This is a genomic window from Pseudomonas sp. HMSC063H08 (genome assembly GCF_001813645.1).
Taxonomy (GTDB): Bacteria; Pseudomonadota; Gammaproteobacteria; order Pseudomonadales; family Pseudomonadaceae; genus Pseudomonas; species Pseudomonas aeruginosa.
In genome coordinates this window covers 65,395-108,115 of the sequence record NZ_KV813511.1, presented here as the reverse complement: position 1 = coordinate 108,115, position 42,721 = coordinate 65,395, and the positions used below count along the sequence as shown (strand labels likewise).

General features: G+C 66.6%; 41 protein-coding genes and 1 pseudogene (1 of these 42 cut by a window edge). 12 read left to right on the top strand and 30 right to left on the bottom strand.

Going from position 1 to position 42,721, the window contains the following annotated elements:
* The 11 genes and pseudogenes from HMPREF2924_RS21795 to HMPREF2924_RS21745 form a co-directional block, all read left to right on the top strand.
* Positions 1-533 (top strand): annotated as a pseudogene (locus tag HMPREF2924_RS21795) (type VI secretion system tip protein VgrG); the annotation flags it as partial.
* A 3-nt stretch (positions 534-536) separates the two neighbouring features.
* Positions 537-3,836 (top strand): phospholipase D, encoded by a 3,300-nt coding sequence (pldA, locus tag HMPREF2924_RS21790; RefSeq protein WP_070700638.1) that lies wholly within the window; start codon positions 537-539, stop codon positions 3,834-3,836.
* 428 nt (positions 3,837-4,264) lie between these two features.
* The gene (locus HMPREF2924_RS21785) at positions 4,265-4,963 is read left to right on the top strand and encodes a T6SS immunity protein Tli4 family protein (RefSeq protein WP_003109999.1); all 699 of its coding nucleotides are present in this window, start codon (positions 4,265-4,267) and stop codon (positions 4,961-4,963) included.
* A 177-nt stretch (positions 4,964-5,140) separates the two neighbouring features.
* Positions 5,141-5,725 (top strand): electron transport complex subunit RsxA, encoded by a 585-nt coding sequence (gene rsxA, locus HMPREF2924_RS21780; protein WP_003092041.1) that lies wholly within the window; start codon positions 5,141-5,143, stop codon positions 5,723-5,725.
* Positions 5,722-6,288 carry an electron transport complex subunit RsxB gene (gene rsxB, locus HMPREF2924_RS21775; protein ID WP_003092043.1) on the top strand — a complete coding sequence of 189 codons (567 nt, stop codon included), beginning with the start codon at positions 5,722-5,724 and terminating at the stop codon, positions 6,286-6,288. The genes rsxA and rsxB overlap by 4 nt, the downstream gene beginning before the upstream one ends.
* Complete coding sequence (gene rsxC / locus HMPREF2924_RS21770; protein WP_003138135.1) at positions 6,285-8,609, top strand: electron transport complex subunit RsxC; 2,325 nt, start codon at positions 6,285-6,287, stop codon at positions 8,607-8,609. The genes rsxB and rsxC overlap by 4 nt, the downstream gene beginning before the upstream one ends.
* Positions 8,610-8,611: 2 nt before the next feature.
* Positions 8,612-9,646 carry an RnfABCDGE type electron transport complex subunit D gene (locus HMPREF2924_RS21765; RefSeq protein WP_003130123.1) on the top strand — a complete coding sequence of 345 codons (1,035 nt, stop codon included), beginning with the start codon at positions 8,612-8,614 and terminating at the stop codon, positions 9,644-9,646.
* On the top strand, positions 9,646-10,290 hold the full coding sequence (gene rsxG, locus HMPREF2924_RS21760; protein WP_003092047.1) for an electron transport complex subunit RsxG: 645 nt from the start codon (positions 9,646-9,648) through the stop codon (positions 10,288-10,290). The genes HMPREF2924_RS21765 and rsxG overlap by 1 nt, the downstream gene beginning before the upstream one ends.
* The gene (locus HMPREF2924_RS21755; RefSeq protein WP_003107418.1) at positions 10,283-10,999 is read left to right on the top strand and encodes an electron transport complex subunit E; all 717 of its coding nucleotides are present in this window, start codon (positions 10,283-10,285) and stop codon (positions 10,997-10,999) included. The genes rsxG and HMPREF2924_RS21755 overlap by 8 nt, the downstream gene beginning before the upstream one ends.
* Positions 10,996-11,634, top strand: a complete 639-nt coding sequence (nth, locus tag HMPREF2924_RS21750) for an endonuclease III (protein WP_003092050.1) — start codon at positions 10,996-10,998, stop codon at positions 11,632-11,634. Before HMPREF2924_RS21755 ends, nth begins: the two co-directional genes overlap by 4 nt.
* 108 nt (positions 11,635-11,742) lie before the next feature.
* Positions 11,743-11,922 carry a PA3496 family putative envelope integrity protein gene (locus tag HMPREF2924_RS21745; protein ID WP_003092052.1) on the top strand — a complete coding sequence of 60 codons (180 nt, stop codon included), beginning with the start codon at positions 11,743-11,745 and terminating at the stop codon, positions 11,920-11,922.
* Positions 11,923-11,983: 61 nt separating this feature from the next.
* Here the strand turns inward: HMPREF2924_RS21745 and HMPREF2924_RS21740 are convergent, their stop codons facing one another.
* From HMPREF2924_RS21740 to mexP, 29 genes are all read right to left on the bottom strand, one after another.
* Positions 11,984-13,204: a hypothetical protein gene (locus tag HMPREF2924_RS21740; protein ID WP_003112913.1), complete on the bottom strand. Its 1,221-nt coding sequence runs from the start codon at positions 13,202-13,204 to the stop codon at positions 11,984-11,986.
* A 466-nt stretch (positions 13,205-13,670) separates the two neighbouring features.
* Positions 13,671-14,627 (bottom strand): PDR/VanB family oxidoreductase, encoded by a 957-nt coding sequence (locus tag HMPREF2924_RS21735; RefSeq protein WP_003112912.1) that lies wholly within the window; start codon positions 14,625-14,627, stop codon positions 13,671-13,673.
* 14 nt (positions 14,628-14,641) lie between these two features.
* Complete coding sequence (locus HMPREF2924_RS21730; RefSeq protein WP_003130122.1) at positions 14,642-15,076, bottom strand: RidA family protein; 435 nt, start codon at positions 15,074-15,076, stop codon at positions 14,642-14,644.
* Complete coding sequence (locus HMPREF2924_RS21725; RefSeq protein ID WP_003130121.1) at positions 15,073-16,092, bottom strand: aromatic ring-hydroxylating oxygenase subunit alpha; 1,020 nt, start codon at positions 16,090-16,092, stop codon at positions 15,073-15,075. Before HMPREF2924_RS21725 ends, HMPREF2924_RS21730 begins: the two co-directional genes overlap by 4 nt.
* A 22-nt stretch (positions 16,093-16,114) precedes the next feature.
* The gene (locus tag HMPREF2924_RS21720; RefSeq protein WP_003112909.1) at positions 16,115-16,333 is read right to left on the bottom strand and encodes a recombinase-like helix-turn-helix domain-containing protein; all 219 of its coding nucleotides are present in this window, start codon (positions 16,331-16,333) and stop codon (positions 16,115-16,117) included.
* Between the two features lies 1 nt (position 16,334).
* Positions 16,335-16,652, bottom strand: coding sequence for a hypothetical protein (locus HMPREF2924_RS21715; protein ID WP_003124217.1), 318 nt, complete (start codon positions 16,650-16,652; stop codon positions 16,335-16,337).
* Between the two features lie 7 nt (positions 16,653-16,659).
* Positions 16,660-17,625, bottom strand: coding sequence for a VOC family protein (locus tag HMPREF2924_RS21710; protein WP_003453560.1), 966 nt, complete (start codon positions 17,623-17,625; stop codon positions 16,660-16,662).
* 13 nt (positions 17,626-17,638) lie between these two features.
* Complete coding sequence (locus HMPREF2924_RS21705; protein WP_003130118.1) at positions 17,639-19,123, bottom strand: aldehyde dehydrogenase; 1,485 nt, start codon at positions 19,121-19,123, stop codon at positions 17,639-17,641.
* Positions 19,124-19,134: 11 nt separating this feature from the next.
* On the bottom strand, positions 19,135-19,938 hold the full coding sequence (locus HMPREF2924_RS21700; RefSeq protein ID WP_003130116.1) for an aspartate dehydrogenase: 804 nt from the start codon (positions 19,936-19,938) through the stop codon (positions 19,135-19,137).
* 10 nt (positions 19,939-19,948) lie between these two features.
* A complete protein-coding gene (locus HMPREF2924_RS21695) occupies positions 19,949-21,631 on the bottom strand; it encodes a thiamine pyrophosphate-binding protein (protein WP_003130114.1) in 1,683 nt (560 codons plus the stop codon).
* On the bottom strand, positions 21,624-22,421 hold the full coding sequence (locus HMPREF2924_RS21690) for an SDR family oxidoreductase (protein ID WP_003130112.1): 798 nt from the start codon (positions 22,419-22,421) through the stop codon (positions 21,624-21,626). Before HMPREF2924_RS21690 ends, HMPREF2924_RS21695 begins: the two co-directional genes overlap by 8 nt.
* Positions 22,408-23,241 carry an IclR family transcriptional regulator gene (locus HMPREF2924_RS21685; protein WP_003112902.1) on the bottom strand — a complete coding sequence of 278 codons (834 nt, stop codon included), beginning with the start codon at positions 23,239-23,241 and terminating at the stop codon, positions 22,408-22,410. The genes HMPREF2924_RS21690 and HMPREF2924_RS21685 overlap by 14 nt, the downstream gene beginning before the upstream one ends.
* Positions 23,234-24,103, bottom strand: a complete 870-nt coding sequence (locus HMPREF2924_RS21680) for an alpha/beta fold hydrolase (protein WP_003130109.1) — start codon at positions 24,101-24,103, stop codon at positions 23,234-23,236. The genes HMPREF2924_RS21685 and HMPREF2924_RS21680 overlap by 8 nt, the downstream gene beginning before the upstream one ends.
* Positions 24,104-24,111: 8 nt before the next feature.
* Positions 24,112-24,642, bottom strand: a complete 531-nt coding sequence (locus tag HMPREF2924_RS21675) for a cupin domain-containing protein (RefSeq protein WP_003112900.1) — start codon at positions 24,640-24,642, stop codon at positions 24,112-24,114.
* A 13-nt stretch (positions 24,643-24,655) separates the two neighbouring features.
* Positions 24,656-25,417, bottom strand: a complete 762-nt coding sequence (locus HMPREF2924_RS21670; RefSeq protein ID WP_003112899.1) for an SDR family oxidoreductase — start codon at positions 25,415-25,417, stop codon at positions 24,656-24,658.
* 5 nt (positions 25,418-25,422) lie between these two features.
* Positions 25,423-26,199 (bottom strand): ABC transporter permease, encoded by a 777-nt coding sequence (locus tag HMPREF2924_RS21665; protein ID WP_003112898.1) that lies wholly within the window; start codon positions 26,197-26,199, stop codon positions 25,423-25,425.
* Positions 26,196-27,203, bottom strand: a complete 1,008-nt coding sequence (locus HMPREF2924_RS21660; RefSeq protein ID WP_003130107.1) for an ABC transporter substrate-binding protein — start codon at positions 27,201-27,203, stop codon at positions 26,196-26,198. Before HMPREF2924_RS21660 ends, HMPREF2924_RS21665 begins: the two co-directional genes overlap by 4 nt.
* Positions 27,204-27,243: 40 nt before the next feature.
* Complete coding sequence (locus tag HMPREF2924_RS21655; RefSeq protein WP_023124672.1) at positions 27,244-28,095, bottom strand: ABC transporter ATP-binding protein; 852 nt, start codon at positions 28,093-28,095, stop codon at positions 27,244-27,246.
* Between the two features lie 512 nt (positions 28,096-28,607).
* Positions 28,608-29,681 (bottom strand): class I SAM-dependent methyltransferase, encoded by a 1,074-nt coding sequence (locus HMPREF2924_RS21650; protein ID WP_003092054.1) that lies wholly within the window; start codon positions 29,679-29,681, stop codon positions 28,608-28,610.
* A 49-nt stretch (positions 29,682-29,730) separates the two neighbouring features.
* Entirely contained in the window at positions 29,731-31,182 is a 1,452-nt protein-coding gene (locus HMPREF2924_RS21645; RefSeq protein ID WP_003092055.1) for a class-II fumarase/aspartase family protein, read from the bottom strand.
* On the bottom strand, positions 31,182-32,615 hold the full coding sequence (gene purB / locus HMPREF2924_RS21640; protein ID WP_003130102.1) for an adenylosuccinate lyase: 1,434 nt from the start codon (positions 32,613-32,615) through the stop codon (positions 31,182-31,184). Before purB ends, HMPREF2924_RS21645 begins: the two co-directional genes overlap by 1 nt.
* 30 nt (positions 32,616-32,645) lie before the next feature.
* Complete coding sequence (locus HMPREF2924_RS21635; RefSeq protein WP_003110004.1) at positions 32,646-33,632, bottom strand: HOASN domain-containing protein; 987 nt, start codon at positions 33,630-33,632, stop codon at positions 32,646-32,648.
* Between the two features lie 32 nt (positions 33,633-33,664).
* Positions 33,665-34,657: an HOASN domain-containing protein gene (locus tag HMPREF2924_RS21630; protein ID WP_225525365.1), complete on the bottom strand. Its 993-nt coding sequence runs from the start codon at positions 34,655-34,657 to the stop codon at positions 33,665-33,667.
* The gene (locus HMPREF2924_RS36545; protein WP_172036657.1) at positions 34,593-34,796 is read right to left on the bottom strand and encodes a hypothetical protein; all 204 of its coding nucleotides are present in this window, start codon (positions 34,794-34,796) and stop codon (positions 34,593-34,595) included. The genes HMPREF2924_RS21630 and HMPREF2924_RS36545 overlap by 65 nt, the downstream gene beginning before the upstream one ends.
* 306 nt (positions 34,797-35,102) lie before the next feature.
* Entirely contained in the window at positions 35,103-35,297 is a 195-nt protein-coding gene (locus HMPREF2924_RS21625) for a heavy-metal-associated domain-containing protein (protein WP_003092060.1), read from the bottom strand.
* 119 nt (positions 35,298-35,416) lie between these two features.
* Complete coding sequence (locus HMPREF2924_RS35590; protein WP_031634101.1) at positions 35,417-35,683, bottom strand: hypothetical protein; 267 nt, start codon at positions 35,681-35,683, stop codon at positions 35,417-35,419.
* A 201-nt stretch (positions 35,684-35,884) separates the two neighbouring features.
* Positions 35,885-37,360: a multidrug efflux transporter outer membrane subunit OpmE gene (gene opmE, locus HMPREF2924_RS21620; RefSeq protein WP_003130098.1), complete on the bottom strand. Its 1,476-nt coding sequence runs from the start codon at positions 37,358-37,360 to the stop codon at positions 35,885-35,887.
* Positions 37,357-40,518, bottom strand: coding sequence for a multidrug efflux RND transporter permease subunit MexQ (gene mexQ / locus HMPREF2924_RS21615; protein ID WP_003130096.1), 3,162 nt, complete (start codon positions 40,516-40,518; stop codon positions 37,357-37,359). Before mexQ ends, opmE begins: the two co-directional genes overlap by 4 nt.
* The gene (mexP, locus tag HMPREF2924_RS21610) at positions 40,515-41,672 is read right to left on the bottom strand and encodes a multidrug efflux RND transporter periplasmic adaptor subunit MexP (RefSeq protein WP_003117521.1); all 1,158 of its coding nucleotides are present in this window, start codon (positions 41,670-41,672) and stop codon (positions 40,515-40,517) included. Before mexP ends, mexQ begins: the two co-directional genes overlap by 4 nt.
* 375 nt (positions 41,673-42,047) lie before the next feature.
* On the opposite strand from mexP, the gene gloA reads away from it, so the two are divergent.
* Positions 42,048-42,434: a lactoylglutathione lyase gene (gene gloA / locus HMPREF2924_RS21605; protein WP_003104271.1), complete on the top strand. Its 387-nt coding sequence runs from the start codon at positions 42,048-42,050 to the stop codon at positions 42,432-42,434.
* A 91-nt stretch (positions 42,435-42,525) separates the two neighbouring features.
* Here gloA and HMPREF2924_RS21600 read toward each other — a convergent pair whose 3' ends face one another.
* Positions 42,526-42,721: the 3' end of an argininosuccinate synthase gene (locus HMPREF2924_RS21600; RefSeq protein WP_003092065.1), read on the bottom strand. Its footprint extends 1,022 nt past the window's final position; the window shows 196 of its 1,218 coding nt (coding positions 1,023-1,218); the start codon falls outside the window, past its right edge; the stop codon is at positions 42,526-42,528.

Genomic DNA, 42,721 nt, shown 5'->3' with positions numbered 1-42,721 from the left:
GAAGCGGCTCGGGGATCGCGATCAAGATGCCGTTGACGCCGGGGGCGGCGGACGCCGATGTCGCAGGACGCCCGCTACAACCCGCCAACGCCGGTCTCCACGCCAGCGATCCGAAGCAGAACGGCGAATACCGCTTCGATATCCGTTTGCAGGATATTCCCGGAGACGAAGGATTCCCCTTGATTCATACGCCCTGGCGCATCGTCCAGGGTAAGGAGCACAACCTGGTATTGGAAGGCGAGAGCGACGAGAAGGGACGGTTGGTGCTGGACGACACTCAACAGCGTCAGCTATCGAACGCCTGCGAGCGTGCGCCTGGCGATGTCTGGCTGGTGTATCCGGGGCAACGAATAGGCATCCGTCCGCATCGGGAGCGTGAGGGTTGGGACGCCACGCGCCACGCGCTGGGCGCGCTGGACTTCCATGACACCCTGGGCGGCCAGCGCGCGCCCACCCCGCTCGAACACCAGCGCGGCAAGCTCGACAGTTGCTGCGAAGGCGACCTTTATTCCCACCTACTGGCCAAGGACTGATCCATGTTGCAGAAGAAGCCCTACAACGGCCTCCACGAAAAGGAACTCAACCAGATCAACCAGCAGGATGGCAGCCCCTGCGTAGCCATTTCCGCACCGGGCTGTTTCATCAAGGGGTCCAACCTCTTTTCCGAAAAGCGGGCCGGTAACCGGGTCCGCTTCTTCACCACCGGCCGGGACTACTTCAGCGACCTGGCCAGCGCCCTCGACAGCGCCAGTTCGAGCATCTTCATCACCGGCTGGCAGGTCAACTACGACGTCCTCCTCGACGGCCGCCGCAGCCTCTGGCAGTGCCTGCGCCAGGCGCTGGAGCGCTCGCCCGCGCTGAAGGTCTACGTGATGCCCTGGCTCAGCCCTTCCGGCAGCCTCGGCACCTATGACTTCGAAACCATGCTCGCGGTGTTCCAGCTCAACGCCGGACTCGAGGGCGGCGCGCGCGCCTTCTGTACGCCGGCGATCCAGCAGAGCGACATGCAGGGACTGGGCGTCGCCTTCTCCCACCACCAGAAATCCGTGGTGATCGACAACCGCATCGGCTATGTCGGCGGGATCGACCTTGCCTATGGCCGTCGCGACGACAACGATTTCAGCCTCGACGCCTCCGGGCGCCGGGGCAACGACGCCTATAATCCCGGCCTACCGCATCTTGGCTGGATGGCGGAGGACGAACACGTCAGCTCCATGGGCCTGATGATGGCCACCCTGTTCGACCTTTCCAGGCCGCTCGCCAGCCTGACGCTGCATGCGCCCACCCTTCGCCTGTCGCCCTTCCCGCACATCGCCGCCAGCGACGAACCGCTGCTGAGCATTCCCCTCGCACCCAGCCGCGCCCGCGCCCTCAACGGCGCCGCCTACCTTTCCGACCTGTTCCGCAGCCCGATGCTGCCCTCCCTGCAATGGCTCGGCCGCGCCTACAACAGCTCGAAAGAAGGCCTGGACGAAGGCTTCGAACGGCTCGATGCGCTCAGGCGGCAGATGGTCGCCAGCAGCATCCGCGCCATTGCCAACCTGATCGCCGACAACCTCGACGCCCTGCCCATCGAGCCTGAACTCGAACGCCGCCTGCGCGCCTGGCTGGAGGAACTGCGCACGGCCGCGCTCAACCTGCCGGAAGCCCTGCGGATCAAGAGCCTGCTCCTGATCAACCAGTGGATGAGCGAAACCGAACTGGGCCAGGTCCTGACCCTGATCAGCGGCAAGGGCTTCGAAGATATCCCGCAGAACCTGAGCGGCAAGGCCGGCGAGTTGGCCGGCTCGCTGTTCTGGACACTCCACAGGCTGTTGCAGGCCCGCGCCGGAGGCCACCAGCAACCCTATCGCTACCTGGACGAAGCGCCTCAGCCATTGGCCTCGCCGGACAACGCCCGGCTGGCCGCCGACCAGCCGCGCATGCCCTGGCAGGATGTGCATTGCCGCATCGAAGGGCCGTCGGTGTACGACCTGGCGCGCAACTTCATCGACCGCTGGAACGGCCAGCAGGCCTACCTGGCCAAGACGCCGGCGCTACAGGATACGGCGCTGGTACGCAGCGCCCTGGAAGCCGTGATGAAGTGGCTGAACAGCCTGGCCGCCGCCGCGGGATTGGAGAACTACCTGGACGAGAAGCGCAACCTCCGGCCCGAACTGGACCCACCCACGCCCTGCTGGATCAACGCGCCGGAACAGTTGCCGCAAGAGCCGGAGGTGCGCCGCGGCGGCATGACCGTACAGGTACTGCGCAGCGCCGCGGCGCGCATGCTCGAACAGGAGCAGGCCGGCCGCCTCGGCGCGGGAGTGAACCTGCCCTTGCAGGTCGGCGTCTCCACCGAAGGAGTCCAGAGCAACTGCAAGGACGCCATGCTCCTGGCGATTTCCGGGGCGCAGCAGTTCATCTATATCGAGAACCAGTTCTTCCAGAGCGAGTTCGGCAAGGAAGGCGAAGTTTTCAAGGATCTGCCCCTTTCAGGCCCCATGGCCAGTCTGCGCGACGTTGGCAGCCTGCGACGCGACTTCGTCGTCCGGATACGCTTGGAGGAAGCCCTGGAGCAGCGCGACCTCTGGCTGCTGGACTGGGCCGAAGTGGAGAAGATCGCCCAGGAGCCTGGCACCGAGGCCCGCCAGTTCCTCAAGTCGATGCTCGCCATGTGGGGCGTGAACGCCCAGGGCTGGCTCACCCACAAGCTCGGCGAGGCCCAGCACGGCCTGCTCAACGAGATCGGCGAAGCCCTGGCGCGGCGCATCGAACGGGCCATCCAGCGCGAGCACCCGTTCCACGTCTACCTGGTCCTGCCGGTGCACCCGGAGGGCGCGCTGAACGTGCCGAACATCATGCACCAGGTGCACCTGACCCAGCAGAGCCTGGTGTTCGGCGAACAGAGCCTGGTCAAGCGCATTCAGCGGCAGATGGCGCTCAAGGCCCTGGAAGGCAAGTCCGACCCGGCCCAGGCCCGGGAAATCATCGAGCGCAAGGACGCTCGCGGTCGCCCGGTCTACGAACAGCAGGACTGGAGCCGCTACCTGACCCTGCTCAACCTGCGCACCTGGGCGGTGCTCGGCGGGCGGGTGGTCACCGAACAGATCTACGTGCACAGCAAGCTGCTGATCGCCGACGACCGGGTGGCCATCCTCGGCAGCGCCAATATCAACGACCGCAGCCTGCAAGGCGAGCGCGACTCCGAGCTGGCGGTGATGGTGCGCGACAGCGAGCCGCTGACGGTCAGGCTGGACGGCAAGAACGACGCCATCGTCGGCAAGGCCATCCACCAGTTGCGGGTGAATTTGTGGAAGAAGCATTTTGGCTTGAGCCAGGGGCCAGGCGGTTTCGTCAAGCCGGCCAGCGAGTTGAGTGCTTATCTGTCCATCCCGGCGGCTCAAGAGGCCTGGGAAGCTATACAAACATTAGCCAAGGAGAATACTCGTGCCTATGAACGGACTTTCAATTTTATTCCCCAAAATATCAGCCAGACTCAACTGCAACTGACTCCAGAGCCGCCTAAAGGATTTGAGGACGGATTTCCCGCCTCCATATGGCCAACCTGGGCATACAGAAAACCTGGCGAGTTAAGGGCGGGCGGACAACTGATGGAGCCGATGCCATATCAGGAAATCTTCTGGCGCTCATCTAATCTCACTTCGGTGAAAACCTTCCCACCACCCAACGGGGTTTCCGGTTTCATCACGGCTCTACCAACCAGTTGGACCCGTGGTGAGCGCAATGATTCTGGCTTGAATCTAAGCATCCTGGCACATCAGGACAGCAGATCGCTTCCCACCCAGGTCGCCATGAATGGAGATAGCTCGGCACAAGGAAAGCATCGCACATGAAAAGGGTTTTGATGGGTCTTATCCTATTGAGCAGCTCGAATATAACTTGGGCAGAAGCCCCCTCAAGTAAATACCAGGAGTGTCTGGGTCGAATGACCTTCGAGATACCGGAGGAGATGGAGTGGGCAACTTATGATGCCTCACGAGTCTGGCAGATATCCAAAGGGGGGGGGCATAACTTTACCGCCGAGGTGACCGCCGTAGGTGACAACGGCAGCTATGACTACGACAGTATGATTTTTTACGTTTCCGAAAAGGTTGATAAAAATGAATTCCATAACGCCTCAAACTACATAAAAGGAACAGCAGAAATATACCAAGACCATCTTAGAGAAAACATAAAACTAGATAAGAAAGCAATAAGTACGCTCCAAAAAAACAAGAGCGAAGAGAAAAGTATTGAACGGATAAAAAAAGGAATCGCAGAAATGGAGGCCAAGATTCCTCTCGCCAAGATCTACGAACACGATCTCGGCATCCCCGACTCCCATATCCTTGGCAGCAAGAATATCCCCTTCCATGTCCTGCTCTGGCGCAACCAGCGGGTCTATTACTTCACCTTCTCCAAGCCGACCGAGAACTCCGCCCAGCGCATCAAGGACCTAATCGCCCGTTTCCGCACCCGCGAGCTTTACGAAGTGCCGAACGAACCGGGCATCTGCTTCCCCTACGGCTTTATCGCCGACGACGGCAAGACCGCCTACGAACTGAAGAACAGCCTGCGTTTCACCCGCACGCCCAACGTGATCTTCAGCCTGCTCACCGCCTCGGCCAACGATCCCTGGCAGACCCGTCCCACCAGCGGCCTCTACGACAGCGACTTCCGTCCCGGCTACGACCGGCAGAAATGGAAAAAAAGCGCGCTGCTCGACAGCCTCCACATCGGCAAGCGCCTGGCCGCCTTCGAAGGCTGGCGCCTCGACCCGCGCCCCGACTCCGGCGAACGGGAACGCGCCTGGTTCGGCCTGGCCCATACAGGCGGCACCCTCGATCCGCTGGTAGCGATCCAGGTGCAGACCTTCCAGAAAGGCACCGACGACCTCACCGACTACACCCCGCCCCCCGAAGAAGTACTGCCCCGCCTGAAGGCCCTGAGCCAAAGCATCGAGCAGCGGCTGGCGCGCTGAAACCCACATCGCGGGCACTTGCACGAGCCTCCGCCATGGACCATGGGTCCTGGCGGCGCCTGCGACTGACTGGGTTGCCATGCCAAACTGCGAAGGTACGCTAGCCTTGCAGGGCAATCCCACCCGATAATAGGGGATTTCCCCGACGGCCCCGGCCCTGCAACGAATGCTTCGCGTATGACTGAACTCGCCCTGATCCTGGTCAGTGCCATCCTGGTCAACAACTTTGTCCTGGTGCAGTTCCTCGGCCTGTGCCCGTTCATGGGCGTGTCGCGGAAGATCGAGACGGCCATCGGCCTGTCCCTCGCCACCACCTTCGTCCTGACCCTGGCGGCGATGTGCAGCCATATCCTGCAACGCTACGTGCTGCGCCCGCTGGACCTGGAGTACCTGCGCACCATCGGCTTCATCCTGGTGATCGCGGTGGTGGTGCAGTTCACCGAGATGCTGGTGAAGAAGACCAGCCCGCTGCTGTACCGGGTGCTCGGCATCTTCCTGCCGCTGATCACCACCAATTGCATCGTCCTCGGCGTCGCCCTGCTCAACGCCAACAAGGCTGAATACGGCTTCCTCCAGGCCACTACCCAGGGCTTCGGCGCCGGGCTGGGCTTTTCCCTGGTGCTGGTGCTGTTCGCCGCCCTGCGCGAGCGCATCGCCATCGCCGACGTGCCGGCGCCGTTCCGCGGCGCGGCCATCGGCATGATCACCGCCGGCCTGATGTCGCTGGCGTTCATGGGCTTCAGCGGGTTGGTCCGGCCATGAACGGCGTGTTCCTGGCGATCGGCGCGCTGCTGCCGATCTGCCTGGCCGGCGGTGCGCTGCTCGGCTATGCGGCGGTGCGCTTCCGCGTCCAGGGCGACCCGGTCGCCGAGCAGGTCAACGCCCTGTTGCCGCAGACCCAGTGCGGCCAGTGTGGCTACCCCGGCTGCAAGCCCTACGCCGAGGCGATCGCCGCCGGCGACAAGATCAACAAGTGCCCGCCGGGCGGCGAAGCGACCATCCGCGCCCTCGCCGACCTGCTCGACCTGGAGCCCGAGCCGCTCGACGCCGCCGAGGAAACCCCGCCGCGGGTAGCCTACATCCGCGAGGCCGAATGCATCGGCTGCACCAAGTGCATCCAGGCCTGCCCGGTGGACGCCATCGTCGGCGCCGCACGGCTGATGCACACGGTGATCGCCGACGAATGCACCGGTTGCGACCTGTGCCTGGAGCCCTGTCCGGTGGACTGCATCGAGATGCGCGAAACCCCAGACGACGTGCGCCACTGGAAATGGCCGCAGCCGTCGCCGCGACTGATCGCCAGCGACCGGGAGCGAGCGGCATGAGCGCCCTGCACGCCTTCCCCGGTGGCCTCTGCCTGCCGGCCAACAAGGAGCGCTCCACCGCCCTGCCGATCCAGCAGGCGCCGCTGGCGCAGCGCTACATCGTGCCGCTCGGCCAGCACATGGGCGCGCCGGCGCGGCCTTGCGTGGAAGTCGGCCAGGCCGTGCTCAAAGGCCAGACCATCGCCCTCCCGGACGGCACCGTCAGCGCCGCGCTGCATGCCCCGACCTCGGGGACCGTGGTGGCGATCGGCGCACACCCCTATCCGCATGCCTCCGGTCTTCCCGCGCCGGCCATCGTCATCGCCAGCGACGGCCTGGAGCGCTGGACCGAGCTGCATCCCTGCCCGGACTTCCGCGCCGAAAGCCCGCTGGCGCTGCTCGAACGTATCCGCGCGGCCGGCATCGGCGGTCTCGGCGGCGCCGGCTTCCCCACCGCCGCCAAGCTCGCCGCGCGCCCGGCGGACAAGATCCATACGCTGGTGGTGAACGGCGCCGAATGCGAGCCCTACATCAGCGCCGACGACCTGCTCATGCGCGAGCGCGCCACGCAGGTGCTGAGCGGCATCGATATCCTGGTGCAGATCCTGCGCCCCGAAGAGGTGCTGGTCGGCATCGAGGACGACAAGCCGGAAGCCATCGCCGCCCTCGGCGCCGCCCTCGGTGAACGGCCCTATCGCATCGTCGCCCTGCCGACCCGCTATCCCTCGGGCGGCGAGCGCCAGCTGATCCAGTTGCTCACCGGCAGGGAAGTCCCGGCGGACGGCCTGCCGGCGGACATCGGCATCCTGTGCCAGAACGTCGGCACCCTGGCCGCCGTGCACGATGCCGTCGTCCTCGGTCGGCCGCTGATCTCGCGGATCACCACCCTCGCCGGCGGCGCCCTGGAGCGGCCGATGAACGTCGAGGCGCTGATCGGCACGCCGGTGCACGAGCTGCTGGCGTTCGCCGGCCTCGCCGAGGGACGCCTGGAACGCGTGCTGATGGGCGGGCCGATGATGGGCTTCGCCCTGCCCGATCTCTCGGTGCCGCTGATCAAGACCTGCAACTGCCTGCTCGCCGGCGATGCCACGGAGCTGCCGGAACCAGTGCCGGCCATGCCCTGTATCCGCTGCGGCGACTGCGCCCGGGTCTGCCCCGTCAGCCTGCTGCCACAACAACTGCATTTCTTCGCCCTGGGCGACGAGCACGAGCAATTGCTCGCCCACAACCTGTTCGATTGCATCGAATGCGGCGCCTGCGCCTACGTCTGCCCGTCGAGCATTCCCTTGGTGCAGTACTACCGCGCGTCCAAGGCGGAAATCCGCGAGCAGCGGCAGAAGCTGCTGAAGGCCGAACAGTCCCGCGAGCGTTTCGAGCAACGCCAGGCTCGCCTGCGCCGCGACGAGGAACGCCGGGCCGCAGAACGCGCCCAACGCGCCGAGAAGGCCGCGCGGGCGCGCGCCGCCCAGACCGAGCGCGAGGAAGCCGCCCCCGCCACGGCGGTCGACCCGGTGCAGGCGGCGATCGAGCGGGCCAGGGCGCGCAAGCAGGCCGGTAGCGGCAGCGAACGGCTGAAACGGCTGAAGATCGAAGCGAGCATGGCGCGGGTGGCGCTGAAGAAGGCCGAGAAACAGTTGCTCAGCCACGACACCCCGGAACAGCATGGCCTGGTCGCGGAACTGCGCGCCGCCGCCGAGGCCGCCGACAAGGCCCTGGCCGATGCCGAAGCCAGCCTGCCGCGCGACCTACCCAGCGCACCGCCTGCCGCGCTCGACGACGAAGCCGAACTGAAGAAGGCCAAGGCCCAGGCCGCCATGGCCCGCGCCCAGCTCAAGCGCTCGGAAAAGGCCTTCGGCGAAGCGCCCGGCGCCGAACAGCGGGCGACCCTCGACGAACTGCGCGCCGAGGTCGAGCGTTGCGAAGCCACCCTGGCCCGCCTCGAGCGTCACGCGCCGAAGCCCGCGGCGCCCGGCGACGACGGCCAGGCGGCGCTGAAGCGGGCGAAGATCGCCCTGGTCGGCAAGCGCGCGGCCTTGAAGAAGGCCGAGCAGGCCGGGGTGATGGACAGCGAGCTGGAACGCCTGCGCGGCGAGCTGCAAGCCGCCGAGCGCGACCTGCATGCCGCCGAGGACGCCTGCGGCAAGCCGGCGCCGGAGCTGGTGCGGATCGACAAGCGCCCGGTCGACCCGCGCACCCGCGAGCTGAAGACCGAGCTGGCCTACGCCCGCGCCGCCCTGAAGAAGCTCGAACGCCTGGCGAACGCCGACCCCGCCGCACTCGCCGCCGCCCGCGCGCGCCTGAGCGCCGCCGAGCGCGCCCTGACCGAACACGGTACGGAGTGACCATGGCCCTGCCCCGCCCCACCTCGCCCCACGCCCGCTGCTCCAACCGTACCCCGGCGATCATGCGCCTGGTGCTCGGCGCCTGCGTCCCCGGCCTGCTGACGCTGACCTGGCTGTACGGCCCGGGCACCCTGCTCAACCTGGCCTGGGCCAGCCTCGTCGCGCTGGCCTGCGAGGCCGCCATGCTGGCCCTGCGCAAACGTCCGCCGGGGGTGTTCCTCAAGGACGGCAGCGCGCTGGTCACCGCCCTGTTGCTGGCCGTCGCCCTGCCGCCCTACGCCCCTTGGTGGCTGACCCTGGTGGCGACCTTCTTCGCCCTGGTGTTCGGCAAGCACCTGTACGGCGGCCTCGGACAGAACCCGTTCAACCCGGCGATGCTCGGCTACGTCGTGGCGCTGGTCTCGTTTCCCCTGGAAATGACCCGCTGGCCCTCGCCGGACAGCGCCCTCGGCCTGCCCGACAGCCTCCGCGAATTCCTCGGCCTCGCTAGCCGGCCGGACGCCTGGGCCCACGCCACCGCCCTCGACGTGCTGAAGACCGACCGCAGCCTGACCGTCGACGAGCTGTTCGCCGGCAACCCGACCTTCGGCCATCTCGGCGGCGCCGGCAGCGAGTGGGTCAACCTGGCGTTCCTCCTCGGCGGCCTGTTCCTGCTCTGGCGCCGGCTGTTCACCTGGCACGCGCCGCTGGGCATGCTCGCCGGCCTGTTCGCCATGAGCCTGCTGTTCTGGAATGGTTCCGGCTCCGATTCCCATGGCTCGCCACTGTTCCATCTGTTCAGCGGGGCGACCATGCTCGGCGCCTTCTTCATCGTCACCGACCCGGTGTCCGGCGCCACCAGCAATCGCGGGCGGCTGGTCTTCGGCCTCGGCGTCGGCGTCCTCACCTACGTCATCCGCGCCTGGGGCGGCTATCCCGATGGCGTGGCGTTCGCCGTGCTGCTGATGAACCTGGCGGCGCCGACCATCGACTACTACACCCGGCCGCGCACCTACGGCCATCGCAAGGCCGAGCGCGGCTTCAAGGCAGGCGACTGATGGACGCCGCGACTCGCCGTTCGATGCTGCGCAATGCCCTCCTGCTCGGGCTCTTCGCCCTGGTCGGAGTGGGCCTGGTAGCACTGGTGCAGCAATTCACCGAAGCGCGCATCGCCGAAGCCCAGCGCGAGGCGCGCGGCCGCGCCCTGCTGGAACTGCTGCCGCCGGGCAGCTACGACAACCATCCGCTGGACAGCCAGGTGCCAACTTTCGCGCCGAAGCTGCTCGGCCTGGATGCGCCGCGTCCGGCCTATGTCGCCCGCCTGCACGGCCAGGCCAGCGCAGTGATCCTCCAGGCCAGCGCGCCGGATGGCTACAGCGGCGCCATCCAGCTACTGGTCGGGGTCACCGCCCAGGGCCGGCTGCTCGGCGTACGGGTCGTCGCGCACAAGGAAACCCCCGGCCTCGGCGACCGCATCGAACTGGCCAAGAGTCCCTGGGTGCACGGTTTCGACGGCAAGAGCCTGGGCGATCCGGCGGACGCCGGCTGGGCGGTGAAGAAGGACGGCGGTACGTTCGACCAGTTCGCCGGCGCCACCGTCACCCCGCGCGCCGTGGTCCGCGCCGTGCACAAGGCGCTGCGCTACTTCGACGCCAACCGCGAACGCCTGCTCGCCCCCGAAGAGGCTGCCGGACATGAGTGAACAAGATTTCCGCGAGATCGCCCGCAACGGCCTGTGGCGCAACAACCCGGGCCTGGTCCAGTTGCTCGGCCTGTGCCCGCTGCTGGGCACCAGCAACTCGACGGTCAACGCCCTCGGCCTGGGCCTGGCCACCATGCTCGTGCTGGCCTGCTCCAATGCCGCGGTATCGTTGGTGCGCGGCGCGGTGAGCGAGGCGATCCGGCTGCCGGCGTTCGTCATGATCATCGCCGTGCTGACCACCTGCATCGAACTGCTGATGCAGGCCTGGACCTACGAGCTGTACCAGGTCCTCGGTATCTTCATCCCGCTGATCACCACCAACTGCGTGATCCTCGGCCGCGCCGAGGCCTTCGCGGCGAAGAACGGCGTGCTGCGCGCCAGCTTCGACGGACTGCTGATGGGCCTCGGCTTCGCCCTGGTCCTGCTGGTCCTCGGCGGCCTGCGCGAGCTGCTCGGCCAGGGTACCCTGCTGGCCGACATGCACTTGCTGTTCGGCCCGGCGGCGGCGGACTGGAAGATCCAGCCGTTCCCGCAGTACCAGGGCTTCCTGCTGGCGATCCTGCCGCCGGGCGCGTTCATCATGCTCGGCCTGCTGATCGCCCTGAAGAACCGTATCGATGAAAGCCTGGCGGAACGCGCCAAGGTGCAGGCGGGCGACGTACCCGCCACCCAGCGCCAGCGCGTCCGCGTCACCGGAGTGATTGAATGAATGCCGCCAAGCGCGCGGAGATCTTCCGCCGACTGCACGAAGACAACCCCGAGCCAAGGACCGAACTGGCCTACACCACCCCCTTCGAACTGCTCATCGCGGTGATCCTCTCCGCCCAGGCCACCGACGTCGGGGTGAACAAGGCCACCGCCCGCCTCTATCCGGTGGCCAACACCCCCGAGGCGATCCACGCCCTCGGCGTCGAGGGGCTGTCGGAGTACATCAAGACCATCGGCCTCTACAACAGCAAGGCGAAGAACGTCATCGAAACCTGCCGCATCCTCATCGAAAAGCACGGCGGCCAGGTCCCCGACAACCGCGAGGACCTCGAAGCCCTGCCCGGGGTTGGCCGCAAGACCGCCAACGTGGTGCTCAATACCGCCTTCCGGCAACTGGCCATGGCGGTGGACACGCATATCTTCCGCGTCGCCAACCGCACCGGCATAGCACCGGGAAAGAACGTTCTGGAAGTGGAGAAGAAACTGCTGAAGTTCGTGCCGCGCGAGTACCTGCTCGATGCCCACCACTGGCTGATCCTGCATGGCCGCTACGTCTGCAAGGCGCGCAAGCCGCAATGCGGAAGCTGCCGGATCGAGGACCTGTGCGAATACAAGCACAAGACTTCAGACGATTGATCAACTATTCGAAATCCTATCTTTACGATTGAAAAAATCTTTTTTACCAGCCACGGCTTTGTCGCTATAAGGTGCGCCATTACCACCCCATAAGTTGGAGTGAATGTCATGGCAAAAGCCAAAGAAGAACTCGAGATCGACGACGAAGCCGGCGTTGAAGAGGATGACGGCGAGGAAACCAGCGTCGAGGTGGCCAAGACCAACCTGACCAAGCGTCGCATCATCGACAACCTGCTGGAAGAACGCCGCCTGCAGCGCCAGTTGTCAGACTACGACTTCGACCTGTGAGCAGCGCCGTCCACACCGCAAGCAAGCCCCGCAATTGGCGGGGCTTCGTTTTTTCCGCCGTTCAGAAGTAGTAGCCGATGTTCAGGTTGGTGCGGAATATCCACTCGTTGCTGCGCGACGAACTGGTGCTGCTGAAGCCCGTGCCGCTCTCGGCACCGCCGTAGGGATTGGCGTTGCGTCCCCAGGTGAAGTCCAGCCAGCCCATGATCGGCAAGGCGAAGAACTGCACCCCTGCGGTATACATCTGCGAGTCGTCCCAGCCGGCCTTGTCCTTGAACATGCGGCTGTAGTCGTTGTAGAAGCGCAGCTTCTTCAGCATGCCCAGGTTCGGCGTCGGCACGTCGTAGGCGACGTTGAAGGACGCCACCGAGGCCCTGGCGGCCATCAGGTAGGCCGGGGTCAGGCCGTTGGTACCCATGAGTACCACGTCGTCGCTGACGCCCGCCGGGTTCTTCGGATCGAAAGCGTAGCGAATGGCTTCGCCGCTGAACGTCCAGTTGCCGGCGTTGAGCACACCATGCAACCCCGCCGCCCAGTAGCGGCCATCGTCCCTGGTGGTCGCGTTGTACAGGCGCGAGGCCGCCAGCGACGCGCCCAACTCGCTTTTCCAGCCATCTCCGGCGAGATTACGGGCGACCCGCAGGTTGAGCTGGTCACGTTTCTCGTTGTCCTGCCGCGAATGAATCGCCGCGACCGCGTTGTCGTCCAGGTCGGCATAACGGCCGACTTCCGGCGAATAGCGCACACCGCCCGGCAGCATCCGTGGGAAATAGCCGGCCTGGACATGCCAGTCGGCGTCCTTGTAGACGTACTTGGCGCCGCTGCCGGCGCTGACCCCGTAGCCCAGGAAGAACGGGATGTGGTAGCTCCAGCCGAACTGCGGATAGGGCTCCAGGCCGAACGGCTTGAACGGCGCGCCCAATTGCAGGCTGGATAGGTCGCTGAAGCGATAGCCGACGAAGCCGCGGTCGATGGCCCGCTTGCCGTCGTCCTGGAACCAGTAGCCGAGGTCGGAAAAGAAGTCCTCGTGGGTTGCCTGGATATCCAGGCGGAAGGTATCGAACAGTAGGCGGCCATTGTTTTCCGTGCTCTTCCAGTGTTCGTCGCGGTAGTTCACCCGCAGCGCGCCGCCGATATCCAGGCTGCTGCGCCCGTCGTCGCTGCGCAGGCCGACATGCGGGAAAGGCTTGCCGGTCTTCGACGCCTCGGACGGCGGCGAAGCGGCCAGGGCCGAAAGACTGGAAAGAAGAAGTACGGGGAACAGCGGATGGGTTTTCATCATGACCTCGTCTACGAGTGCGCCAGGGCAGCGTTTTTTCGAGCAAGCCGAACCCCTTCGGCGAACTTCGCCGACAGCGCGGGTGGCCTTGGATAGTTGGTTTCCGGTTGCTCTTGTTTTTTATTTTTCCCGGCCGGCGGAACGGCCTCGGTTGTGTTATCGCTCCGCACTTCGTTTCATATGCGGCACAACGTTTCGAGCATTAACCATGCCAGTTCAAGAACAATCTCATAAAACAAAAAATCCTTTAAATACAGTTGTTTATATATTAAACGCGTAACTTCTTTTCACCCTCGAAACAGGCTCTTGGCAAGGTAACGAAAACGCCCGAAGCAGGTGCGTAGAAAGATCACGGTGACACTTTTCGTTCCCCCGGAACGCTATTCCAGCCGTGGCCGGGCTCGATCCCCAGGCAAAAAAACCGGCGTTACAAACGCCGGTCCAAAGGCAACGCGGGAATAACCGGGGATCAGAGGTCGAGCACCAGGCGCGATCCCTTGCAGCCGGACACGCAGACCATCATGGTCTGGTTGGCGATCTTTTCCGCCTTGGTCAGGACGCCGTCGCGATGCTCCGGCTCGCCTTCCAGCACACGGGTCTCGCAGGAACCGCAAACGCCCTCGCGGCAACTGCAATCGACCGCCACGCCAGCTTCCAGCAGGGCGTCGAGCAACGACTTGCCGCTCGGCACCTCGATGCTCGTGCCGCTGCGCGCCAGGCGCACTTCGTAGCTGCCCTGGGGCGCCGCCGGGGCCTGGGGCGCGGCGGCGAAGCGCTCGATATGCACATGCGGATGGCCGAGGCGTTCGCAGTGCGTCTCGAAGGCATCGATCATCGGGGTCGGCCCGCAACAGTAGAAATGCGCGGTGGACGCCCGTGCGCCAAGGAAGGCGCCGAGATCCATGGGGCCGCCCTTCTCGTCGTCGAAATGCAGCTGGATAGCGGCATCGCTGGCGGCCAGTTCTTCGACGAAGGCGGCTTCCTGGCGCGAGCGCGCGCAGTAGAGCAGCTCCACCGAACGTCCCAGCGCACGCAGGCGGTTGAACATGCAGTAGATCGGCGTCACGCCGATGCCACCGGCCACCAGTACGCTGTGCGCAGCGTTTTCCTCCAGCGGGAACAGGTTGCGCGGCCGGGATATCTGCAATTGCATGCCGACCCGCAGGCTATCGTGGACGAACGCGGAGCCGCCGCGGCTGCCGCGATCACGCAGGATGCCGAGCACATAGCGGCCGCAGTCCTCCGGCGAGTTGAGCAGCGAGTAGCTGCGCACCAGGCCGTTGGGCAGGTGCAGGTCGATATGCGCGCCGGCGCTGAATGGCGGAAAGACCTGGTCGCCCTGCGGGCGCAGTTCGACGCCGAGGATACCCTGCGCCTCGAAGCGCAGGGTATGGACGAAGGCCGCCAGTCTGTTGTCGTGAGTCATCTTCTACCTCGCTTTCAGGCTTCGTCGCAGTTCGCCAGGTCGATATCGAGGCGCGCCCAGGCGTCGATCTCCACCAGCAGTTCGGGAAACACCAGGCCGCTCACCTCGACCAGGGTGGAGGCGGGAAAAGTGCCCTGGCCGGCGAAGAACTCCTGCCGCGCGCGCCCAATAGCGTCCTTGTCGGCGATGCGGCTGACGTAGACGTTGAGCTTGTAGAGGTTGCCGACATGGCCTCCCGCCGCCTCCAGCAGCGCCTTCACCTTGCCCAGCACCACCAGGGCCTGGGCATGGGCGTCGAGCGCGGCGCCGCGCTCGACGGCCTGGCGGGTGGCCGGGTGCGCGGTCATGCCGGACATCACCAGCTCCTCTCCCACCAGCAGGGCATTGGACCAGCTTGCATCCGGCAGGTCGGGTAGCGCCGCGGCGCGGATCCGGCGCACGACGGTCACAGTTGCCGGGCCTCGATCAGTTCCAGCTGGGCCTTGGCCAGGTTCTTCAGGTGCCGCCGCAGGCGCACCAGGCCGAGGTCGTGCTGGTAGAGGTTCTCCCTCTGGTTGGCGTCCGGCTCCATGAACTCGAGCATTTCCCGGTCCTGCTCCAGCACCGCCCAGTGACGCACCTCCAGGCGGTTCCTGTAGAGGAAGCGCCAGGTGTCACGCTGCCAGCCGGTAAGCGGCCGGCAACGCCAGTGGAACACCGCGCAGAGGTCGCGGGCGATCGGCGTGTAGCTGCCGACGATATGGAAGTTGCCACCCGGGCCGCCGGTCTTCGGATAGGGAATCTCCAGGCGCATCCAGTGCATCCCGGTGTCGGCCCATTCGGTCCAGTCGAAGTTGACCCCGCGCTGGCCGTCCTTCTCGAAGATGAAGCCGGTGTCGGTGTCGCGGGTGACGAAGCGTGCCTGGCTTTCGCCCTCGGACATGGAGTGCGACTGCTTGTGCAGGTAGGTGCCGTGCATGGGGTCCATGACGTTGTCCAGCACGTAGCGGTAGTCGCCGCGCCACTCGGTATAGCAGAGGAAGTGGGAAAACTCGGGGTCGGTCAGTTGCTCGGGCAGCACCAGCGGCGGGGCTTCCTCGACATTGCCCGCCGAGTTGTACAGCCACACGGCGCCGGCCGCCTCGGTGATGTGGAAGAAGCGCGTGGCCTGGCTGCCTTCCAGCTTGCAGCCGGGGCTGCCGGGCACGCGGGCGGTAACGCCGTCGCAGCGCACTTCCACGCCGTGGTAGGGGCATTGCAGGCGGTCGCCCAGGTTCACCCCGCGCGACAGCGGCGCGCCACGGTGCGGGCAATGGTCTTCGAGGGCATGCAGGGTGCCGTCGGTATCGCGCCAGACGGCCAGCTTGTAGCCCAGGCGGCGCAGGGACACCGGCTTGTCCTCGATGAAGCCCACCGGGCAGATCGGGTACCAGAGGTTCTTCAGGCCGTTGGCGAGAAGCTGTTCAACAGGGTCCACGGTGCTCATAGCGGTTTCCTCTCGGGGGAATTCACGCGCCCAGGCGGGCCATCAGGGTCTTGTAGGCTTCCTCGGTCCAGGGACCGCCGCCCGGGCAGGTCGGGCCAGCCTGGTTGAGGTAGCCGAGCAGCCCCGGCAGGTCGTGCAGGCCGGCGGCGTAGGCGCGCTCGATGGAATCGCCGAGCAGGTCTTCGAAGGCGTTCGGCTCGCGGGTACGGGCCTGATGGGGTTCGAGGTAACGGTCTTGCATGTCATTGGCCTCCAGTGCGGACCCGTTCGCGGATGGTTTCGCGAACCGGGACGAAGTCGTAGGTCGGGTAGCATTCGGTGCGGAACACGCCCCAGGCGGAGCGCTCCAGTTCGACGTTGACGCGTGGCAGCAGGGCCGGCGGCAGGCGCAGGGTGACGATCTGGCCGAGGCCCATGGCGACGGTCCAGGAAACGATCTCCACGCCCTCTCCCGGAAAGCGCTCCCACCAGTCCATGGCCTTCATGCGGGCCTGGATCTCGTCGAGATTCTTCGACTGGTCGTGCCGGAGCAGCACGGTCAGCAACAAGGTGTCGATCATGCTCGTCTCAACTCCTGGGTTTGTCGGTGAGGAACCGGCCCTGCGGTGCCTCGACGCTTTTCTGTCGCCGGGTATTGCCGTCCAGGCCACCGGCGATGGCCCATTCGGCGAACACCGTAGGGCCAGGTTCGAACTCGCGGGCCTGCCACTCGCCGGTCAGTTGGTCCTCGTCGGCGTAGTACTCGACGAGGGCGCCGGCGGGGTTCCGGAAGTACCAGAAGTACGCCGAGGACACCGGATGCCGACCCGGGCCGATCTCGGTATCCCAGCCGCAGCGGGCGATGTGCATGCCGCCGCCGAACACCTCATGGATATCGCGCACGGTGAACGCCACGTGGTTCAGGCCGGCGCGCGGTTGCGGCAGTTGCAGCATGAACAGGTCGTGGTGGCCGCCCTCCTCCGCGCAACGCAGGAAGGCGCCGCGATTCGGATAGCGATCGGAGCAGACGAAGCCGAAGCGCTCGCGGTAGAAGCGTTCGCAGGCGTTGACGTCCTTGACGAAGAACACCACGTGGCCGACTTCGACGGGCTGCGCACGCTCGTAGATGGGGCTGGCCTGGTTGATCCGGCCCTTGAACTGCCAGGTGTTGGACTGGCCGCAGGCCACCTGGATGTCGCGTTTACGGGTGACCTGCAGGCGCACGGCCAGACCGTTCGGGTCGGTGCAGCCGATACGGCCCTCGCCCTCGATGAAGCCGGGATCATTGGCGATGCGCTCGGCGTACAGCTTGAGGTCCGCCTCGCTCTCCACACCCCAGACCACTTCACGCAGGGTCGAGCCTTCCTCGATGGCCGGCGGCAGGCCGGGCTTGTCCCGCGCCGCAACTATCACGCGGCAGCCGTTGAGGCTTTCGAAGACCACCTGATCCTCGCTCGCCTCGACCTGCGCCAGGCCCCAGTCGGCGAAGAAACGCGCGCTGGTGGCCAGGTCTTCCACGCCGTAGGTGATTTCGTCGATTCCCGATACGCTCATCGCGTCTTCCTCATCAGTGGCTGCCGGCCCAGGCCAGCGGCTGTTCGTTCAGGCCCCAGTAGAGGCTCTTCTGCTCCATGTACTGGAGTATCCCCAGGCGGCCCTTTTCGCGGCCCAGGCCGCTGTCGCGCCAGCCGCCGAAGGGGGTGGAGATGGAGAACTGCTTGTAGGTGTTGATCCACACGGTGCCGGCCTGCACGGCGCGGCCGAGCCGCCAGGCGCGCTGGAAGTCGCGGGTCCAGATGCCGGCGGCCAGCGCGTAGCAGCTGTCGTTGGCCTCCTCGATCAGGGCCTCTTCGCTGGTGAAAGGCATGGCCACCAGCACCGGGCCGAAGACCTCTTCCCGGCACAGGCGGGCGCCATTGGTGAGCCCCTCGATAATGGTCGGGGTGTAGAAGTAGCCACGATCGAAGGCTCCGCCATGGGGACGTACGCCCCCCGTGCGCAGGCGACCGCCCTCGGCCACGCCCATCTCGACATAGCGCTCCACCGACTCGCGGTGCCGCGCGCTGATCAGCGGGCCCATCTGGGTGCGCTCGTCGGCCGGGTCGCCGACGCGCAGGGCCGCGGCGCCGGTGGCCAGGCGCTCCATGAATTCGTCGTAGCGCTCGCTGGCGACGAACAACCGCGAGCCGGCAATGCAGGATTCGCCGCTGGAGCTGAAGATGCCATAGAGCACGCCGGCCACCGCGTGGTCGAGATCGGCGTCGGCCAGCACCATGGTCGGCGACTTGCCGCCCAGTTCCAGGGACACCGGCATCATCTTGTCGGCGGCGATGCGCGCGATGTGCTTGCCGGTGCGGGTGCCGCCGGTGAAGGACACGCGCCTGGCCAGGGGGTGGCGGGTCAGGGCATCGCCGATCAGCGCGCCCGTGCCCGGCAGCACGCTGACCAGCCCACGCGGCAGGCCGGCCTCATCGCAGATGCGCGCCAGCGCCAGGGCGGCCAGCGGGGTGATCTCGGCCGGCTTGACCACCACCGCGTTGCCGGCGGCCAGGGCCGGGGCGAGCTTCTGCGCCTCGGAGGCGATGGGCGAGTTCCACGGGGTGATGGCAACCACCACGCCCATGGGCTCGTACACGCTCATGCTGACGAAGTCGCCGCGCGACGGCGTGATGCTTTCCTCCAGGGTCTCGCAGGCGGCGGCGAAGAACTGGAAGGTGGCGGCGGCGCTGGCCACCAGGTTGCGGGTTTCCCTGATCGGCTTGCCGTTGTCCAGGCGCTGCAACTGCGCCAGTTCTTCGCTGCGCTCGCGGATCAGCGCGGCGATACGATAAAGCACGGTGGCCCGCTCATGAGGCTTGCGCTGGGCCCAGCCGCTCTCACGGAAGGCGCGGTGGGCGCCGGCCATGGCTTCCTCCACGTCCTCCAGGCTGGCCGCATGCAGGCGGGCGACGGCCTCGCCGGTGGCCGGATAGAGGCTTTCGTAGAGGTCGCCGCCGCCCGCTCGCCACTCGCCGGCGATGCAGATGGGTTGGATCGGGTTCAGGTCAATCACGGTAGTCGTCCCTAGATCGAAATCGCGTGGGCGTGGTTGCCCAACGCTCGGACCACGCTGTACACGGTCAGCGCCGATGTCTTCGGGTTGGCCGCCAGCGGTTTGCCACGCAAGGTCAGTTCGAAGCCGCCGAAGGCGCCGCTGGCTTCCACCTGGTGCACGTTCTCGCAGCTTTCGGGGTCGGCGATCAGGCGCACCTGGGTGCGGTCCAGGCCGAGGCCGGCGAGCGACAGGGTGGCGGCGACATTGGCGTTCTTCGGATAGAGCCGCGCCGCCTCGCGGGCGCTGCCGTCGAAGATCACCCGCGCCTTCTCCAGGCGCTGCAGGTCGCAGACCGTCTCGCCCGGCGTCCCCAGCCAGGCGCTCGCCGGCTTGCGCCCGGTGTAGCGCACCGACTCGAGGCCACCGACCCTGGCCGCCGACAGCGCATCGATGGCGCCGATGGCGCCGGGCAGCAGCTCGATGCGGCTGCCTCCGGCTTGCGCCGCGACTTCCAGGCGCTCCACCAGGCCCGGCTCGGACAGCGCGCCCACCGAGACCACCAGGCAGGGAATGCCTTGGGCCAGCGCCGGCAGCACGTGCTGCTCGATGGCGCGGTGCCCGGCGCACTCCACCAGAAGATCGGGGCGCTCTCCGGCCGGCAGCGCGCTGAGTACCCGCGGCGGCCGGCGCAGGCTGGCCAGGCGATGGCGGACCTGGGTCTCGGAGTCGCGAGGAACGATCACCGCATCGACCCTCAGTTGCGGATCGTTTTCCAACAGTTCCAGGACGCCGGCGCCGATGGCGCCGCAGCCGATCATGACGATATTCAGCATGGCGAGAGCCTCAGGCGGTGGCCTTGTCGGTCTTGGCATCGTTGGTCGGCGGGCCGGCGAAAATGCTCTTGAAGCTGCCCACCGCGAGCATGTCCACCTCCAGCAGGAAGGGACCTGGCTCGGCCAGGGCGCCATCGAGCACGGCGCTGAAATCCTTCAGATCGCTGACCTTGGCATGACGCAGGCCGAGGGAAGCCGACAGTTGGGCGTAGTCCGGGGTGTGCAGGTCGACGTAGCAGCGGCGGCCACCGTAGGCGGCGTCCTGGATGTTCTTGATCACCCCGTAGCCCTGGTCGTTCATCAGCACGATGAGCATGTCGGCCCGCTCCTGCACGGCGGTGGCCAGTTCGCCCAGGTTGAGGATGAAGCCGCCGTCGCCGGCGAGCACGAAGGTCTTGCGCCCAGGCGCGGTTTCCGCCGCGCCGACCGCCGCGCCGATGCCCATGGCCAGGCCCTGGCCGATGCCACCGCCGAGGGCGTGGACGCCGGCGCGGGGGCTGAAGATATTCAGGTGGCGGTTGCCCCAGGTGCTGTTGGAGACGGTGACGTCGCGCACCCAGTTGAAATTGCGGCCGGCCAGCGCCTGCAGTTGCTCCACCAGCGAAGCGTAGGGGCCAAGGCCGTCCACCAACTGGGCGCGGGCCTGGTTGCGCGCGGCGGCGAGATCCGCGGCGAAGGCCGGGTCCACCGACAGGCGCCCTTCCAGGCGGTCGGCGAGCCCCTTGAGGACCCGTTCGGAATCGCCGCAGACGAAGAAATCGCTGGGGTAGCAGCGGCCCTCCGCCGTGGCATCGGCGTCTGCCCGGTAAAGCGGACGCGGGAGCTTGAGTTCGTACTTGAGGGTTTCGTTGCCGCGCAGGCGCGAGCCCACCACGAGCATGGCGTCGCAGCTCTGGTAGAACCGCTCCACCGGTTTGTTCAGGTTGAAGGCGCCGAGGGAACGCGTGTCGTCTTCCGGGACGATGCCACGCCCCTGGGTGCTGGTGACCACGCCCACGCCCATGGCCAGCAGGCGTTGTACCTGCGGGCCGGCATGCCGGGCACCGCCCCCCAGCCAGAGCATCGGTCGCCGCGCCTGGGCGAAACGCTCGGCTAGGTCGTCCAGGGCTTGCTCGGAGGGCCTGGCCACCGGCACCGGCAGCGGCGACAGGTCGGCCGGCAGGTTGATCAGCGCCGATTGGATATCGATCGGGATTTCCACGCTCACCGGGCCGGCGGGCGCGGTCAGGGCGGTTTGCACGGCCAGCTTGAGGGTGCTGATGGCGGTGTCGACGCTGCGCACGCGGAACGCCGCCTTGGAGATGGCCTTGAGCATGCTCAACTGGTCCGGCGCCTCGTGGATGTAGGCGAGGCTCCGATCCAGGTAGGGGGTTTCGATCTGCCCGGTCAGGTGCAGCAGCGGGGTGCCGGCAGTGAGCGCCTCGACCAGCGCCCCGGCAGCGTTGCCGGCGGCGGTTCCGGTGCTGGTCAGGCACACGCCCAGGCCACCGCTGGTGCGGGCGTAGGCATCGGCCATGTTGGCCGCCCCGGCCTCGCCGCGGGCCATCACGAAACGGATGTTGCCGCGGCTGGCGAAGGCATCGAGGATCGGCATGTTGTGGATCGAGATCACCCCGAAGGCGGCCTTCACCTCGCACTGTTCGAGGAAGGCGGCGATGGCGGCGCCGACGGTGACTTGGCTTGCGTTACGCATGACGGGACAACCCTCCGGAAACGTCGATATGACTGCCCGTCGTATAGGCAGACAGGGGAGATGCGAGGAACAGGATGGCGCGGGCCGCCTCGATCGGCTTGCCCAGGCGTCCCAGGGGAATCTGCTTGTTCCGCGCCAGCTGCGCGGTCCATTGCGCCCAGTCCAGCTCGCGCTCTTCGCGGGCTTCGAAACGGCGCCGCCACTGGCCGGACTCGACCAGGCCGATGAGGATGCCGTTGACCCGTACGCCCTTAGGCGCGAACTCGAAGGCCATGGAGCGCACCAGGTTCTTCACCCCGGCGCGGGCCGCGCTGGTAGCCACCATGTGCGGCTCCGGCTGGCTGGCCAGCAGCGAGTTGACGCAGACGATGGCCGCGTCGGCGCGGCTTTCCAGTTGCGGCAGGAAAGCGCGTACCGGGTGGATGACGGAAAAGAACTTCAGTTGCAGTTCCTCGCTCCAGGCCTCGTCCGTGGTCTCGGCGAAGGTCGAGACGCGGCCCTGGCCGGCGTTGTTCACCAGGATGCTGGCGCACCCCAGCGTTCTCTCGCAGGCTTCGGCGAAGGCGCGCATCTGCAACGCATCCAGCACGTCGCAGACACTGGCGAACAGGCGCGCCCCGGGGAAGCGCTGGCGTAGCGCGGACTCGGCGGCACGCAGGCGCTCGCCGTCGCGAGCGCAGAAAGCCACGGCGGCGCCTGCCTCCAGCAGCAGTTCCACCGTGGCCAGGCCGATCCCGGAGGAACCGCCGGTGACCACCGCCACCGCCTCGGACAGGTCATACGGTTTCATGCGGGCGACTCCGGAAGATCGGGGTGACGTTGTCCTGGCCGTCGGCGCGGTAGTCGAGCAGGTACGACAGCTCGTCGGCGCTGCTGCGCACCCGGCTGACCAGTCCCTCGATGCGTTCCGGGTCGATATGCCCGGCGGCGATGGTCGCCCCCATCGCCGCGATGACGCGACCGCTGTGATCACGTACCGGCGCCGCGACGGTGGAGATGCTCGCCTCGAAGAACCCCTCGCCCTGGACGAAGCCACGCTGGCGGTCGCCCTGGACCATGTCGAAGAGTTCCAGCACGCTGCGCGGGGTGTTCGGCGAGAACTGCTCCAGCTGCTCCTCCGGGTACAGCTCGCGCAGCTCGCCCAGGCTCAGGTCCTGCAGCAGGATGCGGCCGAGCACCGTGGCGTGGGCCGGCAACCGGGTCCCGACGTTCACCGAGCTGCTCAGCGGGGTGGACGGCGAAACCTTGGCCACGTAGACGATCGAACGGCCGTCGCGCACCACCAGGTTGCAGGGGTAGCGGATCTCGTCGCACAGGCGGTTCAGCAGCGGCTGGCCGAGTTCGGTCAGCTCCAGCGAGGCCAGGTACTCGAAGCCCAGGCGCAACACCGCCATGCCCAGGCGGTACTCGTTGCCGTTGCGGGTGACGAAGCCCATGGCCTCCAGGGTGGTCAGCAGGCGGAAGATGGTCGAGCGCGGCAGCTTCAGGCGCCGCGCCAACTCCGGCGCCGTCAGGGTACGGTCCTTCCGGCTGAACTCGCAGAGCAGCAGCAGGCCGCGTTCGAGGCCAGGCACGATGTACTTGTCTTGCGAATCGTCTGACTTATCCATTGGCGGTTCCTTCAAGAGAGAGGCGTTGCGCGTGGCCGATGCGTCCTGCGACCACTTCGGGTTGTTCGATCGGGCTGGCGTGGCCGGCCCCGGGAATCGACGAGAACGACGCGCCGAGCTGGCGGGCGATGGCGCCGCAACTCTCGGGCGTGGTGATGCCGTCGTCCTCGCCGCAATGCACCTCGCAAGGAGCGGCAGGCTGCCCGTTGCCCAGCAGGTCGTCGCCGCAGAGCAGCTCGACGGCCTGGCGGTAGCCCTCGGGGTTGAGCCGCGCCATGTTCCAGCGCACCCAGGCCAGGGCCTCCTCGCTGGGGTTGCGGCCGAGCAGGCGCGCGGTGCGCTCGCTGGCCATGCCGTCGATACCGAGGCGCTCCAGGTTCTCCAGGCGTTGGCGGCGCACCTGGGCGCCGCTGTCGCGCAGCTCGGCGGCGCCGTAGCCGCGCGCCGGGCTGAGCAGTACCAGGCGACGTACCCGCGCCGCGCCGATGCCGGCGGCGTAGGCCGTGGCCATCAGCGCGCCGAGGGAGTGGCCCACCAGCAGGCAGCTCTCCACGCCCAGCGCATCCAGCAGCAGCTCCAGGCACGCGGCGTAGTCGCAGGCCTTGGGCCGGGCCGGCGGCAGCGGCGTGGACAGGCCGTAGCCCGGCGCGTCCCAGGCGATCACCCGATTGCCGGCGGCCAGGCGCTGGGCGCAATGCAGCCAGGACGCCGAGCCCGAACCGATGCCGTGCAACAGCACCACCACCGGGCCCTGGCCGCATTCGCGGATGGCCAGCTGGGCGCCGTCGGCCAGTTGCACCAGCCGCTCGGGAAAGCGCTGTTGCAGGCGCGGGGCGGGGATGTGGGTCTGCGCCATGTTCATCGGCGGCCTCAGCGCTTGATGCTCGCCAGAGGGTGCTCCGGCGGGTAGGTCGGGGTGATCGGCTTCTTCGCACCGAGCATCACGCACATCAGCGCATCCTCGTCGCCGATGTTGATCTCCTCGCGGTACACGCCCGGCGGCACGGAAATCACGTCGCGGTCGGTGAGGATGGTCTCGAAGCGCTCGCCATCCTTCTCCAGCACCACCTTGAGCTTGCCGCGCAGGACGAAGAACACTTCCTCGACGTCGATGTGCAGGTGCGGCGGGCCTTCGTGACCCGCCGGGATGACCATGGTGGAAAAGGTGAAGTGCTCGGACGGAATGGTGTTCATGTCACTGGCCACACCGGTGCCGCCGGTGCCGATGTAGCGCATCTGCGCGCGGCGGAACCTGGGGTCGTAGTCGGCCTGGAACTTCAGCGCGTTCCAGTCGTACTTGCGGGTGGAGTAACGGGCGATGCGGGTGTTGCACCACTCCTCGAAGCTGGCGCCTTCGGGGCGGTCCCAGGATTTCGGGGCGTTCTGGTTCAGATCGGTCATGGAGTCCTCCGGATCAGGGCATGACGAACCCGCCGTTGACCGGCAAGGTTTGTCCAGTGATGAAGCGGGAAAGGTCGGAAAGGGCGAACAGCACCGCGCCGCAGACATCCGCCGGCTGTTGGCCGCGCTGGAGCGCGCGCTGCTCGCGGTAGAGCCGGTGGCGGGCGGCCGGCACGTACTCGGTGGCCTCGACCTCCACCAGTCCGGGAGCGATGGCGTTGACGGTGATGCCGTCGCCGCCCAGCTCGCGGGCCAGGCTGCGGGTCATGGCGATCAGCGCGCCCTTGCTGGCGCTGTAGGCGAGCAGGTTGGGGGCGCCCCACAGCGGGGTGTCGGAGGCCAGGTTGACCACCGCGCCACGTCCGGACTCGCGCAGCGCCGGCAGGCAGGCACGGGTCATCAGCCAGGTGCCGCGCACGTTGACCTGGAGCACCCGGTCGAACACCTCGATCTCCAGTTCTTCGCAGCTCTTGCCGCCGGAGTTGGTGATGGAGGCGTTGTTCACCAGGCCGTCGAGACCGCCCAGGCGCTCGACCGCCGCGGCCACGCAGCGCTCGATCGAAACCGGGTCGGCCAGGTCCAGTGGCAGGCCGCTGATATCCAGGCCCTGCTCGGCGAGTTCACGGGCGGAGCGCTGCACGCGTTCCTCCAGGATGTCGGCGATCACCACCCGGGCGCCGGCGCGTGCCGCCGCTTCGGCGAAGGCGTAGCCGAGGCCGCGGGCGCCGCCGGTGAGGAGCACGCGGCGACCGTCGAGAAGAGAGTTCTGGCTCATGGCGTTCACACCGTGCCCAGGTTGGCTTTCGGCAGGTAATGCAGGACGCGCTTCTCGGCCCAGACCACCGCGCCATAGGCGAGCACGCCGATCAGGGTGAGCATGACGATGGCGACGAACACCCCGGCGGTGTTGCCCTGCCCTTCGGCATCCACCAGCAGGAAGCCGAGGCCCTTGTTGCCGCCCACCAGCTCGCCGACGGTGACGCCGATCACCGCCAGGGTGGAGGCGATGCGCAGGCCGGAGAACAGCGCGGCCATCGCCGAGGGGAACTCCACCAGGCGGAAGATCTGCCAACGGCTGGCGCTCATCGCGCGCACCAGGTTAATCATGTCCGGGTCGACGGTGCGGATGGCCGAGAGCACGTTGATCATCACCGGGAAGAACACGATCAGCACGGCGATGAGGATCTTCGGGTACACCGTATAGCCCAGCCACATCACGAACAGCGGGGCGAAGGCCACCTTCGGCGCGATCTGCAGCGCCAGGATGTAGGGCGAGAGCATGGCCTCGGTGGTCGGCGACAGGCCGAGGGCAACGCCGATGCTCACGCCAAGCAGCGCGCCCAGGGCGAAACCGACGACGATCTCCAGGCTGGTGATCGCCGTGTGCTCCAGCAGTCCGGCGCCGTGCCACATGGCCACGCCCTCCGCCGCCACCCGGCTCAGCCCCGGCAGGACGAACTCGGGCATGCCGAGCAGGCCGGGCCCCCACTGCCAGGCAGCGAGGAACAGGAACAACAGCGCGAGACTGCCGAGCAAGGGTCTGGTGGAGAGGTTCATGGGCGGGCTCCGTGCTGCGCGGTCAGGTCGGCGGACTCGACGAAACGGTTGGTGTAAAGCTCGTCCAGCGGCGTCTCGCGGCCGACGATGCCTTCGCTGACGTAGAACCTGCGAACCTTGTCCAGGCGCTGCGGATCGATGTGCCCGAGCGGCTGCTGGTTGGCGTAGACGTGCTCGACATAGAGCCGCAGGACCCGTTCCAGGCTGGCCTCGCGGCCCTTGTAGGCGGGCACCGCGGCAGCGAAGGTGGCGGCGGCCTGCCTTGGGTCGGCGATGATGTCGCGCATGCCCATGAGGGTCGCCCTGACCACCCCGCCGACCACCTCAGGCTGCTTCTCGATGGCCTCGTCCGAGGCGAGGATCGCCTGGGCCATGCTCTCGAACACCTCGCTGTCCGGCAGCAACTTCACCTGCCGGCCGGCGTCCTCGGCACTCACCACCCAGTCCGGCACGCCGGCCATGGCCTGCGAGCGGCCGGCGGAGAACAGTTGCCAGACGCCGGATGGGCCGGCCGCCTGGATGTCCACGTCGGACTTGCCCAGGCCAGCCTTGCGCATCGACGCCAGCAGGGCGTAGTAGGTGGTGTCGGAGTAGGACATCACGGTCAGGGTCTTGCCCTTGAGGTCCTTGACGCTGTCGATACCGGCCGTGCCATCGGTGGCGATCATGGTCACCCCGCCGGCACCGAGCACCGCCACGGCTTTCACCGGGATGCCGTTGGCGCGCACCACGATCGGCGTATCGCCGATGGCGCCGCCGACCGGTGCGTTGCCGGCGCCGATCTGCTTGGCCACGTCGACCCCGCCCTTGCCGGCGACGAAGGTCACCTTCAGGCCCAGGTCGGCGTAGTAGCCCTTCTCCCGGGCGATCACCCAGGGTGCGAAGGCCGGCGAGTTCGGCGGTGCCGGCAGCAGGTAGGTGACTTCCCGCGGGGCGGCCTGGACGGACAGGCCGGCGGCGAACAACGCGCCGCACAATGCGGCGTTGAGCAATGACTTGGACATCAGCGGCTCCTGTAGCGGAATTCGGATCGGCAGGCGGCGATCAGTGCAGCTCGGCGCTCTCGCCCACTTTCAGCAGGGTCATCAGGCGCCCGACCAGCGGCCCGATCTCCGGCAGCTTGCGGCGCTCCAGCGGGTTGTCGCGCAGCGGCAGGCCGACCTCGATCTCCTCGACGATGGTGCCCGGCCGCGAGCTCATCACCAGGATGCGATCGGACATGGCGATCGCCTCGACCAGGTCGTGGGTAATGAACAGCGCGGTCTTGCGTTGCTCGCAGAGCATCCGCGCCAGGTCCTGCTGGAGGATCATCTTGGTCTGCGCGTCGAGGGCCGAGAACGGCTCGTCGAGGAACAACACCTGCGGGTCGGTGGCCAGGGTTCGGGCCAGGGCGGCGCGTTGGCGCATGCCGCCGGAAAGCTGGAACGGATAGTGCTCGGCGAAACCGGCGAGGTGACACTTCTCCAGCATTTCCTCGGCGATGGCGCGCCGTTCGCCGGCCGCGCGACCGTCGATCTCCAGGCCCAGCTCGATGTTGCGGCGAATGCTGCGCCAGGGCATCAGCAGGTCCTTCTGCAACATGAAGGAGACCTTGCGTACCGGACCGCTGACCCGCTCGCCGCCGACCCGCACCTCGCCTTCGCTGGGTGCGTAGAGACCCGCCCCCATGTTCAGCAGGGTGCTCTTGCCGCAACCGGACGGCCCGATGATGGACACCACCTCGCCGCGGCGGATGGCCAGGTCGAGCCCCTGCACCGCGAGGGTCGCCGCGCTTTTGCCGCGGCCCGGAAAATGCTTGGCGACGCCGCGGAATTCGATTTCGAGACGGCTATCCGCAGGAGCGGCTACAGGTAGCGAATGCTCGGAAGTGAGGATGCTCAACGACGTCGCTCTCATCTGGACTAAGCCTCTTGTCTTGTTTTATATATGAAACATCGTTTTAAATATAAAACTTGCAGAAGCCATGCCAGATGAAAGTTCACCGGCGAAACAGCCTTGTTTCGAGTATTAAACTTTTAAAATCAGAGAGTTGAATTAAAGCGCGGAGAATTACCGAGGAATCCTGCGACGAAAGGCGCTCCGAGCGGTTTTCACGCGGTTCGCCAGGCTTCCGGGAAGTGGGGCGTTGTTGCACACACAAGGAGCAACATTGCTCCATTCGGTAACAGGGGAAGGTTTCCTGACAGCCACATCGCTCGCTTGAACGAGTGCCGCAGGCTCTCGACCTCTGCTCGCAGCAACTCCCCTGCTTATATAAGGACGAGGGTCTTCGCAGCGAAGACTTCAGGCCGAGGCAGACAGGGACGAAACGACTGCGGCGGTCCCGGACACACCGGGCTGCGGGTGGCGTCCACCGCGGACGCCACCCTCGCCCCGGAGCCGCGCCAGGCGACTCCGGGCGTGCAACCTCAGGGTCGCAGTTCGAACAGCGCCGGCAGCGGCGGCCACTCCGAAGGCACCTTGCGGAAGCGACTGAAGCCGGCGGCCTCGGCCATCTGCCGCGCGCGGTCCTCGCCCATGAAGGCGCCGAGGCCCTCGCCGCCGTGGGACAGCGAACAGGTCATGCAATACAGCGTGCTCTGCGGGTACATCACGCGACCGAACAGGTTCATGTTCTCGTGCAGTTCCTGCGACAGGTTGAGCTCCACCATCAGGTAGGTCCCATCGTCGGCGGTCGACTCGCGCAGGTCCTTCATCATCTGCTGCGGGTCGGTCGCGTCGTGGATGACCACGAAGGTCGTGACGAAGTCGAACTTCTTGCCCGCCAGCGCATCGGAATCGCTGACCTCGAAGCGCACCCGGTCGCCGACCCCCGCAGCCTCGGCGTTCGCCCGCGCGCGTTCGATAGACGGCGCGTGGAAGTCACAGCCATAGACCTGGGCTTCGGGGAACGCCTTGGCCATCATGATCGCGGCCAGCCCGCTGCCGCAGCCGAAATCGAGCACGCTGCCACCCGCCTGGAGCTTTTCCTTGACGCCATCCAGCGAAGGAATCCAGTGCTGCACGAGGAAGTGCTTGTACCAGGGCATGGTCATGCGCTCCATGCCTTCCCAGGTTTCCAGCGGGAAGGATTCCTCGGGGCAACCGCCGCCGCAGCGGAAGGCCTCGATGATCTTCGGCGCCATGCTCACGAAGGGCACGCTCAACTGGATGATCCCGCCGGCGAAATAAGGCGAGTCCTCGTCGGCGAGCACCGGGACGAACTCGGCCGGCAACCGATAGCTCCTGCTCTGCGGATCGTAGGCCAGGTAGTTGCCGGTGACCATGCTGCCCAGCCATTCGCGCAGGTAGCGGGTGGTGTAGCCGGTCTGCTGCGCCAGCTCCTCCAGGGTCACCCATTGGCCATGGGCGAGCGCCTTGAACAGCCCCAGGCGGTCGCCGATGTAGAGCATCGCGCCGCGCAGGGTATTGCCGTAGTCCTCCATGATCCGCGCTGAAAACTGCTTGACCTTCGCGGTTTCGATCTCGTTAGCCTTTGTCATTCTTGTTCTCCGTTGATGTGCAGTACCGCCGCCTCTGGCGGCGGGTGATTCAGTGGTGGCTGGCGACCTTGTCCAGCACCTTGTCGACGATGGTCCCGGCCATGCCGAGATGGGTCCGCGGCTCGAACAGCCTGGCCAGGGTTTCCTTCGGCATGACGGCGCCCACCCGCGGATCCGACTCGAGCGCCTGGCGCATCGGAATCCGCTTGCGCTGGCAGGCCTGGGTGATCTCGAAGATGATTTCGTAAGCGCTGCTCTTGCCCAGTTGCTTGGCCATCTCGAAGACGAACGCCTCGGTACAGATCGCATCGCTGTATGCATTCGCCGTCCGCGCCATGGTCTCGTCGTGGACCGTGAGCCCGTCGATGGTGTCGGTCAGCAGCGACAGCGCCATCAGCGCATAGTGGGAAACGTCCGCCACCGCACACCATTCCAGGCGCGTGCCGCGGTAGTCCCGCTCGTGCTCGAGGATCATGGCGTCCAGCGCGAGCAGGACCTGGGCCTTGGCCAGCCGGGCCAGCACCACGACCTGCTCGCAGCCTTCCGGGTTGCGCTTGTGGGGCATGGTGCTGCTACCGATCTGCTGCTGCGTCCAGCCCACCTCCAGCTCGCCGATCTCCCAGCGGTTCAGGGTGCGGATCTCGTCGGCGATCCGCGCCAGGGACGCGGTGACCATGGCCAGGGTGCTGACGAACTCGGTAACCCGGTCGCGGGACACGTGCCAACCCGCCAGCGGCACGTCCAGCGACAGCCGCCGCGCGAAGCTTTCGAGCAGGAGCATGGCCTCGTCGCCGAAGGCGGCCATCGTGCCCACGCCGCCGAACAGTTGCACCACCAGGATCCGCTTGCGCGCCTCGCCCAGGCGTTCGCGGTGACGCAGCAACTCGTCGATCCAGCCGGCCACCTTCAGCCCGAAGGTGGTCGGCAACGCCGGGATCGAGTGGGTCCTGGCGACCATCAGCGCATTGCGGGTCCCGCTCGCCAGCACCGAGAGCCGGTCCAGGAGGATGTCCAGCGCCCGCTCCGTTTCATCCAGCACATCGCGCATTTCCAGGGACTGCGCGGTGTCCTGGATATCCTGCGTGGTCGCGCCGAAATGCACGTACTCGCGCGCGCTGGGGCTGCAGTTTCGTTGCAGCGCACCCAGCAGGGGCATCAGCGAGTGCCCGGTGCTGGCCACGCCGTCGGCGATCTGCTGCAGGTCGACGGCCGAAAGCCTGGCGGCCTTCGCGATCTCCAGCGCGGCCTCGGGCGGGATGACGCCGACATCGGCCTGCGCCAGCGCCAGCGCCGCCTCCACGTCGAGCCAGCGTTGCAGGCGGCAGTGGCTACAGAAGATCCGTCGGCTCACCGGGCCGGCGTAGCCTCCGCCATGGGTTTTAGAGTCAACGATGTGACTGTGTTCGTGCTTGCAGGACGACTCGGCCGGTGCGCCGCCGAAGCTCTGCGGATGCGCAGTGCACGAGGAACGGGCAAGCATTTCCAGCGATTCAGCATCCATCACCTATCCTCCATCACGTACTGGGACTGACCGGTATTTCCTTGGGAAGAGGCGGCGCCTTCGGGCCTGTCGCCCGACGCGCCGGTTCGTGGTTTGCCGGCGACCAGGTCGACCATCTCCGCGGCGAGGCCGACGTAGCCGACGGGGTCGAGCAGTTCTTCGAGCGCCTCGGCGCTGAAACAGCCGCGCAACCTTGGCTGCCCGAGCAGCGCCTCGCGGAACGGAACGCCCTGCCGCTGGGAGGCCTGGGTTATCTCATGGAGCAGTTCGTGGGCGGTCTGCTTGCCGAACTGCCCCGCCAGCGCGAGCATGACCCGCTCCGACAGGATCAGCCCACCCAGCAGGTCGAGGTTGGTGCGCATGCGTTCCTCGCGCACCTCGAGCCCCTCGGCCAGCACCGCCTCCATGCGGGTCAGCAAGGCGCCGGCGTAGACGAACAGCTCCGGCAACGCCGCCCACTCGATGCGCCAGGCGGTGCCGTCGCGCTCGTGCAACTGGAACGCGGCATCGGTGAGCGCCACCATCTGCGCCCGCACCAGCCGCGACAGCGCGCTGACCAGGTCGACCGACGACGGGTTCCGCTTGTGCGGCATGGTGCTGCTGCCCACCTGTCCCGGCCGGCTGCCCTCGCGTATCTCGTCGATTTCGCTGCGCTGCAGGTGGTAGATCTCGTTCGCCACCCGGCCCAGCGTCACCGACACCTGGACCAGCAACCCGGCAACCTCCAGCACCCGGTCCCGGGCGCTGTGCCAACTGGTCGACGGCGCGCCGAGGCCAAGCCTGGCCAGGGTTCGCCGCTGTAGCTCGAAGCCCTGGGCGCCGAACGACGCCAGGGTTCCCACGGCACCGGTCAGGTTGCCGACCAGGACGCGTTCGCGCGCTTCGTCGAAGCGCGCCAGGTGACGGTCGATTTCATCCACCCAGACGGCGACCTTGTAGCCGAAGGTCGTGGGCAGCGCCTGCTGCCCGTGGGTGCGTGCAACCATCGGCGTGTGCTGGTGGCGCAGGGCAAGCGCCAGCAGATGGCCACGGATCGAGTGCAGGAGCCCGAGCGCATGGCCCCAGGCTTCCTTGACCTGCAGCATCAGCCCGGTGTCGAGGATGTCCTGGGTGGTCACGCCATAGTGCACGTACTCCCCCCAGCTACCCTCGCACGACCTCGCCAGGGCGCGGATGGTAGGCACCAGCAGGTGCCCTGTCTCCAGGCTTTCGCGGCCCAGTTGGGTGAGGTCGAAGCGCTCCACCTGGGCGGCGCGGTCGATCTCCCGCGCCGCCTCGTGGGGGATGATGCCCATCTCGGCCTGGGTCGCCGCCAAGGCTCGCTCGACATCCAGCCACCTCCGCACCTGGTTGGTATCGGAAAAGATCGCGGCGAATGCCGGGGACGAGTAGGCGCCCCCGTGTATACGGGATTCCGTAATGTGACTTGGCATTTTCGAGTGCTCGCTTTGTCCCGGTGGAAGTCACTTGACGCTCTGCATCTCTTCCCAGATCGCGTCGTAATAGGCCCTTTCCACACGGAAGTGCTGCGATAGCGAGGTCAGGAACGCATTCTGGAACTGCACGTCCGGAATCCGCCGCGCGATGAGTTGCCATTCGCGCTTGGCCCGCGGCGGTACGAGGCTGATGTGGACCTTGTAGTACTCCGCCTGGTCCTCGCTCAGGCCGGCCTGGAGCAGGGCCCGATAGAGCTTTTCGTGGTTCCCCGGCACGACCAGTTCGGTGATGTAGAACACCGCCAGCCCCCAACCGACCTCGGCATGCCGGAAGGCACGGGCGCGATTGTTCAGGTAGGCGATTTCCTCGGGCATCGTCGAGACGGCCTGGAAGTCCGCCTCCAGGCCGATGGCTTCGAGCAGCTTGGCCAGCAGGCGCGGATGCGAACCCTTTTCGTCTTCCTCGCCCAACTCGCCATAGAGGTAGCGCGCGAGCGCCGCGGCCTCGTCCACATCGGTCAGGTTGACCAACAGGTCGGCCGCATCGCGGTACAGGCGGAAGGTGCGGAACCACTGGTGACGGAGGAACACCTGGAGCTGCGCGCGGGAGGCCGAGCCGGAGAACACGTACTGCGACATCGGGTGCCGCTCGCGGGACTGCGCGGCGATTTCCTGTTCGAGACGCTTCTGGAAATCCTCCTCGGACAGCGCCCTGGAAAGATCGGCGGCGGGCATGAAACGCTCTTCGACGCGATAGATCGCCCGGGCCAGCCAGCGCCGGGTCTGGGCGGTCGCCACGTCGTCGCTCAACGAAAGGACGTAGAGCAACTGCTGGTACGCGGCATAGGCCTGGCGGTCGCCCTTGAGCCCTGCCTCGGCCAGCGCGGCCAGCTTGCTCGCGGCGCTATCGATCTGGCGGGAAGTAGCGTGGACGGCCAGCGCATCGGCAACGATGCGTGCTTCATCGATGGGCAGGTTCTGCAACTGCGGCAGGGAAAAATTGCGGGTATTCATCCTGTACTCCTTGTTCTTGTTCTGGATAGGCATCAGGCCATGGCCAGGGAATTCGCCTGCATCTGCTCCCAGAGCAGGTCGAAGTAGGCCCGGTTGATTTCGAAGTGGCGCGCCAGCGACTGCATGAACTTGCGCTGGAAGTCTTCGCTCGGCGCGAACTTGGCGATCAGCGCCCACATCTCCTCGGTATCGATCTCGTCCTGGGTGCCGTGCAGGCGATGGAACTCGCTGGGTTGCTCGGGCACGCCCAGGCGCTGCAGGAGTTCGTAGATGCGCCGGTGGTTGACGCAGCTCACCGACTCGACCGCGTACAGGAGCGCAAGGCCCCAGGCGACATCGGTGTGCCGCACGCAACGGATACGGTTGTTGAGGTAGGCCTTCTCCAGCGGATGCAGCGCCGGGAAATCGATGCGCGGCGGAATGTCGAAGTAGGTCATCAGGTGGGACAGCAACGCGGGGTGCGAGCGCTCCGGCGTCTCCGCCCCGGCCTCGCCGTAGAGGTTGCGATAGAACACCGAGGCGTCTTCGATGTTTTCGAAGCGGAAGGCCAGCTCCGCCAGGAGACTGTAGAAGTTGTAGGAACGGACCCAATGGTGTTCCAGGAAGAAGCGCACGTCCTCGACCGGCGGCGTGCCCTGGAACAGGTGGACCGACATGGGATGGCGCACCCGGCTGCGCGCCTCGATCTCGGCGTCGACCTTCTTGCGGAACTCCTCCACCGGGACGGCGCTGAAACCGGCCGGCTCGGGAGCGAAACGATCCTCGACCAGGTAGACCTGGCTCGCCATCCAGCGGCGGGTCGGCTCCGTATGCGGATCGCTGCCTACGTGCAGTTCCAGGAGCAACGCCTGGTACTGCGCGTAAGCCGAAGCATCACCGCCCAGGCCTTTGGCCGTGACCGCGAGAATCGCCTCGAGCGCGAGCGTGATCTGGTCCAGGGAGGCACCCGGTTTCAAGGCTTCAGCCAGGAGAACCGATGCATTTCGGGCAGGTTCCGACATTGTCCGCTGGGGGCGGATATTCATATCGGAGGAAGAATTGCAGCATTGCTGTAACGGATTTGAAGTCATTTGGATCACCCTTGTTTTTGTTGTTGTGCGGGGCGACCGTAAAGCTTGCCACGGTGGCAAGGTCAAGCAATGCAGCGGCCTTGTCGGCGGACAACGGAGTTCGCCGAAAGGTGCTCTTCGATAACACTGGATGCGCTGCGAAAAACCCCGAGCTAAAGGCCTGCGAATCCATCGGAGAATAACTTTTAGGGTTTCCTGTCAGCGCCTCTTGCCGTTCACATAACTGTCACCTCGCGGCCGACTGAAATATTGATTTACAAATTCCAAAGAGTTCTTTCCACAATAGCCAAGCGCCATTGATGGCATATGGAACGCGGACTTCAATGAAAATCATTTTCCTATTGCCGCCACTGGGCGAAACGCTACTATCCGACCCTACGCCTGCGTCATGCCCATGCACTCAACGGCCCTCCGGATAACCGGCCTCGCTCAACGCCTCGAGGAATGCGTGCTTGTCCAGAGTGCTCTCGACCCTGGCCTCGCGCCGAGGGGGATCGGTCTCTACGCGCGCCTGGGGATCGACGCCGTGCAGGATACGGGTGACAGTCTTGGCACAACCGCCGCAGGTCATATTCGGAATATGGAAAGAAAACATCGCAACCTCCTGGTTTGTTGACTCCTGCGAACCATGAGTCCTGCCATCGTGACAAGGTCAACTCATAAATCTCTCAGGTAAACCAAACTTTCAAGAATTCATATGAATAGTTCCAGAGGTTATTCCGCAAATTTAAAACAACGAGCAAAGCCAAGTTCGAACATATAGAACAACTCCGCCAGACAACCGAGATACCGCGTCAGCCAGCTCCACTCACCATTGAGGAACCTCTCGACGATATTCTCCGTGCGGCGCGAGCGCAGAGGCACAGGAGTGACTTCATCCAATAAGAAACGGCGGGCAGCCGGAACGTACCTGAAGAACAGTGAGAAAGTAATACTTCCCCACTCTTCTGAACATTGAATTCCCGAGCAGATACTTTCCATCTGCCCTCTTCACTCATCCATCTGAATGAACTACCGAAAAAGAGTTCGGAACCGACTTATCGATAAGGCGGACAGGGACGAGTGATCCGCGCCAGGCAATCCGTACTCCCGGGGTTCGCCAAATAACCGGAGGACGCGCCGCACGGCCCTCGACCCAGGCAGTCGAGCGAAGGCCGGCGGCCGGAAGCCGCCGGCGGCTGATCAGGAGCGACTGTCGCGCTGCCGTGCCACGCCTGGAGAGGTATCGTCGGTAGCCACGCCACAGCGCCGCGCCCCCGCGCAGGCCTCCCAGCCACCCCCCAGCGCCTTGTAGATACCCACGACGGCAAGGCGCTGCTCGGTGCGCGCGATGCTCAATGCGCGCCGGCTGAGGTAGTCCGAGCGTTCCGCCTCGAGCACGTCCAGGTACTCGCCGTCCCCCTGGACGAAGCGCTCCCGGGCCAGGCGCGCCGCCTCGCGATTGGCCGTCGCCTCGAGCAGGCGCAGGCGGAGCCTGTCAGCGGCAGCGCCATAGCCGTTGAAGGCATCATCGGTCTCCTGCAGGGCGCGCAGTACCGTCCGGTCGTAGAGGATCAATGCCTCCTGCGCACGGGCTTCGCTGGCGGCGATCCGCGCCCGCACGCGACCGCGGTCGAGTAACGCCCAGCGAATCACCGGGTTCAGGACGTTGAAGGACGTACCACTCTCGTCCAAAGCATCGAGATTGCCGGCGACCAGGCCGATCGAGCCGCGTACCTCGACCTGCGGATACAGCCCCGCGGTCTCGACGCCGATACGTGCGGTCGCGGCCGCCAGGTTGCGTTCGGCCGCGGCGATGTCGGCGCGACGCGCCAGCAGTCCCGCCGGGTCGCCGACCCCGAGGGTGCGGAGCGTCAGCCTTTCCCCGGAGGCGCGGGCGACCGGCGGGCTGAAGGCCTGCGGGGCTTCCGCGAGGAGAACGGCCAGCGCATTGCGGGTGGCGGCGCGGCGCCGTTCGAGGTCGGGCACGGCCGCCTCGACGTTGTGCAATAACGCTTCGGCGCGCAACCGGTCGAACTCGTGGGCGGAGCCGGCGCTGACCAGGCGCTCGACCATCTCCAGGCTGTCGCGCTGGTTGCCGGCGATGTCATGGACCACCGCAAGTTCGGCCTCGATGCCCTGTAGCTGGAACCAGGTCATGGCAACCGTAGCCGCGACGCTCGCCTGCACGTTGCGCAGCAGGGCCTCGCGCGAACCCGCCTGCGCCTCGGCGGCCTCCACCGAGCGCCGCACCCGGCCGAACAGGTCGATTTCCCAGGAGGCATCCAGCGCGCCGCGATAGGTCTCGATGTCGCGCTGCTGGCCGGCCGGTGTTTCCACCTCGCCGCGCCGCCGGGCCTGGTAATCGAACGCCGGCCCGCCGCGCGGCAGGAACTCCTCGCGGTTCTCGCGCAGCAGCGCCTTCGCTTCGTCCAGGCGCGCGCCGGCAAGGGCGATGTCGAGGTTCGCCGCGAGCGCCCGCTGGATCAGAGACTCCAGGGCCGACTCGTCGAACCCGCGCCACCACTCGATCTCCACGCCACTGCCATCGATACCCGCCGGCATCGCGCCGAAGCTGGCCGGTGCGGACGCGCTCGGCGGCGCATAGTCGGGCCCCACCGCGGCACAGCCGCCCAGCAGGATCAGCGCGCTCAACGAAGACCGCAGGTATGGCTTCATGGACGGCCTCCCTCCAGATGCGCCAGGCTGCCGCCGGCGCGTCGCTCCAGGCGCGCCGCCAGTGCCCGTACCAGTACGTAGAACACTGGCGTGAGGAACAGGCCGAACAGCGTTACCCCGAGCATCCCGGCGAATACCGCGACGCCCATGGCCTGGCGCATTTCCGCTCCGGCGCCGCTGGCCATGACCAACGGCACCACGCCGGCGATGAACGCCAGCGAGGTCATCAGGATCGGCCGCAGGCGCAGGCGGCAAGCCTCGACCACCGCCTCCAGCGCACGGGCGCCCTCGGCCTCCAGCGTGCGGGCGAACTCGACGATCAGGATCGCGTTCTTCGCCGCCAGGCCGACCAGCACCACCAGCCCGATCTGGACGAACACGTTGTTGTCGCCGCCCACCAGCCACACCCCGGCGATCGCGCTGAGCAGGCACATCGGCACGATCAGCAGGACCGCCAGCGGCAACAGCCAGCTGTTGTACTGCGCGGCGAGGATCAGGTAGGCCAGCAGCACGCACAGCGGGAAGATGAACAGCGCGCTGTTACCGGCCAGCTTCTGCTGGTAGGTCAGGTCGGTCCATTCGAAGGTCATGCCCTCGGGCAGCACTTCGCCGGCCAGGCGCTCCATCAACGCCACCGCCTGTCCCGAACTGACGCCGGGAAGCGCGCCGCCGCTGATATCGGCCGACGGATAGCCGTTGTAGTGGATCACCCGGTCGGGACCGGAGCTGGGCGTCACGGTGACGAACGAGGACAGCGGCAACATCGCCCCGGCGGCATTGCGTACCTGCAGGCGCCCGATGGCTTCGGCCTGCATGCGGTGCGGCGCATCAGCCTGGGCAGTGACCTTGTAGGTGCGCCCGAAGCGGTTGAAGTCGTTGATGTACAGCGAGCCGAGGTAGACCTGCAATGCCTCGAACACATCGGCCAGGCGAACGCCCTGGCTCTTCACCTTGGTGCGGTCGACCACCACCTCGAGCTGCGGGGCATTGATATCGAAGCTGGTCATCAAGCCCCCGAGCTGGCCGGACTCAGTGGCCTTCATCATCAGCACCTGGGTCTGCCTGGCCAGGGCTTCCAGCCCGGCGCCGCCGCGATCCTCGACCTGCATCTTGAAGCCGCCGATGGTTCCCAGCCCCGGTACCGGCGGCGGCGGGAAGACCCCGAGGAAGCCGTCGGGAATGCTGGCGAACCTGGCTTGCAGGCGCCCGGCGATGGCCAGCGCGCCGAGATCGGCGGAGGTGCGCGATTCGAACGGGTCGAGCATGAAGAACATGACCGCGGCGTTCGGCACGTTGACGAAACCGTTCACCGACAGGCCCGGGAAGGCCACGACGCTCTCCACCCCCGGCTCCTCGAGGCCGATCCGGGACATCTGCCTGACCACCGCATCGGTACGCTCCAGCGACGCTCCGTTCGGCAACTGGGCGATGCCGACCAGATAGTACTTGTCCTGCATCGGCACGAAGCCCGGTGGCACCGCCTGGAAACCGACCCAGGTCAGGCCAAGCAGGCCCCCATACACCACCAGGGCCAGGCCGCTCACCCGCACCACCTTGCGCACCGCGTTGCCGTAGGCCTCGGGGGCATTTCGCAACGGTCGGCCGAGGGCCTGGAGCAGTCGCTGGAAACGCCCCGCCACCGCATCTCCGGCCGGCCGCGGACGCAACAGCAGGCCCGCCAGGGCCGGGCTGAGGGTCAGCGAGTTGAGCGCCGACAGGATGGTGGAGATGGCGATGGTCAGGGCGAACTGACGATAGAACTCGCCCTGCAGGCCACTGAGAAAGGCCGTGGGGATGAACACCGCCGCCAGCACCGAGGTGATCGCCATGATCGGCCCGGTGACCTCGTCCATCGCACGCCGCGCGGCCTGGAGCGGCGGCTCGCCGTTCTCGATGTGGCGCTCGACGTTTTCCACCACCACGATGGCGTCATCGACGACGATGCCGATCGACAACACCAGGCCGAACAACGACAGGGTATTCAGCGAGAAACCCATCAGGTGCATGACGGCGAAGGTGCCGACCAGCGAGACCGGCACTGCCATCAGCGGAATCAGCGAAGCACGCCAGCTACGCAGGAACAGCACCACCACCACCACGACCAGCAGGATCGCCTCCAGCAGGGTGGTGGCCACGGTCTGCAACGAAGCGCGGACGAACACCGTCGGGTCGTAGGCGATGCGCGCGCTGAGGCCGGCCGGGAAGTTGCCTTCGAGCCTCGCCACGGTGGCACGCACCGCTTCGGCGGTATCCAGCGCGTTGGCTCCGGGGCTCTGGATGATCTGCAAGGCCACCGCCGGCTCGCCGTCCAGCAGGCTGCGCAGCGCATAGGCATCGCCGCCCATCTCGATCCGCGCGACGTCGCGCAGGCGCGTCACCTGGCCGTCGGCGCCGGTGCGGACGATGATGTCGCCGAACTGCTCTTCGTCGCTCAGGCGCCCGAGGGTATTCACCGTGACCTGGAAGGCCGCGGTGGAGTCCGGCGCCTGGCCGACGGCGCCGGCCGCCACCTGGACGTTCTGTTCGCGTACCGCGGCGATCACCTCGCCCGCCGTCAGCCCGCGCGCGGCGATCAGGTCGGGGTCGAGCCACAGGCGCATGCTGTACTCGCCGGCGCCCCACACCACCACATCGCTGATCCCCGGCAGGCGCAGCAGTTCGTCGCGCACCTGGAGGTAGGCGTAGTTCGAGATGTACAGCGGGTCGTAGCGTTGCTCCGGCGACAGCAGGTGCACCACCATGAGGATGTCCGGCGAGGTCTTCTGGGTGACCACGCCCTGCCGCTGCACCTCGTCGGGTAGGCGCGAGAGCACCCGCGAGACCCGGTTCTGCACCTGGATCTGGGCCATGTCGGGATCGATGTGCTGGTCGAAGGTGATGGTCAGGATCATTCGCCCGTCGGTGGCCGACTGCGAGGACATGTACAGCATCCCCTCGACCCCGGTGATCGCCTGCTCCAGCGGCGTCGCCACCGTCTGCGCGATCACGTCGGGGTTGGCGCCGGGATAGGCGGTGGTCACCTGCACGGTCGGCGGCGTCACCGCCGGGTATTCGCTCAGCGGCAACTGGAAGAACGAAACGATGCCTCCGATCATCATCAGCACCGAAAGAACGATGGCGAAGATCGGCCTATCGATGAAGAAGCGTGGGAATGTCATTGTGCGGCCCCCACGGTCTTCGACAGGTCGACGGGCGTGCCATCGATTTCCGCAAGGAGCGGCGTGATCTGCATGTCCGGCCGCACTAGGCCCTTGACGACGATGCGCTCGCCCGGCTGCAGGCCCTGGCGGACGACCCGCAGGCCGTCGACCATCGGCCCGAGTTCCACCGGCCGGTACTGGGTCTTGTTGCCTTCGTCGACGACCAGCACATAGCGCCGGCCCTGGTCGGTGCCGATGGAATGGTCGGCGACCAGCACCTGCTCGCGAGGCTTGCCGGTCTCCAGCCTGACCTTGGCGAACAGCCCCGGCGTCAGTTGCCCGTCCGGGTTGTCGACCACCGCCCGAACCCGGACCGTGCCGGTCCCGCGGTCGGCGGCATTGGCGAGGAAATCGAGGCGACTGCTTCGTCCATAGGACTCGTCGGTGAGCAACGCCACCTTGACCCTGGGGGCCTGCTCGCCTTCCCTGCCGCGGGTCGGCGCCAGGGCCTGCAGGTAGGTGCGCTCGTCGACATCGAAGTACACGTACAGCGGATCGACCGAAACGATGCTGGTCAGCGCGGTGACGCCATTGGTGACGTAGTTGCCCTCGGTGACCTGGATATGCCCGACACGCCCGCCGATCGGTGCCGTCACCCGCGTGAAGCCGAGATCCAGTTGCGCCGCGTCGAGGGCGGCCCTGGCCGCATCGACCTGGGCCTTGCTGGCATTGCGCGAGGCGATGGCGCTGTCGAGCCGCTCCCGGGCGACGACCTTCCGCGCATACAGCAGCTCGGCTCGCTCGTGTTCGGTGCGCGCCAGCAACGCCGCGGCCTCGGCCTCGCGCAGGCGCGCCCTGGCGGCATCCTGCGCCGCCTTGAACACGCGCGGGTCGATGAGGAACAGTTGCTGGCCCTTCTCTACCAGGCGGCCTTCCGGCACCGTAACGTCCTGGATGTAGCCAGCGACGCGCGGCCGCAGTTCTACCTGCTCGACAGCGGTCAGCGAGCCGGTGAACTCGGCGTAGGGTGTCACCGGGCGAACCACCACCTCGGCTACGGGAACGCTTGGCGGGGCGCTCGCCGCTCCCGGCGGCGCCGATTCCCCGCAGCCAGCGATAAGGGCCGCGACACCTAGCGTCGCGGTGATGCGGATGAAGTGTCTGAGATTCATTGTTATGCCTTCCTGGTCTGAGCCTGCGTGGCCTGGCTGGACGAAACCGCTTCCGTGGCCGGTTATCGACCTTGACACCTTGGTAAGGTCAACCCCCCTTTTTCCGTCCTCATGGCGAAGGCGCAGCGAGCTTTCGGCCGGTCACCGGGGGCGGAACGCCTGGCACGCTCGGAGACGCAGCGGGCAGCTCGGGAGGGTGGCGGAGGCAGGCCGACCGGCTATCGACGGCCGGCCCAGGGAAGAGGCGAAAAACCCTGTAGGAAGGGAAGTCCGGCAAAGGGCCGGTCGCCGGGACGGGGACGATCCCGATCTCGCAGCCGGTTGCCGGCCGCATGGTAAAATCCGCCTTTGACCGTGAAGCTCGAGGCACTGAAAATGCGCATTCTCCATACCATGATCCGGGTCGGAAACATCGATCGCTCGATCGATTTCTATACCCGGGTGCTAGGCATGACCCTGCTCAGGAAGAACGACTATCCCGACGGCCAGTTCACCCTGGCCTTCGTCGGCTATGGCAACGAGGCGGATTCCGCCGTGATCGAGCTTACCCACAACTGGGGCGTGGATGCCTACGAGATCGGCACCGGCTACGGCCATATCGCCATCGAGGTCGACGACGCCTACCAGGCCTGCAACGACATCCGCAACAACGGCGGCCAGGTCACCCGCGAAGCCGGGCCGATGAAGCACGGCACCACCGTGATCGCCTTCGTGACCGACCCGGACGGCTACAAGATCGAACTGATCCAGAAGTCTTCCTGAACGGCCCCGGCTATCGCTTTCAGCAATCCGTAACGAAGAACCCCGGCTCATGGCCGGGGTTCTTCGTTCCATCGCAGGCGGCGCGCGTCGGTCAGGACAGCGTGCGGCCCTTGTTCGCGGCGATGCGCATGCGCAGCGCGTTGAGCTTGATGAAGCCCGCGGCATCGGCCTGGTTGTAGGCGCCGCCGTCTTCCTCGAAGGTCGCGATGTTGGCGTCGAACAGCGAGTCGTCGGACTTGCGGCCCACCACCACGACGTTGCCCTTGTACAGCTTCAGGCGCACTACG

Excerpts from the sequence above, each read along its gene's own strand:
- pldA (WP_070700638.1), top strand. The coding sequence starts at position 537 with ATGTTGCAGAAGAAGCCCTACAACGGCCTCCACGAAAAGGAACTCAAC.
- HMPREF2924_RS21785 (WP_003109999.1), top strand. The coding sequence starts at position 4,265 with ATGGAGGCCAAGATTCCTCTCGCCAAGATCTACGAACACGATCTCGGC.
- rsxA (WP_003092041.1), top strand. The coding sequence starts at position 5,141 with ATGACTGAACTCGCCCTGATCCTGGTCAGTGCCATCCTGGTCAACAAC.
- rsxB (WP_003092043.1), top strand. The coding sequence starts at position 5,722 with ATGAACGGCGTGTTCCTGGCGATCGGCGCGCTGCTGCCGATCTGCCTG.
- rsxC (WP_003138135.1), top strand. The coding sequence starts at position 6,285 with ATGAGCGCCCTGCACGCCTTCCCCGGTGGCCTCTGCCTGCCGGCCAAC.
- HMPREF2924_RS21765 (WP_003130123.1), top strand. The coding sequence starts at position 8,612 with ATGGCCCTGCCCCGCCCCACCTCGCCCCACGCCCGCTGCTCCAACCGT.
- rsxG (WP_003092047.1), top strand. The coding sequence starts at position 9,646 with ATGGACGCCGCGACTCGCCGTTCGATGCTGCGCAATGCCCTCCTGCTC.
- HMPREF2924_RS21755 (WP_003107418.1), top strand. The coding sequence starts at position 10,283 with ATGAGTGAACAAGATTTCCGCGAGATCGCCCGCAACGGCCTGTGGCGC.
- nth (WP_003092050.1), top strand. The coding sequence starts at position 10,996 with ATGAATGCCGCCAAGCGCGCGGAGATCTTCCGCCGACTGCACGAAGAC.
- HMPREF2924_RS21745 (WP_003092052.1), top strand. The coding sequence starts at position 11,743 with ATGGCAAAAGCCAAAGAAGAACTCGAGATCGACGACGAAGCCGGCGTT.
- HMPREF2924_RS21740 (WP_003112913.1), bottom strand. The coding sequence starts at position 13,204 with ATGATGAAAACCCATCCGCTGTTCCCCGTACTTCTTCTTTCCAGTCTT.
- HMPREF2924_RS21735 (WP_003112912.1), bottom strand. The coding sequence starts at position 14,627 with ATGACTCACGACAACAGACTGGCGGCCTTCGTCCATACCCTGCGCTTC.
- HMPREF2924_RS21725 (WP_003130121.1), bottom strand. The coding sequence starts at position 16,092 with ATGAGCACCGTGGACCCTGTTGAACAGCTTCTCGCCAACGGCCTGAAG.
- HMPREF2924_RS21720 (WP_003112909.1), bottom strand. The coding sequence starts at position 16,333 with ATGCAAGACCGTTACCTCGAACCCCATCAGGCCCGTACCCGCGAGCCG.
- HMPREF2924_RS21715 (WP_003124217.1), bottom strand. The coding sequence starts at position 16,652 with ATGATCGACACCTTGTTGCTGACCGTGCTGCTCCGGCACGACCAGTCG.
- HMPREF2924_RS21710 (WP_003453560.1), bottom strand. The coding sequence starts at position 17,625 with ATGAGCGTATCGGGAATCGACGAAATCACCTACGGCGTGGAAGACCTG.
- HMPREF2924_RS21700 (WP_003130116.1), bottom strand. The coding sequence starts at position 19,938 with ATGCTGAATATCGTCATGATCGGCTGCGGCGCCATCGGCGCCGGCGTC.
- HMPREF2924_RS21695 (WP_003130114.1), bottom strand. The coding sequence starts at position 21,631 with ATGCGTAACGCAAGCCAAGTCACCGTCGGCGCCGCCATCGCCGCCTTC.
- HMPREF2924_RS21690 (WP_003130112.1), bottom strand. The coding sequence starts at position 22,421 with ATGAAACCGTATGACCTGTCCGAGGCGGTGGCGGTGGTCACCGGCGGT.
- HMPREF2924_RS21685 (WP_003112902.1), bottom strand. The coding sequence starts at position 23,241 with ATGGATAAGTCAGACGATTCGCAAGACAAGTACATCGTGCCTGGCCTC.
- HMPREF2924_RS21680 (WP_003130109.1), bottom strand. The coding sequence starts at position 24,103 with ATGAACATGGCGCAGACCCACATCCCCGCCCCGCGCCTGCAACAGCGC.
- HMPREF2924_RS21675 (WP_003112900.1), bottom strand. The coding sequence starts at position 24,642 with ATGACCGATCTGAACCAGAACGCCCCGAAATCCTGGGACCGCCCCGAA.
- HMPREF2924_RS21670 (WP_003112899.1), bottom strand. The coding sequence starts at position 25,417 with ATGAGCCAGAACTCTCTTCTCGACGGTCGCCGCGTGCTCCTCACCGGC.
- HMPREF2924_RS21665 (WP_003112898.1), bottom strand. The coding sequence starts at position 26,199 with ATGAACCTCTCCACCAGACCCTTGCTCGGCAGTCTCGCGCTGTTGTTC.
- HMPREF2924_RS21660 (WP_003130107.1), bottom strand. The coding sequence starts at position 27,203 with ATGTCCAAGTCATTGCTCAACGCCGCATTGTGCGGCGCGTTGTTCGCC.
- HMPREF2924_RS21655 (WP_023124672.1), bottom strand. The coding sequence starts at position 28,095 with ATGAGAGCGACGTCGTTGAGCATCCTCACTTCCGAGCATTCGCTACCT.
- HMPREF2924_RS21650 (WP_003092054.1), bottom strand. The coding sequence starts at position 29,681 with ATGACAAAGGCTAACGAGATCGAAACCGCGAAGGTCAAGCAGTTTTCA.
- HMPREF2924_RS21645 (WP_003092055.1), bottom strand. The coding sequence starts at position 31,182 with ATGGATGCTGAATCGCTGGAAATGCTTGCCCGTTCCTCGTGCACTGCG.
- purB (WP_003130102.1), bottom strand. The coding sequence starts at position 32,615 with ATGCCAAGTCACATTACGGAATCCCGTATACACGGGGGCGCCTACTCG.
- HMPREF2924_RS21635 (WP_003110004.1), bottom strand. The coding sequence starts at position 33,632 with ATGAATACCCGCAATTTTTCCCTGCCGCAGTTGCAGAACCTGCCCATC.
- HMPREF2924_RS21630 (WP_225525365.1), bottom strand. The coding sequence starts at position 34,657 with ATGAATATCCGCCCCCAGCGGACAATGTCGGAACCTGCCCGAAATGCA.
- HMPREF2924_RS21625 (WP_003092060.1), bottom strand. The coding sequence starts at position 35,297 with ATGTTTTCTTTCCATATTCCGAATATGACCTGCGGCGGTTGTGCCAAG.
- HMPREF2924_RS35590 (WP_031634101.1), bottom strand. The coding sequence starts at position 35,683 with ATGGAAAGTATCTGCTCGGGAATTCAATGTTCAGAAGAGTGGGGAAGT.
- opmE (WP_003130098.1), bottom strand. The coding sequence starts at position 37,360 with ATGAAGCCATACCTGCGGTCTTCGTTGAGCGCGCTGATCCTGCTGGGC.
- mexQ (WP_003130096.1), bottom strand. The coding sequence starts at position 40,518 with ATGACATTCCCACGCTTCTTCATCGATAGGCCGATCTTCGCCATCGTT.
- mexP (WP_003117521.1), bottom strand. The coding sequence starts at position 41,672 with ATGAATCTCAGACACTTCATCCGCATCACCGCGACGCTAGGTGTCGCG.
- gloA (WP_003104271.1), top strand. The coding sequence starts at position 42,048 with ATGCGCATTCTCCATACCATGATCCGGGTCGGAAACATCGATCGCTCG.